The 57,671-nt window shown below is 41.3% G+C and carries 53 protein-coding genes (1 of these 53 running past the window's edge); 47 read left to right on the top strand and 6 right to left on the bottom strand.

The genetic code is table 11. The features are described from left to right. The 12 genes from FNK51_RS00730 to FNK51_RS00675 all read left to right on the top strand — a co-directional run. Window positions 1-187, top strand: the 3' portion of a protein-coding gene (locus tag FNK51_RS00730) for a polysaccharide deacetylase family protein (RefSeq protein WP_076366451.1). The gene continues 773 nt to the left of window position 1, outside the view; 187 of the gene's 960 nt are visible here — the last part of the coding sequence; the start codon falls outside the window, past its left edge; the stop codon is at window positions 185-187. Window positions 188-233: 46 nt separating this feature from the next. Next, window positions 234-1,460: a M16 family metallopeptidase gene (locus FNK51_RS00725; RefSeq protein ID WP_098370985.1), complete on the top strand. Its 1,227-nt coding sequence runs from the start codon at window positions 234-236 to the stop codon at window positions 1,458-1,460. A 162-nt stretch (window positions 1,461-1,622) separates the two neighbouring features. Then, on the top strand, window positions 1,623-1,892 hold the full coding sequence (locus FNK51_RS00720) for a YlmC/YmxH family sporulation protein (protein ID WP_076366447.1): 270 nt from the start codon (window positions 1,623-1,625) through the stop codon (window positions 1,890-1,892). A 221-nt stretch (window positions 1,893-2,113) separates the two neighbouring features. Beyond that, the gene (gene dpaA / locus FNK51_RS00715) at window positions 2,114-3,016 is read left to right on the top strand and encodes a dipicolinic acid synthetase subunit A (RefSeq protein WP_098370984.1); all 903 of its coding nucleotides are present in this window, start codon (window positions 2,114-2,116) and stop codon (window positions 3,014-3,016) included. After that, window positions 3,013-3,615 (top strand): dipicolinate synthase subunit B, encoded by a 603-nt coding sequence (locus FNK51_RS00710; protein ID WP_098370983.1) that lies wholly within the window; start codon window positions 3,013-3,015, stop codon window positions 3,613-3,615. The genes dpaA and FNK51_RS00710 overlap by 4 nt, the downstream gene beginning before the upstream one ends. A gap of 213 nt (window positions 3,616-3,828) precedes the next feature. After that, window positions 3,829-4,884: an aspartate-semialdehyde dehydrogenase gene (gene asd, locus FNK51_RS00705; RefSeq protein WP_141992147.1), complete on the top strand. Its 1,056-nt coding sequence runs from the start codon at window positions 3,829-3,831 to the stop codon at window positions 4,882-4,884. A gap of 105 nt (window positions 4,885-4,989) precedes the next feature. Next, window positions 4,990-6,216, top strand: coding sequence for an aspartate kinase (gene dapG, locus FNK51_RS00700; RefSeq protein ID WP_098370981.1), 1,227 nt, complete (start codon window positions 4,990-4,992; stop codon window positions 6,214-6,216). 47 nt (window positions 6,217-6,263) lie between these two features. Then, window positions 6,264-7,133: a 4-hydroxy-tetrahydrodipicolinate synthase gene (gene dapA, locus FNK51_RS00695; protein WP_098370980.1), complete on the top strand. Its 870-nt coding sequence runs from the start codon at window positions 6,264-6,266 to the stop codon at window positions 7,131-7,133. A 282-nt stretch (window positions 7,134-7,415) separates the two neighbouring features. Next, window positions 7,416-9,086: a ribonuclease J gene (locus FNK51_RS00690; RefSeq protein ID WP_141992146.1), complete on the top strand. Its 1,671-nt coding sequence runs from the start codon at window positions 7,416-7,418 to the stop codon at window positions 9,084-9,086. A 191-nt stretch (window positions 9,087-9,277) separates the two neighbouring features. After that, window positions 9,278-9,961 (top strand): ClpP family protease, encoded by a 684-nt coding sequence (locus tag FNK51_RS00685; protein WP_483295539.1) that lies wholly within the window; start codon window positions 9,278-9,280, stop codon window positions 9,959-9,961. Continuing rightward, a complete protein-coding gene (locus FNK51_RS00680) occupies window positions 9,958-10,185 on the top strand; it encodes a YlzJ-like family protein (protein ID WP_098370978.1) in 228 nt (75 codons plus the stop codon). Before FNK51_RS00685 ends, FNK51_RS00680 begins: the two co-directional genes overlap by 4 nt. A 239-nt stretch (window positions 10,186-10,424) precedes the next feature. After that, window positions 10,425-12,755 carry a DNA translocase FtsK gene (locus tag FNK51_RS00675; protein WP_098370977.1) on the top strand — a complete coding sequence of 777 codons (2,331 nt, stop codon included), beginning with the start codon at window positions 10,425-10,427 and terminating at the stop codon, window positions 12,753-12,755. A 30-nt stretch (window positions 12,756-12,785) separates the two neighbouring features. On the opposite strand, the gene FNK51_RS00670 is transcribed toward FNK51_RS00675, so the two are convergent. Continuing rightward, a complete protein-coding gene (locus FNK51_RS00670) occupies window positions 12,786-13,085 on the bottom strand; it encodes a DUF6509 family protein (RefSeq protein ID WP_098370976.1) in 300 nt (99 codons plus the stop codon). Window positions 13,086-13,389: 304 nt separating this feature from the next. On the opposite strand from FNK51_RS00670, the gene FNK51_RS00665 reads away from it, so the two are divergent. The 20 genes from FNK51_RS00665 to FNK51_RS00570 all read left to right on the top strand — a co-directional run bounded on the left by FNK51_RS00665 (window position 13,390) and on the right by FNK51_RS00570 (window position 35,519). Continuing rightward, window positions 13,390-14,115, top strand: coding sequence for a GntR family transcriptional regulator (locus FNK51_RS00665; protein ID WP_098370975.1), 726 nt, complete (start codon window positions 13,390-13,392; stop codon window positions 14,113-14,115). Window positions 14,116-14,276: 161 nt separating this feature from the next. Beyond that, window positions 14,277-15,365 (top strand): BMP family lipoprotein, encoded by a 1,089-nt coding sequence (locus FNK51_RS00660; RefSeq protein WP_098370974.1) that lies wholly within the window; start codon window positions 14,277-14,279, stop codon window positions 15,363-15,365. Window positions 15,366-15,569: 204 nt separating this feature from the next. After that, window positions 15,570-17,105 (top strand): ABC transporter ATP-binding protein, encoded by a 1,536-nt coding sequence (locus tag FNK51_RS00655; RefSeq protein ID WP_141992145.1) that lies wholly within the window; start codon window positions 15,570-15,572, stop codon window positions 17,103-17,105. Further along, window positions 17,098-18,141 (top strand): ABC transporter permease, encoded by a 1,044-nt coding sequence (locus FNK51_RS00650; RefSeq protein ID WP_098370972.1) that lies wholly within the window; start codon window positions 17,098-17,100, stop codon window positions 18,139-18,141. The genes FNK51_RS00655 and FNK51_RS00650 overlap by 8 nt, the downstream gene beginning before the upstream one ends. Further along, window positions 18,142-19,101, top strand: a complete 960-nt coding sequence (locus tag FNK51_RS00645; RefSeq protein WP_094246576.1) for an ABC transporter permease — start codon at window positions 18,142-18,144, stop codon at window positions 19,099-19,101. Between the two features lie 222 nt (window positions 19,102-19,323). Next, window positions 19,324-20,604, top strand: coding sequence for an EF-P 5-aminopentanol modification-associated protein YfmF (gene yfmF / locus FNK51_RS00640; RefSeq protein WP_141992144.1), 1,281 nt, complete (start codon window positions 19,324-19,326; stop codon window positions 20,602-20,604). After that, the gene (yfmH, locus tag FNK51_RS00635) at window positions 20,604-21,890 is read left to right on the top strand and encodes an EF-P 5-aminopentanol modification-associated protein YfmH (RefSeq protein ID WP_098370970.1); all 1,287 of its coding nucleotides are present in this window, start codon (window positions 20,604-20,606) and stop codon (window positions 21,888-21,890) included. Before yfmF ends, yfmH begins: the two co-directional genes overlap by 1 nt. Before the next feature lie 18 nt (window positions 21,891-21,908). Next, window positions 21,909-22,634: an elongation factor P 5-aminopentanone reductase gene (gene ymfI / locus FNK51_RS00630; protein WP_098370969.1), complete on the top strand. Its 726-nt coding sequence runs from the start codon at window positions 21,909-21,911 to the stop codon at window positions 22,632-22,634. A 79-nt stretch (window positions 22,635-22,713) separates the two neighbouring features. Beyond that, window positions 22,714-22,971: a DUF3243 domain-containing protein gene (locus FNK51_RS00625; RefSeq protein ID WP_076366409.1), complete on the top strand. Its 258-nt coding sequence runs from the start codon at window positions 22,714-22,716 to the stop codon at window positions 22,969-22,971. 243 nt (window positions 22,972-23,214) lie between these two features. Beyond that, a complete protein-coding gene (locus FNK51_RS00620; protein WP_034313530.1) occupies window positions 23,215-24,006 on the top strand; it encodes a DUF3388 domain-containing protein in 792 nt (263 codons plus the stop codon). A 17-nt stretch (window positions 24,007-24,023) separates the two neighbouring features. After that, window positions 24,024-24,923, top strand: a complete 900-nt coding sequence (locus tag FNK51_RS00615; RefSeq protein ID WP_098370968.1) for a helix-turn-helix domain-containing protein — start codon at window positions 24,024-24,026, stop codon at window positions 24,921-24,923. Between the two features lie 165 nt (window positions 24,924-25,088). Further along, window positions 25,089-25,673 carry a CDP-diacylglycerol--glycerol-3-phosphate 3-phosphatidyltransferase gene (pgsA, locus tag FNK51_RS00610; protein ID WP_034313524.1) on the top strand — a complete coding sequence of 195 codons (585 nt, stop codon included), beginning with the start codon at window positions 25,089-25,091 and terminating at the stop codon, window positions 25,671-25,673. Window positions 25,674-25,695: 22 nt separating this feature from the next. Then, window positions 25,696-26,928, top strand: a complete 1,233-nt coding sequence (locus FNK51_RS00605; RefSeq protein ID WP_098371375.1) for a competence/damage-inducible protein A — start codon at window positions 25,696-25,698, stop codon at window positions 26,926-26,928. A 348-nt stretch (window positions 26,929-27,276) separates the two neighbouring features. Further along, the gene (gene recA / locus FNK51_RS00600) at window positions 27,277-28,323 is read left to right on the top strand and encodes a recombinase RecA (protein WP_098370967.1); all 1,047 of its coding nucleotides are present in this window, start codon (window positions 27,277-27,279) and stop codon (window positions 28,321-28,323) included. A 353-nt stretch (window positions 28,324-28,676) separates the two neighbouring features. Continuing rightward, window positions 28,677-30,236 (top strand): ribonuclease Y, encoded by a 1,560-nt coding sequence (gene rny / locus FNK51_RS00595; RefSeq protein WP_063231807.1) that lies wholly within the window; start codon window positions 28,677-28,679, stop codon window positions 30,234-30,236. A gap of 152 nt (window positions 30,237-30,388) precedes the next feature. Continuing rightward, window positions 30,389-31,186 carry a TIGR00282 family metallophosphoesterase gene (locus tag FNK51_RS00590; RefSeq protein WP_141992143.1) on the top strand — a complete coding sequence of 266 codons (798 nt, stop codon included), beginning with the start codon at window positions 30,389-30,391 and terminating at the stop codon, window positions 31,184-31,186. Between the two features lie 174 nt (window positions 31,187-31,360). Next, on the top strand, window positions 31,361-31,621 hold the full coding sequence (spoVS, locus tag FNK51_RS00585; RefSeq protein ID WP_029281188.1) for a stage V sporulation protein SpoVS: 261 nt from the start codon (window positions 31,361-31,363) through the stop codon (window positions 31,619-31,621). 134 nt (window positions 31,622-31,755) lie between these two features. After that, window positions 31,756-32,691 carry a dipeptidase gene (locus FNK51_RS00580; protein ID WP_141992142.1) on the top strand — a complete coding sequence of 312 codons (936 nt, stop codon included), beginning with the start codon at window positions 31,756-31,758 and terminating at the stop codon, window positions 32,689-32,691. A 217-nt stretch (window positions 32,692-32,908) separates the two neighbouring features. Next, window positions 32,909-34,666 carry a 2-oxoacid:acceptor oxidoreductase subunit alpha gene (locus tag FNK51_RS00575; protein ID WP_141992141.1) on the top strand — a complete coding sequence of 586 codons (1,758 nt, stop codon included), beginning with the start codon at window positions 32,909-32,911 and terminating at the stop codon, window positions 34,664-34,666. Next, the gene (locus FNK51_RS00570; RefSeq protein ID WP_098370964.1) at window positions 34,653-35,519 is read left to right on the top strand and encodes a 2-oxoacid:ferredoxin oxidoreductase subunit beta; all 867 of its coding nucleotides are present in this window, start codon (window positions 34,653-34,655) and stop codon (window positions 35,517-35,519) included. Before FNK51_RS00575 ends, FNK51_RS00570 begins: the two co-directional genes overlap by 14 nt. A gap of 104 nt (window positions 35,520-35,623) precedes the next feature. On the opposite strand, the gene FNK51_RS26325 is transcribed toward FNK51_RS00570, so the two are convergent. Further along, window positions 35,624-35,779, bottom strand: a complete 156-nt coding sequence (locus FNK51_RS26325) for a hypothetical protein (protein WP_181762153.1) — start codon at window positions 35,777-35,779, stop codon at window positions 35,624-35,626. Window positions 35,780-36,203: 424 nt separating this feature from the next. On the opposite strand from FNK51_RS26325, the gene tdh reads away from it, so the two are divergent. The 6 genes from tdh (at window position 36,204) to mutL (ending at window position 45,180) form a co-directional block, all read left to right on the top strand. Further along, the gene (gene tdh / locus FNK51_RS00560; protein ID WP_098371374.1) at window positions 36,204-37,244 is read left to right on the top strand and encodes an L-threonine 3-dehydrogenase; all 1,041 of its coding nucleotides are present in this window, start codon (window positions 36,204-36,206) and stop codon (window positions 37,242-37,244) included. 339 nt (window positions 37,245-37,583) lie between these two features. Continuing rightward, complete coding sequence (gene miaB / locus FNK51_RS00555; RefSeq protein ID WP_141992140.1) at window positions 37,584-39,128, top strand: tRNA (N6-isopentenyl adenosine(37)-C2)-methylthiotransferase MiaB; 1,545 nt, start codon at window positions 37,584-37,586, stop codon at window positions 39,126-39,128. 1 nt (window position 39,129) lies between these two features. After that, window positions 39,130-39,558 (top strand): YlbF/YmcA family competence regulator, encoded by a 429-nt coding sequence (locus FNK51_RS00550; protein WP_098370962.1) that lies wholly within the window; start codon window positions 39,130-39,132, stop codon window positions 39,556-39,558. A gap of 213 nt (window positions 39,559-39,771) precedes the next feature. Then, complete coding sequence (locus FNK51_RS00545; protein WP_141992139.1) at window positions 39,772-40,311, top strand: outer spore coat protein CotE; 540 nt, start codon at window positions 39,772-39,774, stop codon at window positions 40,309-40,311. 278 nt (window positions 40,312-40,589) lie between these two features. Next, a complete protein-coding gene (mutS, locus tag FNK51_RS00540; protein WP_141992138.1) occupies window positions 40,590-43,217 on the top strand; it encodes a DNA mismatch repair protein MutS in 2,628 nt (875 codons plus the stop codon). A 22-nt stretch (window positions 43,218-43,239) separates the two neighbouring features. Beyond that, on the top strand, window positions 43,240-45,180 hold the full coding sequence (gene mutL / locus FNK51_RS00535) for a DNA mismatch repair endonuclease MutL (protein ID WP_098370959.1): 1,941 nt from the start codon (window positions 43,240-43,242) through the stop codon (window positions 45,178-45,180). 128 nt (window positions 45,181-45,308) lie between these two features. Here mutL and FNK51_RS00530 read toward each other — a convergent pair whose 3' ends face one another. Further along, on the bottom strand, window positions 45,309-45,962 hold the full coding sequence (locus FNK51_RS00530; RefSeq protein ID WP_141992137.1) for a cupin domain-containing protein: 654 nt from the start codon (window positions 45,960-45,962) through the stop codon (window positions 45,309-45,311). Between the two features lie 343 nt (window positions 45,963-46,305). Between FNK51_RS00530 and FNK51_RS00525 the strand changes: the two genes are divergently transcribed. The 4 genes from FNK51_RS00525 to FNK51_RS00510 all read left to right on the top strand — a co-directional run bounded on the left by FNK51_RS00525 (window position 46,306) and on the right by FNK51_RS00510 (window position 50,303). Beyond that, window positions 46,306-48,198 carry an OPT family oligopeptide transporter gene (locus FNK51_RS00525; protein WP_098370957.1) on the top strand — a complete coding sequence of 631 codons (1,893 nt, stop codon included), beginning with the start codon at window positions 46,306-46,308 and terminating at the stop codon, window positions 48,196-48,198. Then, window positions 48,188-48,553: a PqqD family protein gene (locus FNK51_RS00520; protein WP_141992136.1), complete on the top strand. Its 366-nt coding sequence runs from the start codon at window positions 48,188-48,190 to the stop codon at window positions 48,551-48,553. The genes FNK51_RS00525 and FNK51_RS00520 overlap by 11 nt, the downstream gene beginning before the upstream one ends. A gap of 219 nt (window positions 48,554-48,772) precedes the next feature. Beyond that, entirely contained in the window at window positions 48,773-49,582 is an 810-nt protein-coding gene (locus tag FNK51_RS00515; RefSeq protein WP_141992135.1) for an SDR family NAD(P)-dependent oxidoreductase, read from the top strand. A gap of 112 nt (window positions 49,583-49,694) precedes the next feature. Next, a complete protein-coding gene (locus FNK51_RS00510; RefSeq protein WP_141992134.1) occupies window positions 49,695-50,303 on the top strand; it encodes a methyltransferase domain-containing protein in 609 nt (202 codons plus the stop codon). A 671-nt stretch (window positions 50,304-50,974) separates the two neighbouring features. On the opposite strand, the gene FNK51_RS00505 is transcribed toward FNK51_RS00510, so the two are convergent. Beyond that, window positions 50,975-51,691 carry a GntR family transcriptional regulator gene (locus tag FNK51_RS00505; protein WP_098371373.1) on the bottom strand — a complete coding sequence of 239 codons (717 nt, stop codon included), beginning with the start codon at window positions 51,689-51,691 and terminating at the stop codon, window positions 50,975-50,977. A 289-nt stretch (window positions 51,692-51,980) separates the two neighbouring features. Here FNK51_RS00505 and FNK51_RS00500 point away from each other — a divergent pair, with 289 nt between their 5' ends. From FNK51_RS00500 to chbG, 5 genes are read left to right on the top strand one after another with little or no spacing between them, the layout of a single operon-like run. Beyond that, complete coding sequence (locus tag FNK51_RS00500) at window positions 51,981-52,289, top strand: PTS sugar transporter subunit IIB (RefSeq protein WP_076366378.1); 309 nt, start codon at window positions 51,981-51,983, stop codon at window positions 52,287-52,289. Window positions 52,290-52,293: 4 nt separating this feature from the next. After that, window positions 52,294-53,643 (top strand): PTS sugar transporter subunit IIC, encoded by a 1,350-nt coding sequence (locus FNK51_RS00495; protein WP_141992133.1) that lies wholly within the window; start codon window positions 52,294-52,296, stop codon window positions 53,641-53,643. A 16-nt stretch (window positions 53,644-53,659) separates the two neighbouring features. Further along, window positions 53,660-54,007 (top strand): PTS sugar transporter subunit IIA, encoded by a 348-nt coding sequence (locus FNK51_RS00490; RefSeq protein ID WP_098370952.1) that lies wholly within the window; start codon window positions 53,660-53,662, stop codon window positions 54,005-54,007. After that, a complete protein-coding gene (locus tag FNK51_RS00485; RefSeq protein WP_141992132.1) occupies window positions 54,004-55,347 on the top strand; it encodes a 6-phospho-beta-glucosidase in 1,344 nt (447 codons plus the stop codon). The genes FNK51_RS00490 and FNK51_RS00485 overlap by 4 nt, the downstream gene beginning before the upstream one ends. Then, on the top strand, window positions 55,344-56,075 hold the full coding sequence (chbG, locus tag FNK51_RS00480; RefSeq protein WP_098370950.1) for a chitin disaccharide deacetylase: 732 nt from the start codon (window positions 55,344-55,346) through the stop codon (window positions 56,073-56,075). Before FNK51_RS00485 ends, chbG begins: the two co-directional genes overlap by 4 nt. A gap of 78 nt (window positions 56,076-56,153) precedes the next feature. On the opposite strand, the gene FNK51_RS00475 is transcribed toward chbG, so the two are convergent. Both FNK51_RS00475 and FNK51_RS00470 read right to left on the bottom strand, forming a co-directional pair. After that, complete coding sequence (locus FNK51_RS00475; protein WP_141992131.1) at window positions 56,154-57,335, bottom strand: NAD(P)/FAD-dependent oxidoreductase; 1,182 nt, start codon at window positions 57,333-57,335, stop codon at window positions 56,154-56,156. A 39-nt stretch (window positions 57,336-57,374) separates the two neighbouring features. Beyond that, the coding region (locus FNK51_RS00470) for a helical membrane plugin domain-containing protein (protein ID WP_141992130.1) at window positions 57,375-57,671 on the bottom strand (297 nt) is incomplete at its 5' end.

Genomic DNA, 57,671 nt, shown 5'->3' with positions numbered 1-57,671 from the left:
AAAGCCAAGCCCTGAAGTCCTTCAACAAAGAGTGCTTTCTAAGATACACCCTGGAGCATTTATATTGATGCATCCGACGGAATCTACTGCAAAATCATTGGAGACGTTAATAATTGAAATAAAAAAGAAAGATTTAGATGTTGTTACCGTTTCGGAAGCAGTAGATGAAGAGCGATCGAATCCATAAAACATTGGTAACGATAGCAGCATAGAATGATTGGGAGGAATGTTAGTTGATTAAGAAATATACGTGTCAAAATGGAGTTAGAATTGTATTGGAAAATATTCCAACTGTCCGCTCAGCAGCAATTGGAGTATGGATCAAAACAGGTTCAAGAAATGAAACACCAGAATTGAATGGGGTTTCACATTTCCTGGAACATATGTTCTTCAAAGGGACAACCACGAGAAATGCGCGTGAAATTGCCGAGTCGTTCGATAGTATTGGCGGACAGGTGAATGCATTCACTTCAAAAGAATATACATGCTACTATGCTAAAGTAATGGATAACCATGCAAGCTATGCGCTGGAAATCCTTGCTGATATGTTCTTCAACTCAACATTTGATGGGGAAGAATTGAAAAAAGAAAAAAATGTCGTCTACGAAGAAATCAAAATGTACGAAGACACACCCGATGACATTGTCCATGACCTCTTAAGCAAGGCGGTATATGAAAACCACCCCCTTGGCTATCCTATACTTGGGACGGAAAATACGCTTGAAACCTTCAATAGTGATACATTAAAAAAATACGTCCATGACATGTATACACCCGATAAAGTAGTAGTGTCCATTGCTGGGAATGTGGATGAAAAATTGATTCAGGAAGTCGAAAACTATTTTGGCTCGTATCAAGGATCGGAAGACCGTCTTGAATTGGTCAAACCTTCCTTCCATGAAAATAGGATCACCCGTAAAAAAGATACGGAACAAGCCCACTTATGCCTTGGTTACAAGGGGTTGGAAATCGGCAATGATAAAACATACAGCCTGATTACCTTAAATAATATTCTTGGAGGGAGCATGAGTAGCCGCCTATTCCAGGACGTCAGGGAGCAACGCGGCCTTGCCTATTCCGTTTATTCCTATCATTCCAGCTATCAAGATAGCGGTATGGTGACAGTATATGGGGGGACAGGCACAAACCAGCTTGACAGCCTGTATGAAACCATTCAGGAAACATTGGATACTTTAAAAAGGGATGGCATTACGGAAAAAGAATTACGGAATAGTAAAGAACAACTTAAAGGAAGTTTGATGCTCAGCCTTGAAAGCACGAATAGCCGCATGAGCCGGAACGGAAAAAATGAGCTAATGTTGGGTGAGCACCGTTCCCTTGATGATATAATCATCAAGATTGACGAAGTGACAGAGGATACCGTCAATGAATTGGCAAATCAGATCTTTACGAAACATTCCTTGTCATTAGTGAGCCCGCTGGAAAACTGGGACAAATAATAACGACTAAGTCTGAACCTTCCTTTTATTAAAGGGAGGTCAGGCTTTTTTTCTTTGAATGTGGGAAGGTCCAGTGTTTTGGACAATATTTGGATAAATGCCTTCTAAGTTTACCTTTTTCGGATATAGATTGAATAGAAGGCGAAAAAGGGGGAACCAAATTTGAGGTTAAGCGAACTGAGCGGTAAGGAAATAGTCGATGTGAATAGGGCGGAAAGATTAGGGATCCTTGGTCAGACGGATTTGGAAATAGATGAAACTGGACAAATTACCTCGTTAATCATCCCATCTGTTAAATGGTTCGGCCTTTTAAGGAATGGCAGTGAAATAAGAGTGCCATGGGATCACATAAAAAAAATCGGTGCGGATATGGTCATCATTGATTTTCAAGAAGGACTTTCACTAAAAGACGGAGAGCAAATGGACGGATAATGCGCTCGCGCCTACTCCTTGGAATTTCTCGAAATCCCGAAAACGCCTTAGCTGGCAATAGCTAAGGCGTTTTTTGATTTCTTATCACCGTTTTTTAACTAAAAACATAAGATGGCAGGGTAACTAGAGAATGTAGCAAATACCGAATTGCTTCCTGAAGGGATTGTATCACGGGGCAAGGAATGTTTAGGATCTTTTATATAAAGAAGGTGACGGTTTTAATGCTCACAGGCATGCAAATCGCTGTAATTGGTGGAGATGCGCGTCAGCTTGAAGTTGTCCGTAAACTGACGGAGCTTGATGCAAAGCTATTATTGGTAGGTTTTGAACAGCTTGACCATGCTTTTACCGGAGCGGTTAAGGAAAAAATGGAAGATATAAATTTCAAGGAACTAGACTCAGTTATTTTACCTGTCAGGGGCACGGATTCAGATGGGAAAGTAGAAACGATTTTTTCCAGTGAAGAGGTTGTTTTAACTGAAGAAATGATAAAAAAGACCCCGGCACATTGCACTTTTTATGCAGGAATCAGTAACGATTACCTCGATGAGATATTCAAGAGAGTGGATCGCAAACTCGTACTATTGTTCGAACGTGATGATGTGGCTATTTATAATTCGATTCCCACTGTTGAGGGTGCAATCATGATGGCCATTCAACATACGGATTTTACGATCCATGGATCGAATGTAGCCGTTCTTGGACTGGGAAGGGTCGGTATGAGTGTAGCCCGGTCATTCCATGCACTGGGAGCAAAAGTGAAGGTGGGGGCAAGAAAAAGCGAGGATATTGCGAGGATCAGTGAAATGGCATTAGCTCCTTTTCATTTAAATGATCTTGCTGCTGAAATGAAAAATGTGGATATATGTATCAATACGATTCCTTTTCCGATAATTACCGCACAAGTTATAGCTAAAATGCCCGTTCATACATTAATCATCGACCTTGCTTCAAAACCGGGAGGAACGGATTTTCGTTACGCTGAAAAAAGGGGAATTAAGGCGCTGTTGGCACCAAGCCTGCCGGGTATAGTTGCCCCGAAAACAGCTGGTCAGATATTAGCGAATGCACTGGGACTATTGATACAAGGCGAGTTCACGAAAAGGAAGGGGAAAATGATATGAGTCTCAAAGGTAAACGGATTGGTTTCGGATTAACAGGATCACATTGCACATATGATGAAGTGTTCCCGGAAATAGAAAAACTTGTAGATGAAGGGGCGGAAGTCATTCCAATCGTAACATCGACAGTTCAAAACACGGAAACCCGTTTTGGAAAGGGTGAGGATTGGGTCGAAAGAATAGAAAAATTGACGGGGAATCATGTCGTTGATACAATCGTCAAAGCAGAGCCTTTAGGACCTAAATTGCCACTTGATTGCATGGTGATCGCTCCTTTAACGGGTAACTCAATGAGTAAGATGGCAAATGCTCTTACCGATTCGCCAGTACTTATGGCTGCAAAAGCGACGATGAGAAATCACCGTCCAGTCGTGGTCGCGATATCAACAAATGATGCACTGGGGTTAAATGGTGTCAATCTAATGAGGCTGATGGCTGCAAAAGATATATATTTCGTTCCATATGGCCAGGATAATCCCACAGGCAAACCAAGTTCCATGGTTGCAAGGATGAGCATGATAAGGGATACGATCATAGCTGCATTGGAAAGGGAACAGATTCAACCTGTCATCGTCGAAAGGTTCAAGGATGATTTAGTCTGAGCAAGTATTTCTGCCTCCCTTCCGCATTCTAACGACTGACATATATGCATAAATTTGTAGGTTGAAGTTATGAAAAACCACTCCACTACCAGAATATTTTGTTAAAGTGCGACCCTTTGGAATGTTAATGTGATAAAATAAATGATATTCTGAACAAGAAGCAGTAAATCCAATAAATAACTAATTTAAGAGATAGAAAAGGAGTATGGATAAATGACTGAGACACAGGGATTGCGTATTGCAGTTGTGGGAGCAACTGGAGCAGTAGGACAACAAATGATTTCAACACTCGAACAAAGGGACTTACCGATTAAGAAAATCATCTTTTTATCATCGGCTCGTTCCGCTGGAATCAAACTTACATTTAAGGGCGAAGAAATCGAAGTGCAGGAAGCAAAACCTGAAAGCTTTGAAGGCATCGATATCGCTTTATTCAGTGCTGGAGGAAGCGTGTCTAAGGAATTGGCTCCAGAAGCAGTGAAACGCGGTGCGATAGTAGTGGATAATACGAGTGCATTCCGCATGGATGAAAATGTGCCGCTAGTCGTTCCTGAAGTAAATGAAGAAGACTTGAAACAGCATAATGGGATCATTGCAAACCCGAATTGTTCAACTATCCAAATGGTTGTGGCATTAGAACCTATCCGCAAGACATACGGCTTATCAAAAATTGTCGTTTCCACCTATCAGGCAGTCTCGGGTGCAGGTGCAGCAGCGATAAATGAATTAAAGGAACAGGCTCGCGACTTGCTTGATGAAAAAGAAATAGATCCGAAGATTTTACCGGTAAAAGGGGACGAAAAGCATTATCAAATCGCATTTAACGTCATTCCCCAAATCGATAAATTCCAAGATAACGGGTACACATTCGAAGAGATGAAAATGATTAATGAAACAAAGAAAATCATGCATATGCAAGACCTTCCAGTGGCTGCAACTTGCGTGAGGCTTCCTGTTGTAACAGGTCATTCGGAATCTGTATACATTGAAGTTGAAAAAGAAGGCATAGCGGCTTCTCAAATCAAAGATTTAATGAAAACGGCACCTGGAATAGTGTTAGAAGATGAACCTGAGCAACAAGTTTACCCTACGCCTGCTTCATCCGTCGGAAAGAATGAGGTATTCGTCGGTCGGATTCGCAAAGATTTGGATGAAGATAAAGGCTTCCATTTATGGGTGGTTTCCGATAATCTATTAAAAGGAGCAGCTTGGAATTCCGTTCAAATTGCTGAGAGCCTTTTAAAATTAGGTTTGGTTACCGTTAAGTAATAATTTATTTTTAATGAACTAGATAGAAAATTAAATTCCAATAGGATAGAGAGTTTTTGTCAGCTTCCCGGATTGGGAAGCTGGCTTATATTTGGGGTGCATATTATGAAAATTATCGTCCAGAAGTACGGTGGTACATCCGTTCGCGATGAGGAAAGCCGTTCATTTGCCAAGGGGCATATTGAAAATGCGATTAAAGAAGGCTATAAAGTGGTGGTTGTGGTTTCAGCAATGGGAAGAAAAGGCGATCCTTATGCAACGGATACCTTACTTTCCCTAGTAAATGGAGCGAAGGCCAGCCTTTCAAAAAGGGAACAGGATTTACTTATGTCAGTTGGAGAAACGATATCATCTGTCGTATTTACGAACATGCTCTTGGAACATGGTATTGATGCGGTCGCTTATACTGGAGCTCAAGCGGGATTCTTGACGAATACCGACTATTCAAGTGCGAAAATTACCGAAATGAAATGCGACCGTCTCATGAAAGAACTTGAGGTGAAGGATGTAATCGTTGTAGCAGGCTTCCAGGGAGCGGCTAAAAACGGGGACATCACGACCATCGGCCGTGGTGGAAGTGATACTTCAGCCGCTGCATTAGGTGCGGCATTGCAAGCTGAACGGGTCGATATTTTTACGGATGTGGAAGGAATCATGACGGCAGATCCACGTATTGCCGATCAAGCTCGTCCATTATCAATCGTTTCATACACGGAAGTTTGCAATATGGCATATCAAGGGGCGAAGGTCATTCATCCGAGAGCTGTTGAAATTGCGATGCAGGCGAAAGTCCCGATTCGGATAAGGTCAACATACAGCGAAGGTTTGGGTACCCTTGTTACAAGCATGAACAAGGGAAGCCAGGGCAGTGACATACGTGAAAGGCTCGTGACCGGGATTGCCCATGTACCAAAGATCACTCAAATCAAGGTCCGTGCGAAAAAAGATCAATATAATCTTCAGGCAGAAGTTTTCAAAGCAATGGCCAATGCCTCTATTTCAGTGGACTTTATAAATATATATCCAAGCGGCGTAGTGTATACCGTTTCGGAAGAGATGACAGAACTTGCCCTCTCGATTTTGGCCGAGCTTGGTCATGAACCGGTCATTGAAAGAAATTGTGCCAAGGTTTCTGTAGTCGGTGCAGGTATAAATGGAGTGCCAGGCGTTGCAGCGAAGATTGTCACAGCGCTTTCCGAAAAGGAAATTGCCATTCTCCAGTCAGCGGATAGCCATACGACAATTTGGGTACTCGTAAAAGAGGAAGATTTAATAGAAGCTGTTAATTCCCTGCACTATGCATTTCAATTGCATGAAAGGGAAGTCCAATGATCTGGTTTTTTAATGAATAAAGGTTTTAAAAATTAAAGAGGTGTTAGATGATGATATTTGGTAGAGTATCAACCGCAATGGTCACCCCTTTCGATGGCAAGGGAAATGTCGATTTTCAAAAGACGACTTCATTGGTTAATTACTTATTAACGAATGGAACCGATTCGCTTGTGCTTTCGGGAACGACAGGGGAATCCCCGACTTTATCTTCGGAGGAGAAAATTGCGTTATTGCGTCATGTTTCTAAGGTTGTTGAAAAACGTGTGCCCATCATTATGGGTACAGGAAGCAACAATACGTATGCTTCCATCGAGTTGACAAAAAAAGCGGAACAAAATGGCGCCGATGCGATAATGCTGGTGGCCCCGTATTATAGTAAAACGAATCAAGAAGGTCTGTACCAGCATTTTAAGGCTATTGCAGCTAGTACGACTCTCCCTGTTATGGTATATAATATTCCTGGGCGCGCATCGATTAACATTGAACCGGAAACGATCATCCGCCTTTCAAAAATTCCTAATATCGTGGCCGTTAAGGAAGCGAGCGGGGATTTAAACGCTATGACCCAAATCATAGCCGGCACGGATGAAGATTTTGCGTTATATAGTGGGGACGACGCTTTAACACTTCCAGTATTGGCGATAGGTGGTGTGGGTGTAGTTTCGGTTGCTTCACATATTGCTGGTAATGAGTTGCAGAAAATAGTGGAGGCCTTCATCAGTGGGAATTTGAAAGAGGCAGCCAGGCTGCATCAGGAACTGTTACCGCTTATAAAAGGTTTGTTTGCAGCGCCAAGCCCTGCACCTGTCAAAACAGCGCTTCAGTTAAATGGAATTGACGTTGGCTCGGTGAGACTTCCAATCGTGCCATTGACTGAACAGGAGCGCCTTGCATTAACCAAGGTATTAAATAAATAAAAAGACACGGAACAAGCTGATCGTTGAAGATTGGCTTGTTTTTACATAATGATTTATATGAATGGGATATCCTTTCCGATTTCGGGATGAAAATATTTGAATGTTTTATTATCAATCGAAACTGGATAAAAGTACAAAGGATCTCTTACATAATAGGTTGTTTTCTTGAATTAAATGAAAAAGTCCCTCTGAAAATGGTAAGTGTTGTCATGTTTTTTAAACATCGGTTATAATGAATTCATTGGGAAATTATGAACGGGAATTTTTAAGGAGGATATTCGATTGGGTAAAGATAAAAATAATGGAATAAAAGTCATTTCTCTTGGAGGACAAGGGGAACTTGGTAAAAATATGTACGTCATTGAGGTGAACGAGGACATCTATCTTCTTGATGCAGGGTTAATGCTGCCAGAAGACGAAATGCTCGGAATCGATGCGGTTATCCCTGATATTTCTTATTTGATGGATAATAAGGAACGGGTGCAGGGGATATTCATTACCCATGGTCATGAAGACCATATGGGAGCGCTTGCTTATGTCTTGAAATATTTACCGGCACCTGTTTATGGAACAAAGCTTACACTAGCTTTAATCAAAACGAAATTAAAGGAAGATGGCTTTAACGGCAGGGCAACATTCACTGAAATCGATTCTGATTCTCTTTTAAGTTTCCCTCAAGCAGCCGTGTCTTTTTTCCGGACAAACCATAGTATTCCCGATTCTGTCGGAGTCGTGATCCACACTCGTGAAGGTGCAATCGTTTATACAGGGGATTTCAAATTCGATCAAGCAGCAACAGATCTATATAAACCGGAAATCGGTAAAATGGCTGGTATCGGTGAAGAAGGTGTCCTATGCTTGCTTTCGGATAGTACCGGTGCCGAGAGGCCAGGTTATACGACATCAGAAGCAGTTGTGGCCAAAGATATTACAGAGGTTTTTCATGCAGCCTCCGGAAGGATCATCGTAGCGTGCTTCGCTTCGAACATCAACCGGATTCAACATGTTTTCAATGCAGCGGCAGCTAGTCGCAGAAAAGTGGCAGTTGTAGGAAAAAGCCTGCAACGCGTTTATGAAACAGCCTTGAACCTTGGTTACTTAAAGGTCGAAGAAGAGCTGATAATCCCGATTAATGAAATTAGCCAGTATGACGACCGTGAAATCGTCGTGTTATCGACAGGTCATCAGGGGGAGCCCATTGCGGCACTTCAAAAAATGGCAAAACAGACCCACAAGCAGGTAACGATCAAAAAGGGAGACACAGTTTTGATCAGTGCATCACCCCTACAGGGCGGCGAACTTATTTTATCCAAAACCGTCGATTTGCTTTACAGGGTAGGTGCTGAAGTGGTATCTGCAAATAAATATAAAGTGCACGTAACAGGGCATGGCAGCCAGGAAGAACTTAAAATGATGATCAATTTGATGAATCCTAAATTCTTGATCCCTGTACATGGGGAATACCGCCATTTATATGCCCATCAAAAAGTTGGGGTTGCTGCGGGAATTAAACGTGAAAACATCATAATTGCCGAAAAAGGTGATGTCATCGAACTAAAGGGCAATAAAATGGGTCTTTCCGGCAAAGTCTCTGCAGGAAATATCTTGATAGATGGCAGCGGTGTTGGAGATGTGGGTAATATCGTTCTTCGTGATCGGCGCTTGTTATCCCAGGATGGCATTTTGATTGTAGTGGTCACGTTGAACCGTCAGGATAAAAGCATTGCAGCAGGACCTGAAATCATTTCAAGGGGCTTCGTATATGTTCGCGAATCTGAGAAAATGATTGGGGAAGCAACTGAAATAGTAAGTGAAATCGTAAAGAAAAATGGGTCGCGCCAACCTTTTGATTGGTCCACGCTGAAGCAGGAAATGCGTGATGCGTTAAACCAATTCTTCTATGAAAAAACGAAACGCCGCCCAATGATTTTACCAATAATCATGGAATATTAAGTAAGGAACCCCTGGCTTAAACAGTCAGGGGTTCTTTTTTCTGTGTCAAACCTCTTATATCTTGAAGAATGAAGTCCGAGACTCGAGACATAATAAAGCTATAGGCTTAAGAGAAAGGGGTTGGCATAGTGGATAATGCACCATTACCAAATGAAAATGAAGGCAAGCAGGAAGGTAAGAATTCAACTTTAATCGAAAAGATTCAGCAGCTGGGGGCTACTAATGTTCCGCAACTATCTCAGGACTCAAAAATCCATTGTTTGACGATCATTGGACAAATTGAAGGACATATGCAGCTGCCGCCTCAAAATAAAACGACCAAATATGAACATGTTATTCCGCAAATTGTGGCAATTGAACAAAATCCCAATATAGAGGGGCTGCTTGTCATTTTAAATACAGTCGGAGGAGATGTCGAAGCAGGACTAGCCATCGCAGAAATGCTGGCTTCCCTTTCAAAGCCATCCGTCTCGATTGTACTTGGGGGAGGTCACTCGATCGGTGTGCCGATTGCGGTTTCGTGTGACCATAGCTATATAGCAGAAACAGCAACGATGACGATTCATCCCATTCGTTTGACAGGGCTAGTCATTGGCGTGCCTCAAACCTTTGAATACTTAGATAAAATGCAGGAAAGAGTCATTAAATTTGTTACGCGGCACTCCAACGTTTCGGAAGAAAGTTTTAAGGATTTAATGTTTGCTAAAGGAAATTTAACCCGTGATATCGGCACGAATGTAATCGGGGCCGAGGCAGTTGAAATCGGTATGATCGATGATGTAGGAGGAGTAGGCCAGGCCATGAGAAAACTAAATAGCTTCATGGAAGAAAGAAGGCCAAAAATTGCCGGGGAAGAGGAGGGGCTTCTGCAATGACGCTTTACACGATCGTTCCTGAAGAAATAATTTTCCCTCATCACCATGAGAAGACGGCAAATTTAATAGAAATGATCTATAATGGTGTACATGTAATGGTTGAACATGACGGTGGCCGCACGTTTCGCATTGATCGAATTGTAAGCACGGATCCTGAAGATTATATGAATGTACACATTCAGCCGGGGGCTGTCATAAATGTGTTCGAACAGATGAATCATTAGTAAAAACGACTAACTGAGGTAAATTATGATATACTGGAATGAAAATCAGCAGCCGCTTGGCTGCTTTATTCATTATATGGGCAAAATGTTCGTCTTAATAATAAATGGTATATATAACAAGGACAGGTACATATATATTTGGTATAATCAGTGAGCGAACATTTGTTTCGAGAAGGGAAATCATGTAGTGATGTTGAATAGGAAAGTTAGAATAGTTTCATGAAGAATCAGGTGATATTATGGCAAAGAAGAAACGCAGAAAAAAGAATAGTACAGAGAAGTTAAAACTAACGCTTAAATATGAATTGATCGGCCTCACTTTAATAGGTTTGGCCATCATTGCCATTGCCAAGCTTGGAGCAGTGGGAAACGGGACGGTCTTTTTAATCCGCTTCTTCATGGGGGAATGGTATATCCTCTTATTGTTGGGAGCAATTGCAGCTGGCTTCTATTTGATGATAAAGAGGGAGGTCCCTTACCTGTTAAAACGGCAATTCGTCGGGATGTATTTTCTTGTCGCGAGCATGCTCCTGCTAAGCCATGTGACATTGTTTAACATGCTTGCAGATGGAGGACCGTTTACGAAGCCAAGCGTCATTTCGAATACATGGGAACTATTCTGGATGGAAGTGACCGGCAAGGCCAGCACAAAGGACCTTGGGGGCGGTATGATTGGAGCGATATTATTTGCAGCCTCATACTTTTTATTCGACGAAGCTGGATCGAAAATCGTTTCATTCCTTTTTATCATTGTAGGTGCCGTCCTATTGACCGGGAAAACGTTAGGTGAAACCCTCGGGAAGTTTTTCAAGGGTCTTGGCGGCTTTTTCAAAAAGCAATGGTCCGCATTCATAGATGATATGAAAACGTGGAATGACGACAAAAAAGAAAAGAAAAAGAATCCCGTGAAAAAGAAGAAACGGGAAAAAGATCCGGTGGAGGAAACGGATCAGCCCCTTCATCAAGAAGAGGAAACACAGCAAATGGCGACCGAACGGATCATTTCCAGCTTTGCTGATAAAGCCTATAGCGACGAAAACGAAATAATTCCCGTAGTTACGGAACCTGCAGCTGAAAGTGCAGAGGAACAGGATGACGCCGTTCCGCCTATGAATTTTACGGAAGTGGAAAATAAAGAATATCTTTTACCGCCTCTTTCTTTGTTATTGCAACCCAAAAAAACGGACCAAAGCGGAGAGTACCAATTGATCCATGAAAATGCGGCAAAACTTGAGCGCACCTTTCATAGCTTTGGAGTGAAAGCGAGGGTCACTCAAGTTCATTTAGGCCCAGCCGTAACCAAATATGAAGTCCATCCGGATGTAGGGGTGAAGGTCAGTAAAATTGTCAGCCTATCCGATGACTTGGCCCTTGCACTTGCCGCAAAGGATATTAGGATCGAAGCCCCGATTCCCGGAAAATCGGCTATCGGAATAGAAGTGCCTAACTCCGAAGTGGCAATGGTGTCATTAAGGGAAGTTTTAGAGGCCAAAGAAGTTGACAAGCCTGACGCAAAACTGCAAATAGGCTTAGGGCGGAATATTTCTGGTGAAGCGGTTAAGGCGGAGCTTAATAAAATGCCGCATTTACTAGTGGCTGGTGCTACCGGCAGCGGAAAATCCGTTTGTATCAACGGGATTATCACGAGTATTCTGATGCGGGCAAAACCGCATGAAGTGAAAATGATGATGATCGATCCAAAAATGGTGGAGTTGAATGTCTATAATGGAATTCCCCACTTACTCGCACCTGTAGTGACGAATCCAAAGAAAGCTGCACAGGCTTTGCAAAAAGTGGTCAGTGAAATGGAAAGGCGCTACGAGCTATTTTCTCATTCCGGTACCCGTAATATTGAAGGCTACAATGATTATATTAATCGGTATAACATTGAAGAAGATGCCAAACAACCGCTCTTGCCTTATATCGTAGTCATTGTCGATGAGCTGGCAGATTTGATGATGGTCGCCTCAAATGATGTAGAGGATGCCATCACACGGCTTGCACAAATGGCACGTGCCGCGGGCATCCACTTGATAATTGCCACTCAGCGGCCATCCGTAGATGTAATTACAGGGGTTATTAAAGCGAACATCCCATCTCGGATTGCTTTTAGTGTCTCATCAATGACCGATTCAAGAACGATCCTCGACATGGGCGGAGCCGAAAAACTGTTAGGACGGGGTGACATGCTCTTCCTGCCTGCAGGAGCTTCAAAACCGGTTCGCGTTCAAGGGGCCTTTTTATCCGACAATGAAGTCGAGGAAGTTGTCACATATGTCATTTCACAGCAAAAAGCACAATATAACGAAGAGATGATACCGGATGAAATTGCAGAAACTTCAAATGGTGAAGTCGAAGATAGTTTATACGGGGATGCGGTGTCCTTGATCGTAGAAATGCAGACTGCATCTGTTTCCATGCTGCAGCGCCGTTTCCGGATTGGCTATACCCGGGCAGCAAGATTGATTGATGAAATGGAAGCGAGGGGAATTGTCGGTCCATATGAAGGCAGTAAACCACGAAATGTATTGGTTACTAAAGATGAACAGGATGAAGCGCATTCATCATAGTTGAAAAAAACCGGGCTGCAGCCCGGTTTTTTAATTATTCATCGCCTCTTCTAAATGTTTAAGGCAGAAGTCGGTAATCATCGCTTCTTCATCTTCTTCTAAATCGAATTCGAGTGCGCCTTCGTTCCCTTTTTCAAAAATATCATATTTAATCAATTTGCCTATTTGTTCTTCCAATGCAAAAAGCACCCGGATATATAAACCATTTTCTGAAAAGAGCTCATCCTCTTCAGGCACTTCAATATCCAAGAACAACTCGTAACGTTCCCCGGACAAAATACCAAATGGATCATTCAATTTTTCAATCGTGTATTCTGTAATCTTTAACATCTTGTGTACATCCCTTCAAAGAAGATAAATCCTATTATACAGGAAAACATCATCTTGAACAGAGTTGCAATCATTTTGCATTTTCAAAATAAATTTATCTGATTTAGGAGAATAATCGTACAAATTCCTCGGCTGTATCTAGATTGAAAGACACATGGAAGGGTAATTTCTCCTAAATTCTTTTAAAGTAAATAGTAAAACACTATTTATTTATATCAAAAAAAATGTTATATTATTTTCGATTAGTAGGAATGATTCAACATCAGAGGTCTGATGTCTTAAGAAATTAGCTGGGGGAAACTGTATGTCAATAAAATCAGATAGTCGACATTTATATTTGCAGGTCATTGATTACCTGAAGCAGGATATTGAAGCAGGAGTCTATCAGGAAAATGAAAAATTCCCTTCAGAATTCGATCTTGCAAAAAAATTGGGAGTGAGTAGGGCGACACTTCGAGAAGCGCTGCGAATTTTAGAAGAAGAAAACATCATCATTCGCCGCCATGGAGTTGGGACTTTCGTCAATCCAAAACCTCGGTTCACTTCAGGTATCGAGCAATTAAAAAGTGTCACGAACATGATTGAAGAGGCAGGAATGAAGCCGGGTACGATTTTCTTAAGCTCGACGGCCCAAGAACCTACAGAAGAGGATATACGCAGGTTTTCTTGTTCAACAGATGAACGCATCGTCATCATCGAGCGAGTAAGGACAGCGAATGGGGAGCCAGTTGTCTACTGTATTGACAAAATTCCTGAATCTATACTATCAGAAAATTTTGACCGTAATGATGAGTCTCTTTTTGATATTTTGGAAAGAGATGCGCATCGGAAAATTACGCATGCCGTAGCGGAGATTGAGCCTATTGGATATCATGAGAAAGTTTCTCCTATCCTTAATTGCTCTCCAGAAGCCGCACTACTCGTTCTAAAGCAGATGCATCTGGATGATTGGGACCAGCCTATTCTGTATTCTGTTAACTACTTTAAAGCCAATATGTTCAGCTTTCATGTTCTTCGTAAACGTGTGTAGGCTTTGACTCTGCATACGGGTGAATGCAAGCGTTTGTTTTGATTCCGTAAAAGTCAAATCAAACGTATGCAAAAAAAATTAACGAGAAGTGAAAACGCAAACATAAATGACTTTTCAGAACATTCCTGCTCAAAAAACTATGTAAATTAGGGGGATAAAAATTGAAAAAGCGCAAATTAGGTCTAGCTCTTTCACTTGTTCTTGCAGCCGGTACGCTACTAGGGGCATGTGGTAATTCAGAGAATGATGATAAAGAATCTTCAAATGGGAAAAACAAAGATAATTTCACGGTTGCGATGGTAACTGATACTGGCGGCGTGGATGACGAGTCGTTCAACCAATCCGCTTGGAAAGGCATTCAGGAATTCGGTAAGGATAATGGTCTGGAAAAAGGTAAAGATGGCTATAACTACCTGCAATCTAAATCTGATGCCGATTACGCTAAAAACCTGAATACGCTTGTACGTGAAGATTACCAACTAATCTATGGTATCGGTTTTCTTTTAGCCGAAGCTGTTGGTGAAGTGGCTGACCAACGTCCGGATTCAAACTTTGCTATCGTGGATACTGTTGTTGATAAAAAGAACGTAGCCAGCATTAATTTTAAAGAGCAGCAAGGTTCATTCCTTGTAGGTGTAATTGCCGGATTGCAAACGAAAACAAACAAGGTCGGTTTTATCGGCGGAGTTGAATCTGAATTAATCAAGAAATTCGAAGTTGGCTTTAAGGCTGGGGTTTTATCTGTAAATCCGGATGCAAAAGTTGAAGTTAAATATGCCGGAGATTTCAATAAAGCTGATATCGGTAAATCCACTGCAGGCTCCATGTATTCTTCTGGTATCGATATCATTTATCATGCTGCTGGCGGAACTGGAAAAGGTGTATTCACTGAAGCTGTAGAGCAAAAGCAAAAAGATCCAAAGAGAGAAATCTATGTAATCGGTGTAGATAGCGACCAAGCTAAATTAGGGGCAGTTCCGGGAACTGACGACAATATCACACTGACTTCCATGCTTAAACGTGTTGACGTAGCAGTTAAAGACCTTTCCGAGAAAGCGAAAGAAGGAAAATTCCCAGGCGGAAAAGTAATTGAGTACGGTATCGAAGAAAATGGTGTAGGCATTTCCGATACAAAAGATAACGTAACAGAAGAATCTTTAAAAGCGGTCGATGAGTGGACAGAAAAAATTAAATCAGGTGAATTCGTAGTTCCGGGTACGGATGAAGAATTCGAAAAACTTGGTTTATAAGCTGTAATGCCAGAAAGAATAGGGAGCAGAATTGCCCTCTATTCTTTCTTTTCCTAAAAAATGCGCTTGGCACTGTAAAATATCGAATGAAAAACTATGATAGATTCGTAGTTTTTCATTTGGTTTTTTTCAAAAAAATCAATAAGGTAAGATATCAATTTATTAATTAAGAATATTTACACTCATTTTAGGAGTTGATAATACGTGGAATATGTAATTGAGATGCTCAATATCCGTAAGGAATTCCCAGGCATCGTCGCAAATGATAACGTTACCCTTCAGGTTAAAAAAGGGGAGATTCACGCATTATTAGGTGAGAATGGCGCGGGAAAATCCACATTGATGAATGTTTTATTCGGCTTATACCAGCCAGAGCAGGGAGAAATTCGTGTGAATGGTGAGCCAGTCAAGATTACCAGTCCAAACATTGCCAATGATTTAGGGATTGGAATGGTCCATCAGCATTTTATGCTCGTTGACCCTTTTACTGTAACAGAAAATATCATATTAGGAAAAGAGCCATCAAAGGCTGGTAAGATCGATTTAAAAGAAGCGAGTGAGGAAGTTAGGAAACTATCAGAACAATATCAGCTTCGTGTCGACCCCAATGCAAAGATAGCCGATATTTCAATAGGAATGCAGCAACGTGTTGAAATCCTAAAGACACTCTACCGTGGTGCGGAGATATTAATTTTTGATGAACCAACCGCTGTTCTGACTCCTCAAGAAATCAAGGAACTGATTTTTATAATGAAAGCTCTTATCAAAGAGGGGAAATCTATCATTTTAATTACACACAAACTTAAAGAGATCATGGAGGTTTGTGACCGGGTAACGGTTATACGCAAAGGGCAAGGAATCGGAACAGTGAATGTCAGCGAAACGAACCCTAACGAATTGGCCAGCTTAATGGTCGGTAGGGAAGTTTTATTTAAGACGGAAAAAACGGCAGCTGCTCCTTCTGATGTCGTTCTCGAGGTTCGGGAACTGGAAGTCAAGGATCCCCGTGGCGTTTCAGCTGTTCGGAACTTGGATTTAACTGTCCGTGCAGGAGAAATTGTCGGAATCGCTGGTGTAGATGGGAATGGTCAATCTGAATTAATTGAAGCATTGGCTGGTCTAAGGAAGACAACAGTAGGTTCCATAAAGTTAAATGGAAAAGAAATCAGTAATCTGAAGCCGCGTAAAATCACGGAAGCGGGCGTTGGTCATATTCCAGAAGACAGGCATAAGCATGGTTTGGTTCTTGATTACAGCATTGGGGAAAATATTGTCTTACAAACCTACTATCAACAGCCTTTCTCAAAAGCTGGTATCTTGAACTCAAAGAAAATATTTGAAAAAGCCCGTTCATTGATCAAAAGTTACGATGTTCGTACTCCGAGTGAATATACCCCGGCAAGGGCGCTTTCTGGCGGCAATCAGCAAAAGGCAATCATCGGTCGTGAAGTTGATAGGAACCCGGATTTATTGATTGCCGCACAGCCAACACGCGGGCTTGATGTCGGAGCGATCGAGTTTATCCATAAACGTCTAATTGAACAGCGTGATGCAGGAAAAGCGGTACTTCTCATTTCATTTGAATTGGAAGAAATCATGAATGTAAGCGATAGAATTGCCGTTATATACGAAGGGGAAATCGTCGCAATTGTCGATCCGAAAGAAACGACTGAACAGGAGCTTGGCCTTCTTATGGCCGGCAGTAAACGGACGGAAGCAGGTGGAAAACAAAATGTCTAAGTATTTATCTAAATTAACGAGTCCGTTAATAGCAGTTATCCTCGGCTTGGTCGTTGGGGCCATAATCATGTTGGTAAGCGGCTATGACCCAGTTGCCGGCTATGGCTCCATGGTTAATGGAATTATTGGGGATTCTTATTATGTAGGGGAATCCGTCAGGACAATCATCCCTTATATCCTTGCTGGTTTGGCAGTGGCTTTTGCTTTTCGTACGGGCCTATTCAATATAGGTGTGGAAGGGCAATTAATAGTTGGCTGGCTGGCGGCGGTTTGGGTCGGAATCGCTTTTGAGCTTCCAAGGATCATCCATTTGCCGTTGGCGATCTTAGCTGGTGCAGCTGCGGGCGCCTTGTGGGCATTCATCCCTGGATATTTAAAAGCGAAGTTCCGTGTACATGAAGTAATCGTTTCTATCATGTTGAATTATACAGCTTTATATGTAACGAATTATTTAATTCGGAATGTACTGACTGACAAGCTGGATAAAACAGAAAGAATTGCAGATACAGCATCACTGCGTTCTCCTTTTTTTGAAAGCATTACGGATTTTTCCCGGATGCATTGGGGAATAGTCGTAGCAATTATATGCGTAATCATCATGTGGTTCATTCTTGAAAGAACAAAAACGGGCTTTGAACTGAAAGCGGTAGGTTTCAATCAGCACGCGTCCGAATATGCAGGGATGAGTGTAAATAAGAACATCATCCTTTCCATGGTTATTTCTGGTGCTTTTGCAGGGCTTGCGGGTGCGATGGAAGGTCTTGGAACTTTCGGTTATGCAGCGGTCAAAGGCGGGTTCACAGGTATGGGCTTTGACGGGATTGCAGTAGCCTTACTAGGGGCGAATACAGCTATTGGGGTTGTTCTGGCCGCCTTATTATTTGGGGGACTGAAAGCAGGTGCCTTAAATATGCCACTAGAAACCGGCATACCAAGTGAAATTGTAGATATTGTCATAGCATTGATTATTTTCTTTGTCGCATCCAGTTATTTTATTCGTTGGATTGCCGCTCGATTTAAGAAAGGGGTGAAATAAGTGGATTTTTACCAAGTACTGCAAATAATTATTCCATCCATGATTGCTCTAGCTGCTCCACTTATTTTTACTTCACTCGGAGGGGTGTTTTCTGAACGGGCAGGTGTCATAAACATCGGTTTAGAAGGATTGATGGTCATTGGTGCCTTTACAGGGATCGTTTTTAACTTAATGTTTGCTGATGTCTTTGGCGAATGGACTCCGTGGCTTGCCGTCTTAGCGGCAATGATTGCCGGATTACTGTTTTCCATTCTACACGCTGTGGCATGCATTACGTTCAGGGCAGACCAAACGGTTAGTGGGGTCGCCATCAACTTGTTGGCAGTAGGTCTGACCATGTTTTTGGTGAAGCTGATTTTTGACAAAGGTCAAACTGATAGGATCACAGAAACATTCCCAAGGATTGATGTTCCTTTACTAAGTGATATTCCATTTATAGGACCTATCTTTTTCGCAAATGGGTATTATATCGTCTATATAGCGATCCTAATATCGTTTGTAGTTTGGTATGTACTTTATAAAACGCCATTTGGATTAAGGATCCGTGCAGTGGGGGAGCATCCGATGGCTGCTGACACGATGGGTGTCAATGTTACGAAAATCCGTTATGCCGCCGTTTTATTATCAGGTGCTTTTGGCGGTATCGGCGGAGCGATTTATGCTACCATCTTTTCGAATGAATTCAATCATGCGACAATCAATGGTCAAGGGTTCATGGCCATTGCCGCTATGATTTTTGGTAAATGGCACCCAATCGGGGCAATGGGTGCAGCACTATTCTTTGGTTTGGCTCAAAGTTTAAGCATCGTTGGCTCGAGCCTTCCTTTCTTCAAGGATATTCCATCTGTTTACCTCTTGATCGCTCCTTATGTTCTGACGATCATTGCACTAACTGGTTTCATTGGACGTGCAGATGCTCCAAAAGCATCTGGACAGCCTTACATCAAAGGGAAAAGATAAGTAATTTGACCGGTCAGCAAATTGTGCTGACCGGTTTTTCCTTATGTGAAATCTTAAGATTGGGGCCGCAATTGATGGAGTCATTGTGAAAACCCAAAAAAAGTAGCTGTAACTTGCATGATTTTTCCTTTCACATGTATATTTTAAGTAGATGTTTAAAAGGGTTCCGATCTACAAACAATAAGCTAATAAAGGTTATTTATATAATGAGGAGGATTATTCATGTCAATTGCTTCCGATACTATTACGGAAAAAAGCGGCTACAAGCTTCATGTGGTCCGTACGGATAAATATAAAACGAATACTCTCGTACTGAAGATGAAAGCACCATTGACAAAAGAGGACGTTACATATCGTGCATTGCTGCCATATGTATTACAAAGCAATACAAGTAAATATCCTACAACTCCCGAGCTTCGATCTTATCTAGATGATTTGTATGGGGCAGGGTTTTATGTCGATGTAGCTAAAAAAGGAGAATATCAAATCATAAGTTTTACGATCGATATCGTTAATGAAAAATTCCTTAGTGATTCTACCCCGCTTCTCGAAAAGGCTTTTGGGCTATTATCAGAGGTGATCTTTAATCCGAAGAAGAACGGCGAAGCCTTTGACTCTAAAACGGTTTCCAATGAAATCCGTTCTTTAAAACAGCGGATTCAATCCATTTCCGATGACAAGATGCGATATTCAGCTACACGCCTTGTAGAGGAAATGTGCAAAAACGAACCATATGCTCTAGAAGCGAGCGGCAATCTTCAAGACTTGGAAACGATAACTCCAGAATCCCTTTACGCCCATTATAAAAAAGTGCTGACGGAGGATGAAATCGATTTATATGTAATCGGTGACATCGATGAATCGGAAGTGGAGGTTCTAGCTGACAAGTATGTGTCGTTGCAAGAACGAGTGCTTGTGGGACTGCCAAGGAAGCCAGGCAAGGTAGTGGAGAAGGAAAAAGAAATCATTGAAAATTCAGATGTGAAACAAGGTAAATTGAATATCGGTTATCGAACCCAAGTTGCATACGGTGATCCGGATTATTATGCTCTTCAGCTATTCAATGGGATTTTTGGTGGCTTTTCACATTCGAAACTTTTCATTAATGTCAGGGAGAAAGCCAGCCTTGCTTATTATGCAGCTTCAAGGCTCGAAAGTCATAAAGGACTTTTAATGGTTATGGCGGGCATTGAAAATGCCAACTACAAGCAGGCATTGGATATCATCCACGCACAAATGAAGGAAATGAAGCAAGGGAACTTTTCCGAAGAAGAACTGGCACAGACAAAGGCGGTCGTTAAGAACCAACTCCTTGAAACCATTGACGTTTCGAGAGGACTTGTGGAAATTTTATATCATAATGTGGTTTCCGGGCAGGATATATCACTCGACGATTGGTTTGCAAAAACAGAACGGACGACAAAGGAAGAAATCATTGCAGTCGCTCAAAAGATTCAGCTTGATACGATTTATTTCCTAACGGAAGCGGAGGTGCAAGGGTAATGGAAAAAATAGCATTCACTCAATTGAAAGAAGAACTTTTCCATGAAAAAATGGATAATGGTCTCGAAGTATATATTCTTCCGAAAAGTGGGTTCAATAAATCATTTGCGACTTTCACGACGAATTATGGTTCAATCGACAACCATTTCAAACCATTGAATGGAACGGAATTCTCTAAAGTACCTGATGGGATCGCCCATTTTCTTGAACATAAGCTATTTGAAAAGGAAGATGGTGATGTTTTTCAGCAATTTTCAAAGCAGGGAGCATCTGCAAATGCCTTTACTTCTTTCACCCGTACAGCATATTTATTTTCCAGCACGTCCGATTTCGATAGGAATCTAACCACCTTAATTGACTTTGTCCAGGATCCTTACTTTTCGGAAAAGACGGTAGAGAAGGAAAAAGGAATCATTGGGCAGGAAATCAATATGTATGATGATAATTCAGACTGGCGATTATATTTCGGGACGATAGCCAATATGTATCATCAACATCCAGTGAAAATCGATATTGCCGGTACTGTGGAATCCATTGCAGATATTACGAAGGATATGCTTTACGAATGTTATAATACGTTTTACCATCCTAGCAACATGCTCTTATTCGTTGTAGGACCGGTAGATGTCGAAAGCACCATGAAACTGATTCGGGATAATCAAAATAATAAAGGGTACAACGAACAACCTGCAGTGGAACGTAAATTTGACGAAGAGCCGGAAGTCGTTGCCAAGGATAAGGAAGTCTTAAGGATGAATGTCCAGACACCAAAAGTGATGCTGGGCATCAAGGCCATCAACGTGCACCAATCAGGATTACAGCTTTTGAAAAGGGAATTGGCGACCAATATTTATTTGGAAATGCTGTTTGGCAAGAGTTCACCTTTGCATGAGGAGCTATATGAGGAAGGGTTGATCGATCAAAGCTTTTCTTATGATTATACACAGGAACAAGGTTTTGGGTTTGCGTTAATTGGCGGGGACAGTGCCAAACCTGACGAGTTGACGGAGTCTTTATTTGGTATCCTGCAAAAATCAAAAGCCGGAACCGGCCTGAATGAAGAAAGCCTGCAAAGGACAATCAAGAAAAAAATCGGTTCTTTCCTTCGTTCCCTGAATTCGCCGGAATATATAGCGAATCAATTCACCAGATATGCATTCAATGATATGAACTTGTTCGATGTTGTATCGGTATTGGAAAAACTAACGATCGAAGATATCAGGGAGGTCGCCAAGGACTTAATATCCGATCAACGGATGACTGTCTGCCAGGTACTTCCTAAATAATATAAAGGGGGCGGCAATGTGGGGAAACGTTTTGCCCTTATTACTGGAGCCAGCGGAGGAATCGGCAGGGAAATCGCTATAAAGCTTGCCGAGGAGAATTACTCACTTTATTTACATTATAACAGCAATGAAGAAGCGATACTTGAACTGATTGAAGAACTGAAGCCTCATCAAGTCGAACTTATTCCGGTTCAAGCGGATTTGGCTGCACCGGATGGATACAAGAAATTGGCGGAAAATATTTTTGCCCTCCATGCAATCGTCCTTAATAGTGGCAATAGCTATTATGGGCTTATATCGGACATGGATGAGACAATCGTTAATGAAATGGTCCAGCTGCATGTAACGAGCCCTTTCCAATTAACCAAGGAACTGCTTCCAAAGCTTATGTACCAAGAACAGGCTGCCATCGTTGCGGTCACATCGATTTGGGGGCAGACAGGTGCATCTTGTGAAGTATTATATTCTATGGTCAAGGGCAGTCAAAATGCTTTTATTAAGGCGCTTAGCAAAGAAGTATCGCTTAATGGAATCCGGGTGAATGCCGTTGCCCCCGGTGCGATTTCCACTTCCATGCTCGAATCATTCAGTGCAGAAGATCTGGAGATCATCAAAGGCGATATCCCGATGGGCAGGATGGGGCATTCCAAAGAAGTCGCCGAGGCCGTATATTATTTGCTTTCCGACAAGTCGTCTTATATAACCGGGCAAATCTTAGGCGTAAATGGCGGATGGTACACATGATTTTTTTTAGACATGTATAATTTTCTCGGTTCCTTCACAAAATATCTATGTACTATTTTGAAGGAAAGGGTGACCATTCATGTCTGTACTGGACAATTGGGATCAATGGAAAAATTTCTTAGGCGACAGATTAAATCAAGGTGAACAACAAGGTTTGTCAGAAGGTGCTGTTAACAACTTGGCTTTCGAAATCGGTGATTACCTGGCTAATCAGGTTGAGCCCCAGAATGATCAAGAGAAAGTGCTTGCTGATCTTTGGTCGGTCGCAAGCGATGAAGAAAAGCATGCCATGGCAAGCGTCATGGTCAAGTTAGTCGAGAACAATGCAACGAAGTAAAATATCAATCCAAAAGGCCCTGTTATTAATTAACAGGGCCTTTTGGATTGAAGTGGATGACTATTTATCCCCTTATATAAAAATGAATATTTTTCTAGGGTTTTTCCTTTTAACTTATCATGAAATGCTATATTATAGAAGCTAGACAATTAATATTAAAGTGTTCAGACCTTGAAAATTTACGATGGATAAGTTTTTTGCCCCTGAGTAGGGTAAAAACTTTTAGGCTTAAGGAGTGTTATCGTGGATAATAAAGAATGGTATTTTGAATATGAAATTCAAGTCAACCGTCCTGGTTTATTAGGGGATATTTCATCCCTTCTGGGTATGCTTTCCATTAATATCATCACCATCAACGGGGTCGATGAAGGCAGGCGTGGTTTACTTTTGTTGGCGAAAGACAGCCGTAATATAGAAAGATTCGAGTCAATCCTTCGTACGATGGATACGATTAAGGTCATTAAGCTTAGGGAACCTAAATTGCGTGATCGCCTCGCAGTCAGGCATGGACGTTATATTCAACGCGATGCCGATGAGAAAAACACCTTTAGGTTTGTTCGTGATGAACTAGGCTTGCTTGTCGATTTCCTGGCCGAGCTATTTAAACAAGAAGGTCATAAATTAATTGGGATACGAGGGATGCCTCGTGTCGGGAAAACTGAATCTATCGTAGCCTCGAGTGTATGTGCTAATAAGAGATGGTTGTTTGTGTCATCGACCCTTTTAAAGCAGACTATCCGCAGTCAGCTTATTGAGGATGAATATAATAATGATAATTTGTTCATTTTAGATGGAATTGTTTCCACTCGCCGTGCAAATGAGCGTCATTGGCAGTTGATCCGCGAAATAATGAGGCTTGATGCTGTCAAAGTAATCGAACATCCGGATGTTTTTGTCCAAAATACGGAGTATACCCTCGAAGACTTTGATTATATTATTGAATTGCGAAACAATCCTGAAGAAGAAATAACATATGAAGTTGTCGACCAAAAAGACCAGTTTTCAGGGTCCGATTTTGGTTCCTTTGACTTTTAAAATGGCAGGTGTTTTATTTGACTGAGTTAGGTAATCGATTAAAGGAAGCTAGGGAAGCCAAAGGTCTTAGCTTAGAAGATTTGCAGGAATTAACAAAGATTCAAAAGCGTTACCTCATTGGCATTGAAGAGGGAAATTACAGTATGATGCCTGGAAAGTTTTATGTACGGGCATTCATAAAGCAATATTGTGAAGCGGTCGGACTGGATTCAGAAGAGATTTTCGAACAATATAAGAGTGAAATACCATCGGTCTATAGCGAGGAATTGCCAGAACAGCTTTCAAGGGTCCAATCCAGAAAAACGATACCGGCAGGGGATTCGAAGGTTGTAGAAATGTTACCGAAGATCTTGGCTGTCGTTTTAGTAATTGGTGCGGCCGTATTGATTTGGGTGCTGGTATCGAACTATATGAGTAACCCGGATAATGATGACAAAAAGAACGCTAAAGAGAATGAAGCCGTGGGCTACAATAAAAGTGATGGGTTTAACGAAGAAAAAGAGAATGCAGACCAAAAACAGAATGAAGAAAAATCGGATTCATCTGATGAGAAGAATGAAGATGATGCAGTTGTCAAAGATGAAAAGAAAGAGCAAAAACTTGCCGTCACCAGTTCCAGCGGTAAAAATAGTACGTATGAATTAAAAAATACCGATACCTTTAAATTAAAGGTGACCTCCAAAGGCTCACCATGGGTAGGCATTAAAAATGGTGAAGGTAAATTACTTTTCCAGGGCACTATCGACAAGGACAAAAGCCAGGTAATTGATTTCACCAATGAAAAAGAAGCTGTCATCAATATAGGCAGAGCATATGAAACTGAGATTTATGTGAATGATGAGAAGCTGGAGTATTCCATTTCACCGACTGAAGTGAATACGCAATTGGTTACGATACAATTTACGAAAGCCGAATAGTCATCTTTTAGATGACTATTTTTGCTCTATATAATAGTAAGGCGACGGGAAATGGTTTACCCGGCATATAAGATTGGATTTTGAGTTAAATTATACATATAAGCATTATTTCAGATCTAAGACGCATTGCCCAAATGGCAGGCGTAAATTTTGGAGGTAAAAGTTTTGAATCTGCCTAATAAGATTACAGTAGCAAGAATCTGTTTAATTCCAGTATTTTTAATCATCATGCTTGTTCCCTTTTCATGGGGAACGCTAACTTGGGGAGAATACAGTTTGCCAGTGGCGCACTTAGCTGGAGCCATCCTCTTTATTATCGCTTCCACTACGGATTGGATCGATGGCCATTTTGCCAGAAAATATAATATGATTACTGATTTAGGGAAATTTTTAGATCCATTGGCTGATAAACTTCTGGTTTCGGCTGCCTTAATCGTTTTGGTTGATCTAGATTTAATGTACGGTCAATCTTGGATTGCCATCGTGATCATAAGTCGCGAGTTTGCAGTCACCGGATTACGTTTGGTGTTAGCGGGTACAGGGGAAGTGGTAGCAGCGAACCAGCTTGGAAAAATTAAAACATGGGCACAAATTGTTTCTATTTCGGCATTATTGCTGCATAACCTTCCTTTTGCCCTCATTTCACTTCCATTTGCTAATATCGCATTATGGATTGCATTAATCTTTACAATCTGGTCAGGTTTGGATTATTTTATAAAAAACAAAGAAGTATTTGTTAATTCAAAGTAAAACGAATGGTGGTTTTGAAAAGATGGATGCAGAAATCATTGCAGTGGGCTCAGAGCTTCTTTTAGGACAAATCAATAACACTAATGGAAGATTCTTATCGCAGCAGTTTGCGGAAATGGGGATCAACGTTTTTTACCATACTGTGGTCGGGGATAATGACCGCCGTTTACAACAAGCAATAGAAATCGCTGAATCAAGGGCGAACTTGATTGTCTTTACCGGTGGACTTGGTCCTACCAAAGATGATTTGACGAAAGAAACGATTGCTCGCCATATAGGGAAAAAGCTCGTTTTTAATGATGAAGCTTTGCAATCCATTGAAGCTTACTTCCAAAAACGGGAACGTCCGATGACGGAAAACAACAAAAAGCAGGCACTTGTCTTAGAAGGCAGTGAAGTGTTGGCAAACGATCATGGGATGGCACCGGGAATGGTCTTGTCCAAATCTGGGATTACATATATGCTTCTACCTGGTCCGCCAAGTGAAATGGAGCCGATGTTTTTAAGTTATGGTTATGAAAAGATCATGAATAAATTGGAAAAGCATGAACGGATCGATTCCAAGGTTCTTCGGTTCTACGGTATAGGTGAAGCCGAACTGGAAACGGTGATTGAAGATCTCCTTGTCAATCAAACGAATCCGACAATTGCCCCACTGGCAGCCGAAGGGGAAGTGACGTTAAGGATCACCGCTAAAGACTCATCTAAAGAAAAATGCGAAGAGCTTATATTGGAAGCGGAAAAAGAAATTCTTAGCAGGGTCGGCAAGTTCCATTATGGAAGTGATAATACTTCGCTAATAAAGGAACTTGTAAAAGAATTAACGGTCCGCAAGCTTTCGATTGCGGCAGCTGAAAGCTTGACCGGAGGGATGTTCCAAGAACAGCTGACAACCATCCCGGGCGCCGGTAAAGTCTTCAAAGGCGGAATTGTCTGCTATACGAATGATGCGAAGTCTAATGTCCTCGGCGTCAGTGATGATACCATTTCCGAGTATGGGGTGGTCAGCGGTGAGTGTGCTATGGAAATGGCCTCTAATGTCCGGAGCAAGCTCGATGCGGATGTAGGCATAAGCTTTACGGGCGTTGCAGGGCCGGATGAACAAGAAGGCAAGCCTGTAGGTACAGTATTTATTGGCATTTCCTATCGGGATGGAAACACTCATTTCAAGGAGTTGAATCTTTCAGGAAGCAGGGCGCAAAATCGTATTCGGAGTGTGAAGTACGGCTGTCATTACCTATTAAGGGATTTATAAACGCTATAAGCAGAGCTTTTTACAGCTCTGCTTTTTATTTGGTTTTAGAAGTTTGTTTCTTGAAAAATAGGGAAAAAAAGAAAAAAGTTAATTCAATGAAAGTGTTTTTTTGGGGGAGTAAGTGAAACGAAATGGAGATTTCCTTTAGATAAAACGCTTTTTTACAAAGAATATCCCGGAAGAAAAAAACGAATGAATGTTCGACTTTTTGCTTGGCAAAATAGTAAAAAGAGTATATAGTAAAGATAGGTTTTGAGACAGGGTACAAACCTTGATCTCAAATAATTGCTAACGTAAGTACACCTTTAATCGGGCAGCCGATTATTTGAATATAGAGGAGGAAATTGAGTGAGTGATCGTCAAGCGGCTTTAGATATGGCGTTAAAACAAATTGAAAAACAATTTGGTAAAGGTTCTATTATGAAACTTGGGGAACAGACTGATCGTAGGATTTCAACGATTTCAAGCGGTTCTTTAGCATTGGACGTAGCATTGGGAGTGGGCGGATATCCAAGAGGCCGGGTCATTGAGATATATGGACCTGAAAGCTCGGGTAAAACGACTGTTGCATTACATGCTATTGCAGAGGTGCAAAAGACTGGCGGCACGGCTGCATTCATTGATGCCGAGCATGCTTTAGATCCAGCATATTCAGAAAAACTTGGTGTGAATATCGATGAGTTATTGCTTTCACAGCCTGATACGGGTGAACAAGCCTTAGAGATCGCTGAAGCGTTAGTTCGAAGTGGAGCGGTGGATATCATTGTCATTGACTCAGTGGCAGCACTTGTTCCTAAAGCTGAAATCGAAGGCGAAATGGGAGATTCCCATATGGGTCTTCAAGCCCGGATGATGTCTCAGGCACTTAGAAAACTGTCTGGTTCCATTAATAAATCAAATACCATTGCCATTTTCATTAACCAAGTCCGTGAAAAAATCGGTGTTATGTTTGGAAATCCGGAAACGACTCCGGGAGGCCGGGCATTGAAGTTCTATTCAACTGTTCGTCTGGAAGTGCGCCGTGCGGAACAATTAAAACAAGGTAATGAAATCGTCGGTAATAAAACGAAAATCAAAGTTGTAAAAAACAAGGTTGCTCCACCATTCCGTCAAGCAGAAGTTGACATCATGTATGGTCAAGGGATTTCACAGGAAGGTGAAATCATCGATATGGGTGCAGATCTTGATATCGTCCTTAAAAGTGGCTCGTGGTATTCATACAATGAAGAGCGTGTCGGACAAGGTCGCGAAAATGCGAAGCTGTTCTTGAAAGAAAATCAGGATATCGCTCAGGAAATTTCTCAGAAAATCAGAGATCACTATAATCTCGATGGAGAGCATGAATTACCGCCAGAAGAAAATGAACCAGAAGAGCATTTTGAATTGCTTGATTAATGATATTTATAAAAGGCCTAAGCTTGTTCGCTTAGGCCTTTTATGTATATTTTGAGAAAAGTGCGAAATTTTCAGCGGATTAAAGGGCATTGAAATCAGATTTACAGACTTCTTCCATAATGAATGCTGTAGATTATGATGGTTGATATTAAGAAAACTTGAATAATCATTGATACATAAGGGACAAACGCTTGACAATAAAAATTCTCAACTATACAATTAATATGTATATTTTACAATTTTTCAAACTAAAATTTTGAAAATTAAGTGCTGTATATTGAATTTATGTGCAATGTACTTGCCGACAGTTCAACATTTTATGTAAAAAGTTCATAGCAAGGGGAGGTGAAACGATGGAACCCATGACAATCATCTTCACTTTGCTTGGCCTAATCGTCGGTGCAGTTGTTGGTTATTTTATTCACAAATCAAAATTTGAGAGTAAAATAGCAGGGGCAAAGGGCTCTGCAGAACACATCCTTGAGGATGCAAAACGTGAAGCGGAAGCACTTAAGAAAGAAGCCTTGTTGGAAGCAAAAGATGAAATTCATAAAGTTCGTGCCGATTCGGATCGGGAAGCCCGTGAAAGAAGGAACGAATTACAAAAACAAGAAAATCGGTTATTGCAAAGAGAAGAGAATCTGGACCGCAAGGATGAAACGTTAGACAAACGTGAGAGCCTTTTGGAGAAAAAAGAAGATTCTCTAAACCAAAGACAACAGCATATTGAAGAGATGGAAAGCAAAGTGGACGAGACGGTTCGTAAGCAGCAAACAGAGCTTGAACGTGTTTCCGGTTTAACTCGTGAAGAAGCTAAAGCAATCATTATCGACCGAATGGAAAACGAGCTGGCTCACGATGTAGCGCTTATGATTAAAGAAAGTGATACCCGTGCCAAAGAAGAAGCTGATAAAAAAGCAAAAGAAGTCCTTTCTCTTGCCATTCAGCGTTGTGCGGCTGATCATGTTGCAGAAACCACCGTTTCTGTAGTAAATCTTCCAAACGATGAAATGAAAGGACGGATAATCGGACGTGAAGGACGAAATATCCGGACGTTAGAAACGCTAACAGGTATTGACCTTATTATTGATGATACTCCTGAAGCTGTCATTTTATCCGGATTCGATCCAATTAGACGGGAAACGGCACGCTTGGCTCTTGAGAAACTTGTTCAGGACGGACGGATCCATCCGGCTCGCATTGAAGAAATGGTTGACAAAGCAAGACGTGAGGTAGATGAACATATTCGTGAAATTGGTGAACAAACAACTTTTGAAGTTGGAGTTCACGGTCTCCATCCAGATCTCATCAAAATACTAGGACGTTTGAAGTTCCGTACCAGTTATGGGCAAAACGTACTTAAACATTCAATTGAGGTGGCCCAGCTTTCAGGTTTACTGGCCGCTGAGCTTGGTGAGGATGAAGTTCTTGCCCGCCGTGCAGGTTTATTGCATGATATTGGGAAAGCGATTGATCATGAAGTGGAAGGCAGTCATGTTGAAATTGGCGTTGAATTAGCAACCAAATATAAAGAGCATCCAACTGTCATTAACAGCATCGCTTCACATCATGGCGATACGGAACCAACTTCCATCATATCAGTGCTTGTGGCTGCCGCTGATGCATTATCAGCTGCAAGACCGGGAGCTAGAAGTGAAACGCTTGAAAATTACATTAGAAGACTTGAAAAACTTGAGGAAATTTCCGAATCCTATGATGGAGTGGAAAAATCTTTTGCGATTCAAGCCGGACGAGAAGTGCGGATTCTAGTGAAACCAGAACAAATCGATGATCTTTCGGCACATCGACTCGCTCGTGATATCCGGAAAAGGATTGAAGAAGAGCTCGATTACCCAGGTCATATAAAAGTCACGGTCATCCGTGAAACAAGAGCAGTCGAATACGCCAAATAATTGTAAAGGAAAGACGAAGTGGTGCAAACCACTTCGTTTTTTCTATTTCCGATTTTAGTCGTTAAGCGTAATTCCTATAATTACCCCAAATTATGTTACAATACATACTTGAATAATTCATATTATTAGGTGAATCTAGAAAGGATTTTACAATGAAATTGCTATTTATTGGAGATGTAGTGGGGTCTCCTGGTCGTGACATGATCCAAGAATACCTTCCTAAGTTAAAAGAAAAGTATCGTCCGCATATCACGGTCATCAATGGCGAGAATGCAGCAAGTGGCCGGGGAATTACAGAAAAGATTTACCGAAGTTTTTTAGAGTGGGGAGCGCAGGCGGTGACCATGGGAAACCATACATGGGATAATCGTGATATTTTCAATTTTATTGATGAAGCGAAATATCTCGTCCGTCCAGCTAACTTTCCAGACGGGGCACCTGGAGAAGGAATGAAATTTTTAAAATTGAACCATCATGAAATAGCGATCATCAATTTGCAAGCGAGAACGTTCATGCCTGATTTGGATTGTCCGTTCAAAAAGGCGGAAGAACTCGTGGCGGAGGCTCGAAAAAAGACACCGATCATCTTTGTCGATTTTCATGGAGAAGCTACGAGTGAAAAGCAAGCTATGGGGTGGTTCCTGGATGGGAAGGTTACAGCCGTTGTCGGTACACACACACACGTCCAGACAGCCGATAACCGTATATTACCTGCAGGCACCGCTTACATATCAGATGTAGGCATGACAGGACCATATGATGGCATCCTAGGTATGGAAAGAGGGGCAGTCATCCAGCGGTTCCTAACTAGCCTTCCTGTTCGTTTCGAAGTGCCAAAAGAGGGTCGGACGCTATTGAGTGGGGTTCTCCTTGAAATTGATGATAAAACCGGCAAGGCAATAAAAATAGAAAGGATACTGATTAACGAAGATCATCCATTTTATCAATGATTCGAACGGATGGACAGTCAAACTGTCCATCCGTTTTTCCATTCAGTAATAAATGGTGGACAATCCCGGTTTTCTTTGTCATACAAGTTTTACTTGATGAATATAGTAGCAGTGGAAAGTGTTATAACTATTGAGCCAAGTTAGAATCGGCAGGGAAAACAAGGAGGACTAGGAATGGAAATATTAAAAGTTTCAGCAAAATCTAATCCTAATTCTGTAGCAGGCGCACTAGCGGGAGTGCTCAGGGAAAGAGGAGCAGCCGAAATTCAAGCAATCGGTGCAGGTGCGTTAAATCAAGCCGTCAAGGCAGTAGCAATCGCGAGAGGGTTTGTCGCACCTAGTGGAGTCGACTTGATTTGTATTCCTGCTTTTACAGATATACTTATTGATGGCGAAGAGAGAACGGCAATAAAACTAATCATTGAACCAAGATAATTTCATGTTTGGGTGCCCTGTTTGTCGGAAGGCGAGCAGGCTCTTTTTTGTCCTGAAATCCAAATGACGAAAAATCAATGTCCCTTTATAATGGAATATATAATCTTAAAAAAGATACAGGAAGGAGAATTACATTGGCGATTTTTGATGCACATTGTGATGTGCTGATGAAAATGTTCATCGATCCGGATATTTCTTTTACGAATAGTGATAAATTACATATAACAAAGCGGGGATTATTGGATGAAGGGGGAAAGGTCCAATGTTTTGCAATATATATTCCTGAAAAAGTCCACCCTGATATGAGGTTTCAAGCCGCTTTGGCGATGGTGGATATTTTTCATGAAAAGATTTTATCAGAGCCGGAAATGAAATTTATAAAGACCAAGGCAGACATCGAATCTTTAAAAGAAAAGGAAATAGGTGCAATGCTAACTTTGGAAGGGTGCGATTGCATTGGGAATGATTTGTTGAAACTGAAAACACTTATTCATCTTGGAGTGTCCTCCGTAGGTCTAACTTGGAATTACGCTAACTTGGTAGCGGATGGGGCATTAGAAACAAGAGGGGGCGGCTTGACAGGGTTTGGAACAGAGGTGGTGGCCCTATTGAATGAGAAGTCAATTTGGTGTGATTTATCCCATTTATCTGAAGCTGGATTTTGGGACACCCTAAAGTTGGCGAAATTCCCAATTGCCTCTCATTCGAATGCTCATCATCTTTGTCCGCATCCACGAAATTTAAAGGACGGGCAGATTCAAGCCCTTTTGCAGAAAAATGGGGTGATCGGCGTAACCTTTGTCCCGCAATTTCTTTCAAATGGCGGTTCGGCTACGATAAAGGATATCTTGAAACATATAGAACATATATGCAGTTTGGGCGGGGAAAGACAAATTGGATTAGGGTCTGACTTTGATGGAATCGATCATATGGTGGAAAATTTAAAGTCATATAAGGATTATCATAACTTAATCAATGAACTGATCAGGCTTTATTCCAGTGAGTTTGTAAAAGGACTCCTTTTTGATAATTTCACTCGTAATTTTCCGCTTGAAAAGGTAATATCTTAAGTGATTTTCAATTCTTACTATATAGATATGAATAAATATTCTGAAAATATAAAAAATAAAAGCAAAAAGGTTGCAATTTAATGATTTAACCGATAGAATTGAAAGCGTTTAGTACACCTTTCCTAAATTAGAACGATTAATTATACATAGTTGAATGTTCTGAAGAGAGGTGCGGTTAAATGCATTTATATACGAACGTCCTAAAGGAGTGTAAGACATGATCAATCAACTTTCATGGAAAGTTGGCGGACAACAAGGTGAAGGTATTGAAAGTACAGGAGAAATATTCTGTATTGCCCTCAATCGCTTAGGTTATTACTTGTATGGCTACCGTCATTTCTCATCCCGAATCAAGGGTGGACACACGAATAACAAAATTCGTGTAAGTACTACGGAAACTCGTGCTATCTCTGATGATTTAGACATCTTAGTTGCTTTTGACCAAGAAACAATTGACGTCAATTATAAAGAATTACATGAGGGTGGCATCATAATCGCAGATGCAAAATTCAAACCTGTCTGCCCAGAAGATACAAAGGCGGAATTATATATTGTTCCATTTACGGAAATAGCAGCCGAATTAGGAACATCATTAATGAAAAATATGGTCGCCATCGGTGCGACATGTGCTGTTCTAGGTATGGAAATTTCCGTATTCAACGATGTGGTTGATGAAATATTCGGCCGTAAAGGTGAAGAAATCGTTAAGAAGAATATGGATGCCATTACTGCTGGCTATAAGGCAATGGAAGTGATGCTTGGAGAAAAACTTGGCGCAATGGAGCTGGAAAAGGCAGACGGCCAAAAACGAATGTTCATGATCGGAAACGATGCCATCGCTTTAGGCGCAGTTGCAGGCGGTTGCCGCTTCATGGCAGCTTACCCGATTACCCCGGCTTCTGAAATTATGGAATACTTAATTAAAAAACTTCCTCAATTTGGTGGGACGGTCATACAAACTGAAGATGAAATCGCGGCGGCTACAATGGCAATCGGTGCAAACTATGGCGGTGTACGCGCCATCACAGCTTCAGCTGGACCTGGACTTTCCTTGAAAATGGAAGCGATTGGTTTAGCGGGCATTACCGAAACGCCAATTGTCATCGTCGATACTCAACGTGGTGGTCCATCTACGGGACTTCCTACAAAACAGGAGCAATCAGATTTAATGGCCATGATTTATGGTACACATGGTGAAATACCTAAAATCGTCATGGCTCCGAGTACTGTTGAGGAAGCCTTTTATGATACGGCAGAAGCATTCAACCTTGCAGAGGAATATCAATGTCCAGTTATCGTTTTATCCGACCTACAGCTATCATTAGGTAAACAAACGGTTCAGCCGCTTGATTATGGCAAAGTGGAGATAAGACGCGGAAAATTGGTTGACTTTGAAATTGAAGAGTCTGAAAACAAATCTTACTTCAAGCGTTATGAAGTAACGGAAGACGGAGTCTCACCACGTGTAGTGCCTGGTATGAAAAATGGAATTCACCATGTTACAGGTGTTGAACATGATGAAACGGGCAGACCTTCTGAGACGGCTTTGAATCGTAAATTGCAAATGGATAAACGGATGCGTAAGCTGAATAATTTAACTAACACATTCCAAACACCAGTATACAAAAACACACCGCATGAAGAAGCGGATTTATTAATTCTTGGCTTTAACTCAACACGCGGGACGATTGATGAAGCGATTGGCCGGTTAGAAACGGATGGAATGAAAGTGAATCATGCGCATATCCGTTTGATTCATCCTTTCCCAGCTGATGAAGTCCTATCATTGGTGCAAAGTGCTAAGAAAGTAGTAGTTATTGAAAATAATGCGACTGGACAATTGGCTAATATTATCAAGATGAATGTTGGACATGTTAATAAAATTAAAAGCATCCTAAAATATGATGGCAACCCATTCCTCCCGCATGAAATTCACACACAATGCAAGGAGATGTTCGAATATGGCAACGTTTAAAGAGTTTCGGAATGATGTAAAACCTAACTGGTGTCCTGGCTGCGGAGATTTCTCCGTTCAGGCTGCCATGCAGCGTGCGGCAGCCAATGTAGGATTGGAGCCGGAGAATTTGGCCGTTGTTTCCGGTATCGGCTGTTCAGGTCGTATATCGGGTTACATCAAGTCCTATGGTTTTCATGGCATCCATGGCCGCTCACTGCCAATTGCCCAAGGAGTAAAAATGGCCAACCGTGAATTGACCGTTATAGCTTCAGGCGGTGACGGAGATGGTTTTGCAATCGGGATGGGACACACCATCCATGCGATCCGCCGTAATATCGACATTACGTATATTGTCATGGATAACCAAATTTATGGATTGACAAAAGGCCAGACTTCTCCTAGGTCCGCTGCTGGATTTAAAACGAAATCCACTCCAGAAGGATCAATAGAACAAGCTGTTTCACCTATGGAATTAGCATTGTCAGCTGGTGCAACGTTTGTCGCCCAAAGCTTTTCCACTGACTTGAAAGACCTGACGGCGATCATTGAAGCAGGGATAAACCATAAAGGATTCTCCTTTATCAATGTTTTCTCTCCCTGCGTAACATATAATAAGATCAATACGTATGATTGGTTTAAACAAAACTTAACTAAATTGAACACGATTGAAGGCTATGATTCATCAAATAAAGAACAGGCCATGCAGACTTTGATGCAACATGACAGCCTTGTGACAGGGATTATTTATCAGGACTCTTCACGCCCTTCGTACCAGGAATTAGTGCCAGGGTATGCTGAAAAAGCGTTAAATAAATCAGAGCTGACACTGGATCAAGAACACTTTGATAAGCTTGTTGCTGAATTTATGTAAAAAGTTAAAAGGTTCACCCCTTAAGATGGGGTGAACCTTTTTTGTGAAAAATTAAGCGCTCCAGTAATTATGCCTCATGCTAGAACGCTTATTACTGGCTTAGCTTAACAATCGTTATGGCATCCGCCGAAGTTACGGTTAAAAACCGCAACCGAAACCGCCGAAACCGAAGAAATTGCAACGATTCCTTCTTCTACAACAACAACGGTCATTGTGATGATGATGATGATGGTGACGATCACAATCGCGGTCACGATCACGATCACGGTCCCGATCGCGGTCCCGATCGCGGTCCCGATCGCGGTCACGGTCACGGTCCCGATCGCGCCTATTACAGCCCCTCACAGCACGACAAAAATCGTCTGCGATTCTATCGTTATTTCTGTCCCGATCTCTGTCCCGATCGCGGTCCCGATCATGATGATCATGATTATTGCATCCACATGACATATAAGTCACTCCTTCATAATTTTGTTGTACAAGATATCTTATTCGAGAGCAGAAAAGATGCTATAGAAACATGACCCATTTAACAAAAATGTACGAATGCCCTAAAAATCATCATTATTAATGTGAAAAGGCCGATACAAAAGCGATTATGGTATTTTTGTGATGGATTTTTCATATCTTTTACATATTAAGGTAGATGAAGAGAGCAGCCCTATTTCAGGGGGAATGTACATGTTGAGAGGTAAAATGAAAGCCGTCGTCAAACACCACCGAGGTTATGGGGCACAATTACAAGTTGTCGATATACCGGATATTCGTGATGACGAGGTCTTGATTCGGGTGAAAATGACCTCGATCTGCGGAACGGATATTCATATTTTCACCTGGGATGAATGGTCACAGGGAAGAGTGAGTCCACCATACGTATTTGGGCACGAATTTGCTGGGGAAGTAATCGAGATAGGAGCAAGGGTCAGTAATGTTTCAGTTGGTGATTGTGTATCTGCCGAAACACATATCGTTTGCGGTACATGCAGGCAGTGCTTAACCGGGCAATTCCATATTTGTAAAAAAACAAACATTATCGGTGTTGATAAACAAGGGTGCTTTGCAGAGTATATAGCTCTGCCAGCCAAAAATTTATGGAAAAATCCAAGTGATATGCCACTCGATATTGCTACCATCCAAGAACCGATGGGTAACGCAGTCCACTCAGTGCTAGCTGGCGAGGTGCTGGGTAAAACGGTGGCAATAATCGGTTGTGGTCCAATTGGGCTTATGGCGATTGCTGTAGCAAAGGCCGCGGGAGCTGATAAAGTAATCGCTCTAGATATTAATGATTATCGACTTCAGCTTGCCAAAAAGATGGGTGCTACAGACCTCATTCATTCAATTAAACAGGATCCATTGGAAATCACGAAAGGCCTCACAAGTGCGGATGGGGTGGATGTTGTTTGCGAAATGAGCGGTAATCCTGCAGCTATCCAACAAGGGTTTAAGATGGCGACGAATGGTGGTAGAATATCAATACTAAGTTTGCCTTCTAAGCCCGTCACGCTTAATATAACGGAGGATATTGTATTCAAGGGTCTTACTGTCCAAGGGATAACTGGAAGGAAGATGTTTTCAACCTGGCAACAGGTTTCAAGTCTGCTTGAAAGTGGCAAGGTTGATGTAAAACCAATGATTACCCACCGTTTTTCACTTGGCGATTTTGAAAAGGGATTTGAACTGATGATCAAAGGTCAGTGTGGTAAGGTTCTCCTTATTCCTTAATCATCTGAAAAGGTTGAAATTGAATTGTCTGGATTTGGAAAATATAGGCAATGGATAGCGTCATCCAAAAATGATGAGAGGCTAATTTTGTAATAGCCTCTTATTTCATGTTCCTATTTTCCGTATTTGTGAAAAAATTCTTACAATCGAAGAAGCCACGACAGAATGATTGTTTCTTGCTGTTAAAAGCTTTATACTATAATAATGTGGATATATCACACTTAATAGCTAATATTTACTGGGAATTCTTAAAAAGGAAACCGTATAAAACCATTTGAAGATAGGTCTTGAAATAGTTGGTGAAAGAAATAAACTAACTATTTTGAAAGGAGATTAACTATGAACGAGAAACAACGATTAGAATCACAACAAGTACAGGCTGAGAATCCAGCGGACAAAAAATCCGAAAAGGACTTCAGTAAGTACTTTCAAGCCGTTTATATTCCGCCTTCCTTAAAAGATGCGAAAAAGCGAGGAAAAGAAGAAGTAGAATATCATGATGACTTTGCAATTCCTGAAGGTTTCCGTGGAATGGGAGAAGGTAAAAAGTTTTACATTCGTACTTATGGCTGTCAAATGAACGAACATGATACAGAAGTCATGGCGGGCATCTTTATGGCACTTGGTTATCAGCCGACAGACACGGTGGATGATGCTAACGTCATTTTACTTAACACTTGTGCGATTCGGGAAAACGCAGAGAATAAAGTGTTTGGTGAATTGGGGCATTTAAAATCATTGAAATTGGAAAAGCCGGATCTATTGCTTGGGGTTTGCGGTTGTATGTCACAAGAGGAGTCAGTTGTAAAGCGGATTCTAGAGAAGCACCATTTTGTGGATATGATTTTCGGAACGCATAATATCCACCGGCTGCCGCAAATTCTTAATGAAGCTTATCTTTCCAAGGAAATGGTCATTGAGGTTTGGTCCAAAGAAGGTGATGTAATCGAGAACCTTCCGAAAGTGCGTAAAGGAAAAACGAAGGCGTGGGTCAATATCATGTATGGCTGCGATAAGTTTTGTACTTACTGCATCGTACCTTACACAAGGGGGAAAGAAAGAAGCCGCAGGCCTGAAGATATAATCCAAGAAGTCCGTCATTTAGCGGCACAGGGTTACAAGGAAATAACCCTGCTTGGGCAGAATGTGAATGCTTACGGCAAAGATTTTACGGATATCGAATATCGTTTCGGCGATTTGATGGATGAAATCCGTAAAATCGATATTCCGCGTATTCGTTTTACGACAAGCCATCCCCGTGATTTTGATGATCACTTGATTGAAGTACTGGCTAAAGGCGGCAATCTCGTTGACCATATCCATCTTCCAGTTCAATCGGGAAGTACGGACACACTTAAAATCATGGCCCGTAAATATACACGCGAACAATATTTAGAGCTAGTAAAAAAGATCAAGGAAGCTATCCCAAGTGCATCGCTAACCACTGACATCATTGTAGGCTATCCGAATGAAACGGAAGAGCACTTTGAAGAAACAATGTCTTTATACCGTGAAGTTGGTTTCGATGCAGCATATACTTACATCTATTCACCACGTGAAGGAACACCGGCTGCTAAAATGCAGGATAATGTACCGATGGAAGTGAAAAAGGAACGTCTGCAACGCTTGAATGCCCTTGTCAATGAAACGTGCGCATTGAAAATGAAAGAGTATGATGGACAGATTGTTGAAGTGCTCGTTGAAGGCGAGAGCAAGAAGAATGCGGAAGTATTAGCAGGTTATACAACGAAAAATAAGCTCGTGAACTTCAAAGGACCAAAATCCGCTATTGGCCAAATCGTAAAAGTGAAAATCACCGGAACGAAAACATGGTCATTAAATGGGGATATGGTTGAAGAAGCAACGGCGATTGAGGTGGAGTAATATGACTAAATATACTAAAGATGACATTCTGAATAAAGCGGCCGAGCTTGCTGAAATGATCGCCAGCACGGAAGAAGTCGATTTCTTTAAACGGGCAGAAGCTCACATCAATGAAAACCAAAAAATCCGTGAAATGATCGCCAGCATCAAGAGCTTGCAAAAACAGGCTGTAAACTTCCAGCATTACGGCAAAGAGAAAGCATACAGCCAAGTTCAGGCCAAAATTGATTTGCTGGAAAAACAATTGGATGAACTTCCGATCGTGCAGGAATTCAAACAATCCCAAGTGGATGTAAATGATCTTTTACAAATGGTCTCATCACAAGTATCGAACAAGGTGACCGACCTGATCATTGAATCGACCGAAGGAGACGTCCTTCGCGGTGAGACAGGTTCACAGGTACAAGCAGGCGGCGGAAGCTGTTCATGAATATTATAAAAAGCCCTTCTGATTTCAGAAGGGCTTTTTAATATTCGAAAATCCTTATACAGTGCCCATTCGTGACACATATCCCAAAACTTGAGCATAAAATAACCTAGGTTTAAAACATTACAGCAGTTTTCAAACAATTAAAATTCTACGCACACTAGACTTTTACCACGCATAGGATGAATGGAAACTGTATGAGGAGGGTTCGCTAGCATGTCACAATTTAGAGAGATAATTACTAAAGCGGTGGTGGCAAAAGGACGTAAATTTACAAAGTCCTCTCACACCATTTGCCCGGCTCATCATCCTTCTAGCATTCTAGGTTGTTGGATCATCAACCATAAATACGATGCAAAGAAAGTCGGCAAAAAGGTAGAAATTCACGGCAGCTACGAAATCAACGTCTGGTATTCTTATAACCGTAATTCGAAGACGGAAGTTGTAACTGAAAAAGTGCAATATACCGACGTTATTTCGCTGAAATACCGTGATCCCGATTGTCTTGATGACCATGAAATCGTTGCAAACGCTGTCCAACAGCCGAATTGTTTAGAAGCTGTCATCTCCCCATGTGGACAAAAAATCATTGTCCATGTGGAACGGGAATTCTTTGTGGAAGTCGTCGGCGAAACGAAAATTTGTGTCGCTGTTAGTCCAGATGGCCGCTGCGAGGATGACTGGGGCTCTGATTTCGATGATGAGGATTTCGAAGATTTAGATCCGGATTTCCTTGATGAATTCGAAGACGAATAGAATTTAGAAATTAATACCGGATGACATTCCCTTCATCCGGTTTTATTTAATTTGAAGCGGGACAAGTCCATTGCAGGCCTGGCCATGATTAAAAAAAGGGATGGAATGTTACTATATCAGTGCGTATGGCTTTGCATAGGTAGCTCAAAAAAAAGTTTGAATTCAAAGGATAATTGATTTACCATGCAATTTCGAATACAGGCAATGTTGCTTTCCCGTATGTTATAATGAAGGACATAAATGTGTAATAGATTTTAGTTTGGAAAGGTTTTGAAGGAATGGCTGGATATACTCCGATGATACAGCAATATTTAAAAATTAAGGCAGAGTATCAGGATGCCTTTTTATTTTTTCGTTTAGGCGATTTTTATGAAATGTTTTTTGACGATGCACTGAATGCATCACAAGAGCTCGAAATCACATTAACGAGCCGAGAAGGCGGTAGTGAAGAGCGAATTCCGATGTGCGGCATTCCGTATCACTCGGCTGCTAATTATATTGATATATTGATAGAAAAAGGTTTTAAAGTAGCTATTTGTGAACAAACCGAAGATCCGAAGCAAGCCAAAGGTGTGGTACGCAGGGAAGTTGTCCAGCTGATTACTCCGGGAACGAAAATGGATAGTAAGGGTCTACGTGAAAAGGAAAATAATTATATTGCCACCATCACATATTTCACGGATGGTCAGTTTGGCTTTGGATACAATGATTTATCGACAGGGGAAAATAAGGTCACTTTGATTGAGAGTTTCGAGGAAGTCCTGAATGAATTTGCCATACTTGGTGCGAGTGAAGTGGTCATTGCCGAGGATTTCAATGAAGAATGGAAAAAAAGGCTGCAAGAACGGGGCGCTGCCGCTCTATCCCTAGAGAATAATTTGGTTCAAAGCGAGTCATTCGTTGCATTGCTTCATCTGTTAAAAGACCAGAAACTGGCGACAACGACCTCACGTTTATTGAATTATCTTTACCGTACCCAAAAACGCAGCCTGGATCATTTACAGCCAGTGCTTGCATATGAAACATCACAATATATGAAAATTGATTATTATAGCAAACGCAATTTGGAATTAACTGAAACCATTCGCTCCAAAGGTAAAAAAGGCTCATTATTATGGCTGCTTGATGAAACGAAAACGGCCATGGGCGGAAGGATGTTGAAACAATGGATTGATAGACCGCTCATTAATAAAAAGCAGATCGAGCGGAGACAAAGCCTTGTTGAAACCCTGAAAAATCAATACTTCGAACGGCAGGACTTACGTGAACGCCTTAAGGAAGTGTACGACTTGGAGCGGCTTGCCGGAAGGGTGGCCTTCGGGAATGTAAACGCTCGGGACTTGATTCAACTGAAACGTTCATTGCAACAGGTGCCGATCATTCGTGAAATCGTGAAATCAATGGCATCCAATCAGGATATTTCAATTTTGGCCGATAAATTGGATCCTTGCGAAGAAGTGACGGATTTGCTTGAAACGGCGCTTGTAGAAAACCCGCCATTGTCCGTGAAGGAAGGGAATATCATTCAGGATGGTTTCCATAAGGAGCTGGATACATACAGGGATGCCAGCAGAAACGGGAAAACTTGGATTGCGCAGCTTGAACGCGAAGAGCGGGAACGTACTGGGATCAAATCATTGAAAATCGGATATAATCGTGTATTTGGCTATTACATTGAAGTCACACGAGCCAATTTGCATCTGCTTGAAGAAGGCCGGTATGAACGAAAGCAAACTTTAACGAATGCCGAACGTTATATCACACCTGAATTGAAAGAAAAGGAAGCTTTGATTTTACAAGCAGAAGAAAAAAGCATCAGTTTGGAGTATGACCTATTCCTCAATCTTCGTGAAGAGGTCAAAAGCTATATCCCGCGCTTACAGGATTTAGCGAAAGGCGTCAGTGAACTGGATGTCCTGCAGTGCTTTGCAACGATTAGCGAAGAACGCCATTATGTGAAGCCAGTCTTTTCTGATGATCGGAGAATCGTACTGAAGGAAGGCCGGCATCCAGTGGTCGAGAAAGTCCTTCAATCACAGGAGTATGTCCCCAATGACTGCTTTATGGGTGGAGAAAGGGAGTTACTTTTGATCACAGGACCAAATATGTCGGGTAAAAGTACGTATATGCGTCAAATTGCGCTAACATCGATTCTAGCGCAAATTGGATGCTTCGTATCAGCAAGTATAGCTGAATTGCCTATTTTTGATAAGGTGTTTACTAGGATTGGCGCGGCAGATGATTTGATTTCCGGTCAAAGTACATTCATGGTCGAGATGCTTGAAGCAAGAAATGCCATCATGAATGCGACGGAAAACAGTTTGATATTATTTGATGAAATAGGGCGGGGAACATCAACTTATGATGGGATGGCGCTTGCTCAGGCCATCATTGAATATATTCATGAGGAAATTGGGGCAAAGACTCTCTTTTCGACTCATTATCACGAATTGACTGTATTGGCGGCGGAACTGCCAAAATTGAAAAATATCCATGTCAGTGCCATTGAGCAAAATGGAAATGTCGTTTTCCTTCATAAAATAAAAGAAGGGCCAGCAGATAAAAGCTATGGAATCCATGTGGCTAAGCTAGCTGATTTACCTGAGCAGTTAATAGATCGGGCGGCTGCTATTTTAGCGCAGCTAGAAAATGAAAATGGACAGGCAAAGGCGATGCCTGAACAGCCTGCTGCCGCTGTAGAAGCACCTATTGCCGAAGCTGCCCCGGTAACATCCGTCAATGAAGCACAGCTTTCCTTCTTTGGGGAAGAGGCTCCTAAAGGAAGAGTGAATTCTTCACCTAAGGAAAAAAAGGTGCTGGATGACATAAAATCACTGGATATCCTTGAAATGACGCCGCTTGAGGCAATGAATACCCTTTATAAATTACAAAAGAAACTTAAATGAGAATTAAAGCGAGGCGATAAAAATGGGAAAAATCATACAGCTTGATGAGGCTTTATCAAATAAAATCGCAGCTGGCGAAGTTGTTGAACGCCCAGCCTCAGTCGTTAAGGAACTTGTGGAAAACGCAATAGATGCAAACAGTACCATTATAGAGATTGAATTGGTGGAGGCTGGACTTGGTTCCATTCGGATCGTGGATAATGGCGATGGGATTTTGGCTGATGACATAGAAGCGGCATTTAAACGCCATGCCACAAGTAAAATAAAAGATGAAAATGATCTTTTCCGAATTCGAACACTTGGCTTCCGCGGTGAAGCAATGCCCAGTATTGCTTCAGTTTCCCGTTTTGAAATGAAAAGCAGCACAGGCGAAGGTGTGGGAACGCGCATACTTCTTGAAGGCGGCATGGTTAAGGAACTCGAGGCTTCATCAAGCCGGAAAGGAACGGATATCCTGGTTTCCGACTTGTTTTACAATACTCCTGCAAGGTTGAAATACATGAAAACCATTCATACCGAGCTAGGAAATATTACGGATGTCGCTAACAGGCTCGCACTTTCGCATCCGGATGTTTCTATCCGGTTATCACACAACGAGAAGCGAATCCTGCATACGAATGGTAACGGTGATGTCAGGCAGGTGCTAGCCGCAATCTATGGTACGAATATTGCCAAAAAGATGATTCCGGTTCAGGCAAGCTCCTTGGACTTCAAATTATCCGGATATATCGTTATGCCTGAGGTCACCCGGGCTTCAAGGAATTATATTTCAACCATGATAAACGGCCGCTTCATTAAAAACTATGCGCTGGTGAAAGCAATCCTGGATGGATACCATACACTTCTTCCAATTGGGCGTTTTCCAATTGCTTTGTTGAATATTGAAATGGATCCGATTCTTGTCGATGTCAATGTACATCCATCCAAAATGGAGGTAAGGCTCAGCAAGGAACAGGAATTGTACAGTCTTGTATCGGAAACGATCAAATCTTCGTTTAAAAAGATGTCTCTAATACCAAGTGGATATACACCAACACCAAAGCCGGAGCAGGTGAAAAGTGAGCAAACTACGCTGGAATTGGACCATGTTGTGGAAAGCGGCAAGCGGGTCCTTGAAGAAGCCAAGAAAGAAGCTTCACTCTTGAAGGATACCTTGATTCGGGAAAAGCAGGAACAAAAGAGTTACGTGGATCATAATGAAGATTTCAATCTTGAACCAATAAAGGAAATAATCTATAGCAATGAACAGCAGCAAATGGCAGATGCCTATATTCCGGTCTTACAAGATGATGAAAGCAAACCAAATTACGAGTCAGCTGAAAAGTATACAACCTATACTGTCGAACAAGAGGAAGAAATTGAGGTAAATGAACCGGAAAGCCGCATCCCTCCCATGTACCCAATTGGGCAAATGCATGGAACCTATATTTTCGCCCAAAACGAAAAAGGTTTGTACATCATAGACCAACATGCTGCCCAGGAACGGATCAAATACGAATATTTTAAAGAAAAGGTCGGACGTGTTGAAAACGAGCTACAGGATATGCTGGTTCCCATCACCCTTGAATTTTCAACAGACCAATGTATCAGGATAAATGAATATCGGCATGAATTGGAAAAAGTCGGCGTCTATTTAGAAGAGTTTGGCTATAACGCCTATATTGTCCGATCTCATCCACAATGGTTCCCTAAAGGAATTGAACAGGAAATCCTTGAGGAAATGATAGAACAATTGCTATCGATGAAAAAGGTCGACATCAAAAAATTGCGTGAAGAAGCAGCCATCATGATGAGCTGTAAAGCCTCAATAAAGGCAAACCGTCATCTGCGCAATGATGAAATCCAAGCACTATTGGATGAACTAAGGCGGACAACCGATCCCTTCACATGTCCTCATGGAAGACCTATCATCATCTCTTATTCCATTTATGAAATGGAGAAAATGTTCAAAAGGATCATGTAATGAAAAGCAATGGAGAACCCTTATGTACGGGGTTCTCCATTGCCTTTTTCGATTCTGATTTATTAGACGCCATCCATGAAAGGGATATAGGGCTTGGACAGGGTTAATTAAGTTCACAACACTTATCTTCAATAATAATAATATGGGGGAGTGGGCTGGAATTGATAGTTGTATGCCGGGGCAGTATACATTTGGTTATCATAGTGATTATTATATTGCGGATATTGCTGCATGTCTTCTTCGGACGCTCGATGGCAGTTGGCTGGCGGACCGATGAATGTTGAGGGTTGAACTGGCGCAATTGCTTTTTTCCATTGGTTTTCATCCATGCAATACGTATGTGCCATAATATTTGCAGGTGTCAATTTTAAGATATCCGAACCCAGGATCACCTCAGGTGTTGGTGCATTAAATATGGCCAGCAGGTGAGTATTATCCATATTAGCCACTTCATAATGCCACCAACCTTGTGGAACATTGGCTACTTGGCCAGGTTTAATGGGGTAATTTTGTATTTGCTTAGTAAAAGGATTCAGTAATGAAACGGTTGCAGCTCCAGAAATGCAATACACTAGCTCTGCAGCATTTTGGTGATAATGCGGTTCTACGACATTGTTTGAACTAAGGTAAATATCTAATAGAGAAACATTTTCGAGTGTGTTCAATTGTTTGATACCTAATACATTTATATAGTTTTGATTGTCTTTTTTCATTAAATTGCTTTTATTAACATCAAAAAAGTATTGTGTGGATGGTGAAGTATAGTCCATATAGGAAACCATGAATTTATCATTCCTTTTTTTAATACTTGATTTTTCAGGATATGTTAAATCTCATTTTAATGTGCAATAACCCAGTGGGTTATTTGCTCATGGAGCTAATAAGGAGTGCTGATGGTCCCGACATCGAATGAATGAGATGCAGTGATTTCATGTAACGAATAGGCCGAAAACAGATGGTTATGAGATAAATGTTATTTTTATATATTATAAAATCGAAACTACTAATCTGATTATTGGATATAATCAAACTTTTGATAAGCAGAATTTTCCCATTGCGTGACTTTAAATTACAGTGATATAATGTTCTTTATGATTTTAAAGTTTAACATAGGAAGTGGCTAAATTGTCGAACAATTCAAAAGAGAGTAAATTCGTCCCGTACGTCTCTGCATCTAAATCTCTACCGGAATTGACTGCAACTGCAATCATTCTAGGGATCATTCTTGCAATCGTATTCGGGGCGGCAAATGCATACTTAGGCCTACTTATTGGTTTAACTGTCTCTGCTTCAATACCCGCAGCGGTAATTTCAATGGCTATCTTAAGAGGGGTTTTTCGCAGGGATTCAATATTAGAAAACAATATTGTGCAAACGATGACCACGGCAGGTGAGGCTATTGGTGCCGGTGCTGTATTTACCATACCAGCACTATTCATGTGGGACATGGACGTGAGTCAAGCATTCATCATTTTCGTTGTATTAACTGGGGGATTTTTAGGGGTCTTCATGATGGTTCCCCTTCGACAGCTTTTGATTGTAAGGGAACATGAAACATTACCATATCCTGAAGGTACGGCATGTGCCGAGGTCCTGAAATCAGGAGAAAAGGGTGGTACAAGCGCGAAACTAATCGGAGCCGGTTTGGTTATCGGCGGTGTCGTTAAAGGGCTTGGTGATGGGTTTAAGCTTTTCAAGACAGAGGTTGAAACAGGAATCACGAATTTTAAAAATGCAGTGGTTGGTCTTGATGCCTTTCCTTCCCTTTTGGGTGTAGGTTATATTATTGGACCGCGTGTTGCAGGACAAATGCTAGGTGGGGGTTTATTAGCCTGGGTCGTTCTAATACCGGCCATCAGCTTTTTTGGCGGAAGCAATGGAACAGCCATTTTCCCTTCTGATGTACCGATCGGTGAATTGGATGCATGGGGAATTTGGGATAATTATATACGCTATATTGGTGCTGGTGCCGTTGCAACTGGCGGATTAATCACATTGATCAAAACATTACCAATACTTTTCAGTTCAGTTTTTGATACTCTTAAAGGCGTAAAAGCCAATAAAGGACAACTAAAATCAGGTTCAATCCGTACAGAACAAGACATGCCGGCTAAATACGTTTGGCTGGGAACGATCATCGTAATTTTAATCATTGCTTTCACACCTATAACAGATGTAGGAATCATCGGTGCGATTGCAATTGCGATTTTTGGATTTTTATTCGTAACAGTGGCTTCAAGGGTTGTTGGAATCGTCGGAAGTTCTTCTTCCCCTGTTTCTGGAATGACGATAGCTACACTATTGATTGTGGCCATTGTCTATAAAGCTACTGGTTTTACTGGTACGACTGGAATGGTAGCCGCATTAACCGTCGCGGCGATCATTTGTACAGCACTTGCGGTTTCAGGTGATGTTTCACAAGATCTAAAAACAGGATATATAGTCGGCGGAACACCATGGAAACAACAAGTTGCCATGATGATCGGTGTTGTTGCGTCCGCTTCGGTCATTGGTTTTATCCTGGTTCTGATGGATAATGCATATACGATGGGATCTGCAGAACTACCTGCACCTAAAGCGGCACTAATGAAAATACTTGCTGAAGGTGTTCTTGGGGGGGATTTACCTTGGACTCTCATCTTTATCGGTGCTGCTATTTCCATCACATTAGAGTTTTTCGGTCTGAATTCACTTGTTGTTGCAGTCGGCATTTACTTGCCGGTCCATACTAGTGCCCCAATCATGATCGGTGGATTTATTCGATTCTTCGTTGAGTTCTTCTCGAAAACAAAAGAAGCGCTTAAAGCACGGGTTGATAGAGGGGTATTATTTGCCTCAGGTTTAATTGCAGGTGAATCATTGATTGGTGTACTTATTGCCATATTGATCGCAGCAGGTGTCCAAGTTCCGGCTGCGGCTAAATTAGCCAGCAATTTGCTGCCATTCTTACTATTCCTAGCTCTAGCTGGATTGCTATGGTTCGTATCCAGCAAAGGGAAAAAAGAAGATGCTTCATAAACGCCAATCAAAAAAGAGGAACCTGTTAACTATGGTTCCCCTTTTGGAAAGACGCGTCACTATGGTACATGAATCTTCGGAAGCAACTTTTTTGGTCATTCAAAGGACCAATTTTGTGGAACGAATTACAATTCGTTTCTTTAAACAACCATCAGTCCGTAAAATCAAGCTTGATAAGTTTGGGGCATATGCCATTAAACAGATGCAGTTCCAAAGGAATGTAAATCAGATTTCTGAAGCGATGAGTGAACATTTTGGTGAGGAAGCAGAACCAGCCTTACCGCGGTTGATGAAGTTTCTGGAAATTCTTGAGGTTCATGATTGGATCATATGGAATGATGAAGAAGAAAAATGAAAAAAAGCTGAAGCTCTTTTTGAAGCTTCAGCTTTTTTCTGTTTTGGATTTGGTAAACAAAATTTTCATTAAGTTTATGACATTCTAATGATCTCCATTTTAAGAAATTGGACTATAGGTATAATTATTTGTAATAACTTTATAGATATTGTATTCTTGTACTGGTAGTCATGATGAATAAAGCAGTGATATTCAATTTTGAAGAGCAGGTGGGTTATTATGGGAAGAGTACAAGGTAAAGTAGCATTAGTGACAGGTGGAGCTTCGGGTATAGGGTTATCCATATCCACACTGATGGCTAAAGAAGGCGCAAAAGTCGTGATTGCTGATTTTAACGAAGCAGGAGCAAAAGAAGCGGCCGAAAACATTAAAAAACAAGGTGGGGAAGCGGCTGGAGTATTCTTGGATGCTGGACAAGCAGATTCTATCCAGGCAGCAGTCGACTTTACAATTGAACAATATGGTACGGTTACGGTACTTGTTAATAATGTGGGTTTAACTAACCTGCATAAAGATCTGGATGTCGTGAATTTAGATTTGGAAGAATGGGACCGACTTATGGATGTGAATTTAAAAAGTGTCTTATTGGGAAGCAGGTTTGCAATTCCTCACATGATTAAAGTGGGAGGGGGATCGATAATCAATACTGCCTCGATGGCTGGGTTTACAGGTGACTCCATACGATCTGCATATGGTGCGTCCAAAGCGGGGGTAGTGAATTTGACCCGTTATATCGCTGCACAGTATGGTAAAGATCATATTCGTTGTAATGGAGTGGCACCAGGCCTTATTTTAACTCCTGCAGCGAAAAATAATATGCCTCCGGCCGTACTCGATATTTTTGCCAAATTTAATGCATTGCCATATCATGGTGAAGCGGATGATATCGGATATACAGTTCTATTCCTTGCATCTGATGAGTCCAAATTCATTACAGGTCAGACGATCCAAGTAGAAGGCGGTCATTATATGGCAAACCCAAGCATCTCTGATTTTAATGATTATGTAACTAAAGCAAAATCCAATTAATTGTCTGGACATTCATATAACAAAACTTTACCCTGGATAAGATTAGCCTTATCCGGGGTTTTTAATTAGGAAGCCCTAAATTTAAAAAAACATGAAGCAGGTGCAGATAACTATGGAAGTAACGAATTATGATGAAATGCTGAACATCAAGACGGAAGGTGAACAAAAAAAATTCAATGATTCTTTGCATTATCACCGCTATGAACCTACGCCATACAGTGCATTAGAACATTTATTCAAAAAATATGCACTGAAAAGAAATGATCGCATTGTGGATTTTGGATGCGGTAAAGGGCGCTTGAATTTTTTTATCCATCACTTATATCAATCATCTGTGGTTGGCGTGGAGATGAATGAAAATTTCTATAAAGAAGCGATCGAGAATCTGAATGGCTACATGAAGAAAAGGAAAAACAACAATGGAAATATAGAATTCCACTGTTGTTTGGCAGAAGAATATGATATTGATACGAAAGACAATCGTTTTTATTTCTTTAATCCGTTCTCGGTACAGATTTTCATGAAAATCATCAATAACATTTTGCTTTCCTTTGAAAAAGAACCGCGCCAAATAGAACTTATATTATTTTATCCTTCACAGGATTATATTTTTTTCCTCGAAAATCAAACCGCCTTCGAGCTGAAAAACGAAGTGATGTTACCTGGCTTGACTGAATCTAATCCTTTTGAGAAATTCGTCATGTATGAATTGTTGAATTGAATGGAGACACGTTTTTTTTGGTGATAATCAAGTAAATATTAAAAGCAACCAAGCAATCATTGGTGCTTGGGTGCAATGAGTGAAGCCATTAAAGATGCTTAATTTACAGCATATTGTAAAATCTTTTGAGACTGTGATTCATATTGTTTTTCTATATAAATTTGATGCCAAATCATAAAAGTTAAAATGGTCCAGAGCTTCCGGCTGTTGTCCGTATATCCCTAGTCTATTAGATTAGTTTATTATGCAATATTTATCAATTTTACCCATTTAATCAATGTATTTGTAATTATGTAAATATATATATCCAGGTGCGCAACGAAAAAAGGCAATCGTTATGATTTCCTCTCATAATGTAGTCGAATTCGATGAAAAGCCAGTTTGCCTACAGAGTTTTTTTAATAAGTTCCAGTTGGTTTCAGAAATTCGCTCTCTTTCCGCAGATTGTCTGCAAAGCCTCATCAAAGCAAGCATCCAGCGGAGACTTGTCGGCAGGAGTATCGCAAATTACTTCAATCTTGTGAGGGTTTCATCAGTAAAAAATGTCTCCTTTTAAAAATCATGATTCGGTGTGAGCATTCCGTATTAGAATCAATATGCCGTATAAAAAGTATACAAAAAAATGGGATGCCTTAATTAATAAGGCATCCCATTTTTTTATATATTTATAATCAATAGTTCCGCTCGATGACAAAGTGTGCACGATCGCCTCTAAAGAGAGTTTTAGAGAATTCAATGACCGATCCGTCATTCTCATATGTGTAAGTTTCTAAGGAAAAACAAGGTGAACCGTTCGGCACATCCAATTTGTCAGAAATGGAATCGTCGGCAAGTGAAAACTCCAAGTGTTCGACTGTTTTTTTTACTTTTAAATTAAATTGTGTCTCAAGTACTTTAAAGAGTGATTTTTCGCAGGCTTCGATATTTAGCCCGGGTGTTTTATACCAAGGGAGAAAGGCAATTTCATATTGAAGGGGGATGTCGTTTACGTAACGTATCCGTTCCAGTTTATTTACGGGGTCTCCAATATTTTGTTTGAAAAGCTTGGCAAGGGTAGCATTTGCTTCAATCACCTTTAAGCTAATGACCTTTGTAGAAGGGTTTTTTCCTTGCATCGTGACTTGCTCAGAGAACTTTTCAACCGTGCTTGTAAGAAATTGCTTCACTTTATTCTCCGAAACGAAAGTCCCTTTGCCTTGAACACGGTAGATGTAGCCTTCGACGTTCAATTGCTGTAAGGCCGTACGAACTGTTGTCCTGCTTACTCCGTATATTTTACAAAATTCGGCCTCAGTCGGTAATTTTGTATTTGGTTGATATTCGCCATTTTTTATGAGATCGATAATCGATTCCTTAACTATGGAATGCAATGCCGCTTCTTTATTCATGGTCTCCACAGTGATTCCTCCTATGTTCATTCCCAATCTATACATATAGATTATCTCGGATAAGTTCAATAATCAACTTTAAATCGAAAATTTGTAGTAACAAATTAAAAATTGTGTTGATATTTTTTCAATTTGTAACTACAATGTATGTATGAGGGTAATAATACCCATTTCATATAGCCTTTCAAGGGAAGTGATAAAACAAAGTAACATGGATTATTACAAAAATGCGGTTTAGTCTTACTTAAAAATACTGAATAATCAATCATTAAAAAGGGGGGTAATTTCAATGAATATCTTATTATGTTGTTCTGCGGGGATGTCTACTAGTTTATTAGTTACCAAGATGGAGGAAAGCGCTAAAAAACAAGGGATAGAATGTCGTATATGGGCTGTGGGTTCTACAGAAGTGAACAATGAAATAGATAAGGCCGATGTGATTTTATTAGGTCCGCAGGTTAGATATCTTCTTTCCAAGTTACAGGAAGCGGGGAAAGAAAAGGGTATTCCAGTCGCAACCATCAATCCAATGTTCTATGGACTATGTAATGGTGAAGAAGTATTAAAACAAGCCACTACTTTAATAAAAGGAGAATAAGGATATGATGACTTTTATTGATAAGTATATTATGCCTGGGGCGGTAAAGGTAGGAAATAACCGGCATTTGCTTGCGATTCGTGACGCATTGATTGGAATGATAGCGATTACAATGATTGGGTCATTCGCCGTCCTGTTTAATAATCTCGGGCAAGTCATCAGGCCTTACGGAAGAATGATGGAGGCCATCTTCGGTCCTGCATGGAATACGCTGGGCGGTGATATTTGGTTTGGAACCTTTGCATTCATGACGGTATTTGCGGTATTCGGCATCTCTTATAAATTGGCACGATCATACGGTGACGATGGTTTTGAAGCGATGCTGGTTTCCGCAGCCTGTTTCTTCTTATTATTGCCTCAAATCGGAAATGTCACTTTAACCATCGATGATAAGGATGTAACAGGCGGGGCATGGGGTTTTGTAAGCGTTAACTATTTTAATGCAACAGCCCTATTTACAGGTATTGTCGTTGCCTTAATTGCCACTGAAATCTTTGTGAGACTTTCACGAGTGAAATATTTAGTCATCAAGCTGCCTGATGGAGTACCCCCAGCGGTAGCACGTTCATTTGCAAAGTTAGTGCCGGGTATGGCGACGATCTTTATCGCTGGTGTATTCGGACTGCTATTCCGTAAAATTACGGATGGGCAGATACTGAATGACTGGCTTAGTAAAGTGATTGTATCTCCATTACAAAGTGCAGTAGATTCACTGCCATTCGCTATTTTACTAGTATTTCTTGTTCATTTATTATGGATGATCGGTTTGCATGGACCCAATATCCTTGGCGGGATCACGACACCGCTTTTTGAAAGTTCGGGAGTGAAAAATATCGATTTATATGCAAAAGGCGTCAAAGACATGGATCAATACGGGGTATTGGCGGGTTCTTTCCTGGATGCATTTGTTTATTTAGGCGGATCTGGTGCAACATTGGGCCTTATCATTGCAATGATCATTGCCGGTCGGAAACGGTATAAACAGATGATTGCACTCGGAGGGGCACCAGGAGTGTTCCAGATTAACGAACCCATTCTTTTCGGATTGCCTATCGTTCTGAATCCAATGTGGTTCATCCCATTTGTTCTCGGCCCGGTAATTACAACTGTGATTTCTTATATCGCAGTAAGCAGCGGAATGGTTTTCCCAATTGTCGCCAAGATTCCATGGGTTACCCCTCCGATCGTGGGTGGATTCCTGGCAACAGGCGGGCATATGTCCGGAGCGGTCTTGGCTGCAATCAACTTAGTCATTTCAACAGCGATTTATTTACCATTCGTTTATGCTCAAGTGAAGATAGACACCAAAAATAAAACAGAGCTTACAAAAGATTCAGAAACGCTAAGCGTTTAAGAAAGAAGTGATGAAAATGGAAAAAGAAGAATTATACCAACTATCCTTTCAATTGATTTTATATAGCGGGAATGCGAGAAGCTTTGCAATGGAAGCGATGCAGGAAGCAAAGAAAAGGAATTTTGATTCTGCTCGCGTGAAAATAGCCGAAGCTGAAACAGAATTACTGCAGGCCCATAAATACCAAACCCAATTAATCCATGCTGAGGCGGGCGGGGACCAATTTGATCTTCCCATTATCCTGGTGCATGCACAAGATCATTTAATGACAGCGATGACTATAAAGGATCTTGCAATTGAAATGATTGATCTACGCGAAGAATTCTTACATGCAGATGCTGTGAAGGAGAGGACTGCTGAATGAGCAAGGGGTTGAAGATTGTCACGATTGGCGGAGGTTCGAGCTATACGCCTGAATTGATTGAAGGTTTCATCAAATATCATGAAAAACTTCCTGTAAGTGAAATTTGGCTCGTGGACATCGAAGCGGGAAAGGAAAAGCTAGAAATTGTCGGGAATTTGGCAAAAAGGATGATTGAAAAGGCTGGTGTGAATATTGAAGTCCATCTCACGCTAGACAGAAAGAAAGCGCTTAAAGGCGCTGATTATGTAACAACCCAGCTGCGGGTTGGCCAGCTCGCAGCAAGGGCGCTTGATGAAAAGATTCCATTGAAACACGGAGTGATCGGACAGGAGACGAATGGACCAGGCGGGCTTTTCAAGGCTTTTAGAACGATTCCCGTCATTCTGGATATTGCTCATGAAATGGAGGAATTATGTCCGGAAGCATGGCTGATTAACTTCACGAATCCTGCAGGAATGGTAACGGAAGCAGTTCTGCGTCACAGTAATATTTCCAAAATCATCGGCCTTTGCAATGTGCCGATTGGTATGGAACGAGGTGTTGCGGATTTAATGGATGTAGAGCCATCAAGAGTCCGGATCGACTTTGCTGGCTTGAACCATATGGTTTACGGCTTGGATGTATTCGTTGATGGCGAGAGTGTCAAAGATCAAATCATCCATTTGATTACAGATCCATCTAATGCTGTTACGATGAAGAATATCCATGCAATGGGCTGGGAACCGGAATTCCTAAGAGCGTTAAACCTATTTCCGTGTCCATACCACAACTACTATTATAAAACGGGAGATGTGCTAGCCCAAGAATTGAAGGATGCAGAAAAAGGGGAAACACGTGCAGAGGTCGTTCAAAGACTTGAAACAGGTTTATTCGAGCTATACAAAGACAAGGATCTGGCAATCAAGCCGCCGCAGCTTGAAGAGCGCGGAGGTGCGTACTACAGTGATGCTGCTGTGCGGTTGATTTGCTCGATGCATACTGATAAGCGAGATATTCAAGCGGTAAATACCGTAAATCATGGTGCGATTGAAGGCATTCCCTATGGCTCGGCGATTGAAACCAGTTGCGTGATAACTAAGGATGGTCCTAAGCCAATCAATGTAGGTGAGCTTCCTGTCGCAGTCCGCGGTTTAATTCAGCAAATCAAATCCTTTGAAAGGGTAGCCATCGAAGCTGCAATTACAGGGGACTATGATACTGCGTTGCTTGCCATGACGATCAATCCACTCGTTCCAAGTGATCGGGTTGCAAAACTTATCTTAGACGAAATGTTGGAGGCGCATAAAGAGTATTTGCCGCAGTTTTTTGAAAAAAAGGAGTTGCAGGATAATTTATCATGATTGAAGTCCTTGTAAATGCAGATGATTTCGGGTTAACTAAAGCGGTGAATTATGGGATTTTGGATAGCCACAAATATGGAATTGTCAATTCGGCAACGATCATGATGAATGCGAAAGCAACGGAGCATGCGATTGAAATCGCAAAGAAGACACCTTCGTTGAAGGTAGGTATACACTTAGTGCTGACATGGGGTAAACCTTTATTGAGTGATGTTCCAAGTTTAGTTGACGAATCAGGTTTCTTTAAAAAGCAAGGGTTGATATATGGGGATCCTGCCGGTATTTCCTTGAGGGAATTGGAGAGGGAGTGGTCAGCACAAATCGAAAGATTCTTGGAATTTGGTCTATTTCCAACTCATTTCGACAGCCATCATCATGTACACGGGATCACAGCATTTCTACCTGTAATAAAAAAGCTGTCTGATAAATACGGATTGCCAGTGCGTAATGCCGGAAGGCACCTGGCTGGGATTCAAACCGTTACAGATATATTCCTGGACGATTTTTATGGAGATATGGTGGTTGAAGATTATTTTCAAAACTTGAAGGGGAGGGTAACGGATGGGGCGAGCGTGGAGATAATGACCCATCCTGCTTATATGGATGAAGAATTGATGGAAGTCTCCTCTTATAATGATAAACGCCTGAAAGAAACCCGGATTTTGACGAATGCAAAATTACCTGAGGGATTTTCCCTTAGATTCAGCATCAACCAAGTTAAGATTTGATTTCTTAAATTACAAAAGAGGACCATTCATCAAATGATGAATGGTCCTTTTAAATTCAATGAGTGCTATATCTAAAAATTAATAAGCCAAGCTGAATAGGGCTTTGATGTGTGATAGATAGCGAACATTACTTGCTTCTTTCATCAATGTAGCCGGAAGGCCTTTAAGGGAAGTGTTATTGGCCCCAACGGTTGCCACCGCATCCTTACGGCCAAGGCTCGCAAGTGTACCTGAGTTTACAGGTGAAAATTCTTCAAGTTTCTTGCCTTCAAAGGCTGCATATAGGTTGTATCCAACAAGCTCACCCATTTGCCAAGCATTTTGTGCAGTAGGAGCGTATGGACGGCCGCCTTCTGGAGGGAACGCAACGGCACTGTCCCCGACAACGAATACGTCATTATGGGATTTGGATTGCAAATACTCATTAACGGTCGCTTTACCGCGATCCACTTCAAGGCCTGATTCGCCTACGATAGGAAGAGCCGCAACTCCGCCTGTCCAAACAAGCGTATTGGCCGTTATCGTTTGTCCATCTTTCAATTCGATTTGATTTCCTTTAACACCCGTTATAGGCAGACCTGTCAAGAATTCAACGCCGCGTGCTTCCAAGCTTGTCATCGCACGTTCGATCAAGTGGTCAGGCAGGACCGGAAGGATTTTTGGACCAGCTTCTACTAGCTTGATTTTCAAGTCCTTGAAGTCCACTCCGAATTTTTTGGCGATTTTAGGGAAATGATCCACGATTTCACCGATTAACTCGACGCCCGTCAATCCGCCGCCGCCGATCACGATGGTTGCGTCCGCTTCATTATTCGTTTGTGCATATTCGCGGATGCGATCTTCGATATGTTTGTAAATCTTGTTTGCATCGTTTACGGATTTCAAGACCATGCTGTTTTCCTCAAGTCCCGGAATGCCGAAGAATCCTGTTTGGCTTCCTAAAGCAACAACCAGGGCATCATAAGATAAAGTGGAACCATTGGCAAGTTTCACTTCTTTGTTATCGACTGAGAAAGAATCCACTTTGGAAATGATAAGGTCGATATCTTTTCCTTTGAAAAGTTTTTCCAACGGAATGGAAACGGCTTGTTCAGAAATGGATCCGCCTGCAAGACGGTGCAATTCAGTGATGATTTGGTGTGTTGGAAATTGGTTTACCACTGTAACCTTTACTTCATCTTTATTGTAATATTCACGTACGGATAAGGCAGATAGCAATCCAGCGTAACCTGCACCTAAGATGACGATTTGTTTTGACATAGTTAATCCCCCGTCCTTACTGATTGAAAGTTTATCAAATTATTTTTGGTTTTTACGTTCTGAAGAGACTTCAAGAAAAGCTTGGGCGAAACGGAAAAGTTTTTGTGCTTGAGGGTCTTTCATCATTCTTAACAGACCAAAAAGACCGATCACGTCATGATTCACTTCAGCACGATCCTTAGCTTCGATGGCAGTAGCCGCAAGCCCTTTCACTGAATCGACTACAGGTGTCGCGATCTCCGAAATGGCGCTGACCGTATCGTTTTTCAAAACATCATCAGTCGCAACCGATTGAGCGAAATCATAAGACTTTGTTAAAATATTCACTAACTCAGT

Source organism: Bacillus sp. B4EP4a (assembly GCF_006680105.1).
In the GTDB taxonomy this organism is placed as follows: Bacteria; Bacillota; Bacilli; order Bacillales; family DSM-1321; genus Peribacillus; species Peribacillus simplex_E.
This window is presented reverse-complemented; position numbering and strand designations above follow the sequence as displayed.

What these genes read in the sequence shown, in the direction of transcription:
- FNK51_RS00590 (WP_141992143.1), top strand. Translation starts at nt 30,389, where the DNA reads ATGAAATTGCTATTTATTGGAGATGTAGTGGGGTCTCCTGGTCGTGAC.
- FNK51_RS00575 (WP_141992141.1), top strand. Translation starts at nt 32,909, where the DNA reads ATGATCAATCAACTTTCATGGAAAGTTGGCGGACAACAAGGTGAAGGT.
- FNK51_RS00665 (WP_098370975.1), top strand. Translation starts at nt 13,390, where the DNA reads ATGTCAATAAAATCAGATAGTCGACATTTATATTTGCAGGTCATTGAT.
- FNK51_RS00675 (WP_098370977.1), top strand. Translation starts at nt 10,425, where the DNA reads ATGGCAAAGAAGAAACGCAGAAAAAAGAATAGTACAGAGAAGTTAAAA.
- mutS (WP_141992138.1), top strand. Translation starts at nt 40,590, where the DNA reads ATGGCTGGATATACTCCGATGATACAGCAATATTTAAAAATTAAGGCA.
- dapG (WP_098370981.1), top strand. Translation starts at nt 4,990, where the DNA reads ATGAAAATTATCGTCCAGAAGTACGGTGGTACATCCGTTCGCGATGAG.
- FNK51_RS00530 (WP_141992137.1), bottom strand. Translation starts at nt 45,962, where the DNA reads ATGGTTTCCTATATGGACTATACTTCACCATCCACACAATACTTTTTT.
- FNK51_RS00605 (WP_098371375.1), top strand. Translation starts at nt 25,696, where the DNA reads ATGGATGCAGAAATCATTGCAGTGGGCTCAGAGCTTCTTTTAGGACAA.
- FNK51_RS00505 (WP_098371373.1), bottom strand. Translation starts at nt 51,691, where the DNA reads ATGAATAAAGAAGCGGCATTGCATTCCATAGTTAAGGAATCGATTATC.
- FNK51_RS00490 (WP_098370952.1), top strand. Translation starts at nt 53,660, where the DNA reads ATGGAAAAAGAAGAATTATACCAACTATCCTTTCAATTGATTTTATAT.
- mutL (WP_098370959.1), top strand. Translation starts at nt 43,240, where the DNA reads ATGGGAAAAATCATACAGCTTGATGAGGCTTTATCAAATAAAATCGCA.
- FNK51_RS00625 (WP_076366409.1), top strand. Translation starts at nt 22,714, where the DNA reads ATGTCTGTACTGGACAATTGGGATCAATGGAAAAATTTCTTAGGCGAC.
- dapA (WP_098370980.1), top strand. Translation starts at nt 6,264, where the DNA reads ATGATGATATTTGGTAGAGTATCAACCGCAATGGTCACCCCTTTCGAT.
- FNK51_RS00485 (WP_141992132.1), top strand. Translation starts at nt 54,004, where the DNA reads ATGAGCAAGGGGTTGAAGATTGTCACGATTGGCGGAGGTTCGAGCTAT.
- FNK51_RS00520 (WP_141992136.1), top strand. Translation starts at nt 48,188, where the DNA reads ATGCTTCATAAACGCCAATCAAAAAAGAGGAACCTGTTAACTATGGTT.
- FNK51_RS00570 (WP_098370964.1), top strand. Translation starts at nt 34,653, where the DNA reads ATGGCAACGTTTAAAGAGTTTCGGAATGATGTAAAACCTAACTGGTGT.
- FNK51_RS00550 (WP_098370962.1), top strand. Translation starts at nt 39,130, where the DNA reads ATGACTAAATATACTAAAGATGACATTCTGAATAAAGCGGCCGAGCTT.
- FNK51_RS00495 (WP_141992133.1), top strand. Translation starts at nt 52,294, where the DNA reads ATGATGACTTTTATTGATAAGTATATTATGCCTGGGGCGGTAAAGGTA.
- dpaA (WP_098370984.1), top strand. Translation starts at nt 2,114, where the DNA reads ATGCTCACAGGCATGCAAATCGCTGTAATTGGTGGAGATGCGCGTCAG.
- FNK51_RS00670 (WP_098370976.1), bottom strand. Translation starts at nt 13,085, where the DNA reads ATGTTAAAGATTACAGAATACACGATTGAAAAATTGAATGATCCATTT.
- spoVS (WP_029281188.1), top strand. Translation starts at nt 31,361, where the DNA reads ATGGAAATATTAAAAGTTTCAGCAAAATCTAATCCTAATTCTGTAGCA.
- FNK51_RS00650 (WP_098370972.1), top strand. Translation starts at nt 17,098, where the DNA reads ATGTCTAAGTATTTATCTAAATTAACGAGTCCGTTAATAGCAGTTATC.
- yfmH (WP_098370970.1), top strand. Translation starts at nt 20,604, where the DNA reads ATGGAAAAAATAGCATTCACTCAATTGAAAGAAGAACTTTTCCATGAA.
- FNK51_RS00510 (WP_141992134.1), top strand. Translation starts at nt 49,695, where the DNA reads ATGGAAGTAACGAATTATGATGAAATGCTGAACATCAAGACGGAAGGT.
- miaB (WP_141992140.1), top strand. Translation starts at nt 37,584, where the DNA reads ATGAACGAGAAACAACGATTAGAATCACAACAAGTACAGGCTGAGAAT.
- FNK51_RS00475 (WP_141992131.1), bottom strand. Translation starts at nt 57,335, where the DNA reads ATGTCAAAACAAATCGTCATCTTAGGTGCAGGTTACGCTGGATTGCTA.
- FNK51_RS00680 (WP_098370978.1), top strand. Translation starts at nt 9,958, where the DNA reads ATGACGCTTTACACGATCGTTCCTGAAGAAATAATTTTCCCTCATCAC.
- yfmF (WP_141992144.1), top strand. Translation starts at nt 19,324, where the DNA reads ATGTCAATTGCTTCCGATACTATTACGGAAAAAAGCGGCTACAAGCTT.
- rny (WP_063231807.1), top strand. Translation starts at nt 28,677, where the DNA reads ATGGAACCCATGACAATCATCTTCACTTTGCTTGGCCTAATCGTCGGT.
- FNK51_RS00710 (WP_098370983.1), top strand. Translation starts at nt 3,013, where the DNA reads ATGAGTCTCAAAGGTAAACGGATTGGTTTCGGATTAACAGGATCACAT.
- asd (WP_141992147.1), top strand. Translation starts at nt 3,829, where the DNA reads ATGACTGAGACACAGGGATTGCGTATTGCAGTTGTGGGAGCAACTGGA.
- chbG (WP_098370950.1), top strand. Translation starts at nt 55,344, where the DNA reads ATGATTGAAGTCCTTGTAAATGCAGATGATTTCGGGTTAACTAAAGCG.
- FNK51_RS00545 (WP_141992139.1), top strand. Translation starts at nt 39,772, where the DNA reads ATGTCACAATTTAGAGAGATAATTACTAAAGCGGTGGTGGCAAAAGGA.
- FNK51_RS00515 (WP_141992135.1), top strand. Translation starts at nt 48,773, where the DNA reads ATGGGAAGAGTACAAGGTAAAGTAGCATTAGTGACAGGTGGAGCTTCG.
- FNK51_RS00500 (WP_076366378.1), top strand. Translation starts at nt 51,981, where the DNA reads ATGAATATCTTATTATGTTGTTCTGCGGGGATGTCTACTAGTTTATTA.